49 protein-coding genes and 3 tRNA genes (1 of these 52 running past the window's edge) are annotated in these 57,671 nt (G+C 57.0%); 38 read left to right on the forward strand and 14 right to left on the reverse strand.

Annotated features, from left to right (window positions below; genetic code table 11):
* From WMO20_RS10055 to WMO20_RS10075, 5 genes are all read left to right on the forward strand, one after another.
* Nucleotides 1-205, forward strand: a 205-nt coding sequence (locus WMO20_RS10055; RefSeq protein WP_349186767.1) for a hypothetical protein, incomplete at its 5' end; no start/stop codon positions are given.
* 238 nt (nucleotides 206-443) lie between these two features.
* Entirely contained in the window at nucleotides 444-1,517 is a 1,074-nt protein-coding gene (locus WMO20_RS10060) for an aldose epimerase family protein (protein WP_349186768.1), read from the forward strand.
* Between the two features lie 454 nt (nucleotides 1,518-1,971).
* Nucleotides 1,972-2,997 (forward strand): UDP-glucose 4-epimerase GalE, encoded by a 1,026-nt coding sequence (galE, locus tag WMO20_RS10065; protein WP_316540210.1) that lies wholly within the window; start codon nucleotides 1,972-1,974, stop codon nucleotides 2,995-2,997.
* A gap of 387 nt (nucleotides 2,998-3,384) precedes the next feature.
* Nucleotides 3,385-5,727: a ferrous iron transport protein B gene (gene feoB, locus WMO20_RS10070; protein ID WP_349186769.1), complete on the forward strand. Its 2,343-nt coding sequence runs from the start codon at nucleotides 3,385-3,387 to the stop codon at nucleotides 5,725-5,727.
* Between the two features lie 446 nt (nucleotides 5,728-6,173).
* On the forward strand, nucleotides 6,174-6,608 hold the full coding sequence (locus WMO20_RS10075; protein WP_349186770.1) for a MarR family winged helix-turn-helix transcriptional regulator: 435 nt from the start codon (nucleotides 6,174-6,176) through the stop codon (nucleotides 6,606-6,608).
* Nucleotides 6,609-6,780: 172 nt separating this feature from the next.
* Here the strand turns inward: WMO20_RS10075 and tig are convergent, their stop codons facing one another.
* Nucleotides 6,781-8,085: a trigger factor gene (gene tig, locus WMO20_RS10080; protein ID WP_349186771.1), complete on the reverse strand. Its 1,305-nt coding sequence runs from the start codon at nucleotides 8,083-8,085 to the stop codon at nucleotides 6,781-6,783.
* Between the two features lie 256 nt (nucleotides 8,086-8,341).
* Here tig and sdaAB point away from each other — a divergent pair, with 256 nt between their 5' ends.
* From sdaAB to WMO20_RS10095, 3 genes are all read left to right on the forward strand, one after another.
* On the forward strand, nucleotides 8,342-9,022 hold the full coding sequence (sdaAB, locus tag WMO20_RS10085; RefSeq protein ID WP_006735266.1) for an L-serine ammonia-lyase, iron-sulfur-dependent subunit beta: 681 nt from the start codon (nucleotides 8,342-8,344) through the stop codon (nucleotides 9,020-9,022).
* A 3-nt stretch (nucleotides 9,023-9,025) separates the two neighbouring features.
* Entirely contained in the window at nucleotides 9,026-9,901 is an 876-nt protein-coding gene (sdaAA, locus tag WMO20_RS10090; RefSeq protein ID WP_349186772.1) for an L-serine ammonia-lyase, iron-sulfur-dependent, subunit alpha, read from the forward strand.
* A gap of 209 nt (nucleotides 9,902-10,110) precedes the next feature.
* Nucleotides 10,111-10,187 (forward strand) — tRNA-Arg (locus tag WMO20_RS10095).
* Between the two features lie 150 nt (nucleotides 10,188-10,337).
* Here the strand turns inward: WMO20_RS10095 and WMO20_RS10100 are convergent.
* On the reverse strand, nucleotides 10,338-11,531 hold the full coding sequence (locus WMO20_RS10100; RefSeq protein WP_349186773.1) for a site-specific integrase: 1,194 nt from the start codon (nucleotides 11,529-11,531) through the stop codon (nucleotides 10,338-10,340).
* 409 nt (nucleotides 11,532-11,940) lie between these two features.
* Between WMO20_RS10100 and WMO20_RS10105 the strand changes: the two genes are divergently transcribed.
* The 10 genes from WMO20_RS10105 (at nucleotide 11,941) to WMO20_RS10150 (ending at nucleotide 22,717) form a co-directional block, all read left to right on the forward strand.
* Complete coding sequence (locus WMO20_RS10105) at nucleotides 11,941-13,440, forward strand: hypothetical protein (protein ID WP_349186774.1); 1,500 nt, start codon at nucleotides 11,941-11,943, stop codon at nucleotides 13,438-13,440.
* 33 nt (nucleotides 13,441-13,473) lie between these two features.
* The gene (locus tag WMO20_RS10110; RefSeq protein ID WP_349186775.1) at nucleotides 13,474-13,674 is read left to right on the forward strand and encodes an AlbA family DNA-binding domain-containing protein; all 201 of its coding nucleotides are present in this window, start codon (nucleotides 13,474-13,476) and stop codon (nucleotides 13,672-13,674) included.
* Between the two features lie 25 nt (nucleotides 13,675-13,699).
* A complete protein-coding gene (locus WMO20_RS10115) occupies nucleotides 13,700-14,185 on the forward strand; it encodes a hypothetical protein (protein WP_349186776.1) in 486 nt (161 codons plus the stop codon).
* Between the two features lie 456 nt (nucleotides 14,186-14,641).
* Nucleotides 14,642-15,457, forward strand: coding sequence for a helix-turn-helix domain-containing protein (locus tag WMO20_RS10120; RefSeq protein WP_349186777.1), 816 nt, complete (start codon nucleotides 14,642-14,644; stop codon nucleotides 15,455-15,457).
* A 381-nt stretch (nucleotides 15,458-15,838) separates the two neighbouring features.
* Nucleotides 15,839-16,039 (forward strand): hypothetical protein, encoded by a 201-nt coding sequence (locus tag WMO20_RS10125; RefSeq protein WP_349186778.1) that lies wholly within the window; start codon nucleotides 15,839-15,841, stop codon nucleotides 16,037-16,039.
* 11 nt (nucleotides 16,040-16,050) lie between these two features.
* Nucleotides 16,051-16,440, forward strand: coding sequence for a hypothetical protein (locus tag WMO20_RS10130; RefSeq protein ID WP_349186779.1), 390 nt, complete (start codon nucleotides 16,051-16,053; stop codon nucleotides 16,438-16,440).
* 74 nt (nucleotides 16,441-16,514) lie between these two features.
* Nucleotides 16,515-17,276 (forward strand): DpnI domain-containing protein, encoded by a 762-nt coding sequence (locus WMO20_RS10135; RefSeq protein ID WP_349186780.1) that lies wholly within the window; start codon nucleotides 16,515-16,517, stop codon nucleotides 17,274-17,276.
* A 119-nt stretch (nucleotides 17,277-17,395) separates the two neighbouring features.
* The gene (locus tag WMO20_RS10140; protein ID WP_349186798.1) at nucleotides 17,396-19,792 is read left to right on the forward strand and encodes an Eco57I restriction-modification methylase domain-containing protein; all 2,397 of its coding nucleotides are present in this window, start codon (nucleotides 17,396-17,398) and stop codon (nucleotides 19,790-19,792) included.
* Between the two features lie 12 nt (nucleotides 19,793-19,804).
* Nucleotides 19,805-21,028, forward strand: a complete 1,224-nt coding sequence (locus WMO20_RS10145; protein ID WP_349186781.1) for an AlbA family DNA-binding domain-containing protein — start codon at nucleotides 19,805-19,807, stop codon at nucleotides 21,026-21,028.
* 42 nt (nucleotides 21,029-21,070) lie between these two features.
* Nucleotides 21,071-22,717: an RNA-binding domain-containing protein gene (locus WMO20_RS10150; protein ID WP_349186782.1), complete on the forward strand. Its 1,647-nt coding sequence runs from the start codon at nucleotides 21,071-21,073 to the stop codon at nucleotides 22,715-22,717.
* Nucleotides 22,718-22,881: 164 nt separating this feature from the next.
* Here the strand turns inward: WMO20_RS10150 and WMO20_RS10155 are convergent, their stop codons facing one another.
* The gene (locus tag WMO20_RS10155; RefSeq protein WP_349186783.1) at nucleotides 22,882-23,130 is read right to left on the reverse strand and encodes a DUF6061 family protein; all 249 of its coding nucleotides are present in this window, start codon (nucleotides 23,128-23,130) and stop codon (nucleotides 22,882-22,884) included.
* 218 nt (nucleotides 23,131-23,348) lie between these two features.
* On the opposite strand from WMO20_RS10155, the gene WMO20_RS10160 reads away from it, so the two are divergent.
* The gene (locus tag WMO20_RS10160; protein WP_349186784.1) at nucleotides 23,349-24,578 is read left to right on the forward strand and encodes a glycerate kinase type-2 family protein; all 1,230 of its coding nucleotides are present in this window, start codon (nucleotides 23,349-23,351) and stop codon (nucleotides 24,576-24,578) included.
* A 113-nt stretch (nucleotides 24,579-24,691) separates the two neighbouring features.
* Here WMO20_RS10160 and WMO20_RS10165 read toward each other — a convergent pair whose 3' ends face one another.
* From WMO20_RS10165 to WMO20_RS10180, 4 genes are all read right to left on the reverse strand, one after another.
* Nucleotides 24,692-26,047: a GntP family permease gene (locus WMO20_RS10165; RefSeq protein ID WP_112091342.1), complete on the reverse strand. Its 1,356-nt coding sequence runs from the start codon at nucleotides 26,045-26,047 to the stop codon at nucleotides 24,692-24,694.
* 99 nt (nucleotides 26,048-26,146) lie between these two features.
* Nucleotides 26,147-27,928 (reverse strand): dihydroxy-acid dehydratase, encoded by a 1,782-nt coding sequence (ilvD, locus tag WMO20_RS10170; RefSeq protein ID WP_435387766.1) that lies wholly within the window; start codon nucleotides 27,926-27,928, stop codon nucleotides 26,147-26,149.
* 363 nt (nucleotides 27,929-28,291) lie between these two features.
* On the reverse strand, nucleotides 28,292-29,032 hold the full coding sequence (locus WMO20_RS10175) for a FadR/GntR family transcriptional regulator (RefSeq protein ID WP_308563913.1): 741 nt from the start codon (nucleotides 29,030-29,032) through the stop codon (nucleotides 28,292-28,294).
* An 83-nt stretch (nucleotides 29,033-29,115) separates the two neighbouring features.
* A complete protein-coding gene (locus WMO20_RS10180) occupies nucleotides 29,116-30,930 on the reverse strand; it encodes a PrpR N-terminal domain-containing protein (RefSeq protein WP_349186785.1) in 1,815 nt (604 codons plus the stop codon).
* 217 nt (nucleotides 30,931-31,147) lie between these two features.
* Between WMO20_RS10180 and WMO20_RS10185 the strand changes: the two genes are divergently transcribed.
* From WMO20_RS10185 to sstT, 6 genes are all read left to right on the forward strand, one after another.
* A complete protein-coding gene (locus WMO20_RS10185) occupies nucleotides 31,148-32,389 on the forward strand; it encodes a four-carbon acid sugar kinase family protein (protein ID WP_349186786.1) in 1,242 nt (413 codons plus the stop codon).
* A gap of 63 nt (nucleotides 32,390-32,452) precedes the next feature.
* A complete protein-coding gene (locus WMO20_RS10190) occupies nucleotides 32,453-33,613 on the forward strand; it encodes a sialidase family protein (RefSeq protein ID WP_112091347.1) in 1,161 nt (386 codons plus the stop codon).
* A gap of 65 nt (nucleotides 33,614-33,678) precedes the next feature.
* Nucleotides 33,679-34,845, forward strand: a complete 1,167-nt coding sequence (locus tag WMO20_RS10195) for an iron-containing alcohol dehydrogenase (RefSeq protein WP_005922638.1) — start codon at nucleotides 33,679-33,681, stop codon at nucleotides 34,843-34,845.
* A 20-nt stretch (nucleotides 34,846-34,865) separates the two neighbouring features.
* Nucleotides 34,866-35,780, forward strand: a complete 915-nt coding sequence (gene dapA / locus WMO20_RS10200; protein ID WP_005922637.1) for a 4-hydroxy-tetrahydrodipicolinate synthase — start codon at nucleotides 34,866-34,868, stop codon at nucleotides 35,778-35,780.
* Between the two features lie 28 nt (nucleotides 35,781-35,808).
* A complete protein-coding gene (gene pdxA / locus WMO20_RS10205) occupies nucleotides 35,809-36,879 on the forward strand; it encodes a 4-hydroxythreonine-4-phosphate dehydrogenase PdxA (RefSeq protein ID WP_112091348.1) in 1,071 nt (356 codons plus the stop codon).
* 314 nt (nucleotides 36,880-37,193) lie between these two features.
* On the forward strand, nucleotides 37,194-38,432 hold the full coding sequence (gene sstT, locus WMO20_RS10210; RefSeq protein ID WP_349186799.1) for a serine/threonine transporter SstT: 1,239 nt from the start codon (nucleotides 37,194-37,196) through the stop codon (nucleotides 38,430-38,432).
* Nucleotides 38,433-38,501: 69 nt separating this feature from the next.
* Here sstT and WMO20_RS10215 read toward each other — a convergent pair whose 3' ends face one another.
* The 6 genes from WMO20_RS10215 to WMO20_RS10240 form a co-directional block, all read right to left on the reverse strand.
* Entirely contained in the window at nucleotides 38,502-39,041 is a 540-nt protein-coding gene (locus tag WMO20_RS10215) for a hypothetical protein (RefSeq protein ID WP_349186787.1), read from the reverse strand.
* 173 nt (nucleotides 39,042-39,214) lie between these two features.
* Nucleotides 39,215-40,786 carry a ribonuclease Y gene (gene rny, locus WMO20_RS10220; RefSeq protein ID WP_349186788.1) on the reverse strand — a complete coding sequence of 524 codons (1,572 nt, stop codon included), beginning with the start codon at nucleotides 40,784-40,786 and terminating at the stop codon, nucleotides 39,215-39,217.
* Nucleotides 40,787-41,312: 526 nt separating this feature from the next.
* Nucleotides 41,313-43,070 (reverse strand): tyrosine-protein phosphatase, encoded by a 1,758-nt coding sequence (locus WMO20_RS10225; protein ID WP_112091352.1) that lies wholly within the window; start codon nucleotides 43,068-43,070, stop codon nucleotides 41,313-41,315.
* A 378-nt stretch (nucleotides 43,071-43,448) separates the two neighbouring features.
* The gene (nagB, locus tag WMO20_RS10230) at nucleotides 43,449-44,177 is read right to left on the reverse strand and encodes a glucosamine-6-phosphate deaminase (RefSeq protein WP_349186789.1); all 729 of its coding nucleotides are present in this window, start codon (nucleotides 44,175-44,177) and stop codon (nucleotides 43,449-43,451) included.
* 201 nt (nucleotides 44,178-44,378) lie between these two features.
* Nucleotides 44,379-44,915: an ECF transporter S component gene (locus WMO20_RS10235; protein WP_349186790.1), complete on the reverse strand. Its 537-nt coding sequence runs from the start codon at nucleotides 44,913-44,915 to the stop codon at nucleotides 44,379-44,381.
* 16 nt (nucleotides 44,916-44,931) lie between these two features.
* Nucleotides 44,932-45,312, reverse strand: coding sequence for a hypothetical protein (locus tag WMO20_RS10240; protein ID WP_349186791.1), 381 nt, complete (start codon nucleotides 45,310-45,312; stop codon nucleotides 44,932-44,934).
* A 14-nt stretch (nucleotides 45,313-45,326) separates the two neighbouring features.
* Between WMO20_RS10240 and WMO20_RS10245 the strand changes: the two genes are divergently transcribed.
* From WMO20_RS10245 to trxA, 3 genes are all read left to right on the forward strand, one after another.
* Entirely contained in the window at nucleotides 45,327-46,178 is an 852-nt protein-coding gene (locus WMO20_RS10245) for a transketolase (RefSeq protein ID WP_055186180.1), read from the forward strand.
* A 1-nt stretch (nucleotide 46,179) separates the two neighbouring features.
* The gene (locus WMO20_RS10250; protein WP_112091357.1) at nucleotides 46,180-47,127 is read left to right on the forward strand and encodes a transketolase family protein; all 948 of its coding nucleotides are present in this window, start codon (nucleotides 46,180-46,182) and stop codon (nucleotides 47,125-47,127) included.
* 144 nt (nucleotides 47,128-47,271) lie between these two features.
* Nucleotides 47,272-47,580, forward strand: a complete 309-nt coding sequence (gene trxA / locus WMO20_RS10255) for a thioredoxin (protein ID WP_005921611.1) — start codon at nucleotides 47,272-47,274, stop codon at nucleotides 47,578-47,580.
* Nucleotides 47,581-47,682: 102 nt separating this feature from the next.
* Here trxA and pckA read toward each other — a convergent pair whose 3' ends face one another.
* Entirely contained in the window at nucleotides 47,683-49,287 is a 1,605-nt protein-coding gene (gene pckA, locus WMO20_RS10260) for a phosphoenolpyruvate carboxykinase (ATP) (protein WP_097782850.1), read from the reverse strand.
* Nucleotides 49,288-49,787: 500 nt separating this feature from the next.
* Between pckA and WMO20_RS10265 the strand changes: the two genes are divergently transcribed.
* From WMO20_RS10265 to WMO20_RS10310, 10 genes are all read left to right on the forward strand, one after another.
* Entirely contained in the window at nucleotides 49,788-50,411 is a 624-nt protein-coding gene (locus WMO20_RS10265; protein ID WP_349186793.1) for a hypothetical protein, read from the forward strand.
* A gap of 90 nt (nucleotides 50,412-50,501) precedes the next feature.
* Nucleotides 50,502-50,576: transfer RNA gene (locus WMO20_RS10270), tRNA-Glu, on the forward strand.
* A gap of 41 nt (nucleotides 50,577-50,617) precedes the next feature.
* Nucleotides 50,618-50,694, forward strand: a tRNA-Asn gene (locus WMO20_RS10275).
* Nucleotides 50,695-51,112: 418 nt separating this feature from the next.
* Entirely contained in the window at nucleotides 51,113-52,174 is a 1,062-nt protein-coding gene (gene trpS / locus WMO20_RS10280) for a tryptophan--tRNA ligase (RefSeq protein ID WP_349186795.1), read from the forward strand.
* A gap of 156 nt (nucleotides 52,175-52,330) precedes the next feature.
* Nucleotides 52,331-53,104 (forward strand): SDR family NAD(P)-dependent oxidoreductase, encoded by a 774-nt coding sequence (locus WMO20_RS10285; protein WP_112091360.1) that lies wholly within the window; start codon nucleotides 52,331-52,333, stop codon nucleotides 53,102-53,104.
* Nucleotides 53,105-53,427: 323 nt separating this feature from the next.
* Nucleotides 53,428-54,237 carry a gluconate 5-dehydrogenase gene (locus WMO20_RS10290; RefSeq protein WP_006735344.1) on the forward strand — a complete coding sequence of 270 codons (810 nt, stop codon included), beginning with the start codon at nucleotides 53,428-53,430 and terminating at the stop codon, nucleotides 54,235-54,237.
* A 96-nt stretch (nucleotides 54,238-54,333) separates the two neighbouring features.
* Nucleotides 54,334-54,678 carry a cupin domain-containing protein gene (locus WMO20_RS10295; protein ID WP_081028488.1) on the forward strand — a complete coding sequence of 115 codons (345 nt, stop codon included), beginning with the start codon at nucleotides 54,334-54,336 and terminating at the stop codon, nucleotides 54,676-54,678.
* Nucleotides 54,679-54,721: 43 nt separating this feature from the next.
* The gene (locus WMO20_RS10300) at nucleotides 54,722-55,357 is read left to right on the forward strand and encodes an RpiB/LacA/LacB family sugar-phosphate isomerase (RefSeq protein WP_015537141.1); all 636 of its coding nucleotides are present in this window, start codon (nucleotides 54,722-54,724) and stop codon (nucleotides 55,355-55,357) included.
* A gap of 15 nt (nucleotides 55,358-55,372) precedes the next feature.
* Entirely contained in the window at nucleotides 55,373-55,789 is a 417-nt protein-coding gene (locus WMO20_RS10305) for a DUF1622 domain-containing protein (RefSeq protein WP_015537140.1), read from the forward strand.
* A 237-nt stretch (nucleotides 55,790-56,026) separates the two neighbouring features.
* Nucleotides 56,027-57,671: the 5' portion of an ammonium transporter gene (locus WMO20_RS10310; protein ID WP_349186796.1), read on the forward strand. 95 nt of this gene lie beyond the right edge of the window; only the first 1,645 of its 1,740 coding nucleotides appear in the window; it begins with the start codon at nucleotides 56,027-56,029; its stop codon lies beyond the right edge, outside the window.

Here is a 57,671-nt window from a genome sequence, read left to right on the forward strand (position 1 = left end):
CTGCGGTGACATCTTCCCCCGGCCGGGGGAAGTCGGCCCTCTCGGGGGAGCGAGCGCCCGCCCCCAGCGCCGCGCTTTCGCAGAAAGCGGCGCTGCAAATGCCGTTTGCCGTTACGACCTCACCCGTGAAAATGGGGTTCAGGAAAGTCCGCAGACTTTCCTGAACCCCGAAATTATAAATAATTTTTCCGCTGAAGATGGCTAGAGCGAAGCGGAAGCCATTTAAAATCGTTTTTTCTCTGCAAACGCGCCGCCAGCAGCGCTATTGTGGGCACTTTCGATGATTCCAACAAAAAATCGCCGTAAAAATTGGATGGTAATTCTAAAAGGAAACCAACACAAAACCGTAAAACTGTGATATAATCATAAATACAGACAAAATGCAAAAGGGGGCAGTCTGCCCCTTTTGCATTTCCGAAAAAAGCTTTAGGAGGCGAGGCCCAATGGCACAGATCCGTTCTAAGCCCTTCGGTGTGACCAAAGAGGGCGCTAATGTTACCGAGTACATTCTCTCGAACCCCGGCGGAATGTCCGTCAGTGTGCTGGATTACGGCTGCGTGATCAAAAATATCATCGTCCCGGCCAAAAACGGCCCGGTGGATGTGGTGCTGGGTCACGACACCATGGCAGATTACGAAAACGACTTCACCTCGTCCGGCAGCACCTGCTGCGGTGCTTTTGTGGGGCGCTACGCCAACCGCATCGAAAACGCCGTCTTTACGCTGGGCGGCAAGACCTACCAGCTGGAAAAAAACTGTGGCGAGCACCACCTGCACGGCTGTTTTTCCCGGAAAATCTATGAGGTGAAGTACTTCGGCGATACGCTGTTGATGGAAGCCGAAAGCCCCGACGGTGAGGACGGTTTTCCCGGCACGCTGAAGATCGCGGTGCGCTATACCCTCACCGATGACAACACCTTCCGCATGGACTACCGTGTGTCCTCGGACGCCGACACCCTTGTAAACCTGACCAACCACAGCTACTTCAATCTGGACGGCGGCGGCGATGTGCTGAACCAGAAGCTGCGCATCTACGCTTCCCGCTATCTGGAAGGCAACAATACCACCTGCCCTACCGGCAATATCCTGCCCGTGGCGAACACCCCTATGGACTTTACCGCCGGCAAGCTTATCGGCAAGGAGATCGACACCGGCTTCTCCCAGACCACCATGGTGGGCGGCGGCTACGACCACTGCTATGTCATCGACCGCGCACGCGGCTCCAGCCAGAGCATCTGCGCATGGGCTACCAGCGATAAGACCGGCATCAGCATGAAGCTGTACACCACCCAGCCGGGCATCCAGCTGTATACCGGCAACTTTTTGCAGGACTGCCCCGCCCCGGGCAAGGGCGGCGAGCCCCTGCGCAAGTACGGCGGCTTTGCCTTGGAGACCCAGCACTATCCGTGCAGCCCCTCTCACCCGGAGTTCCCCTCCACGGTGCTGCGTGCAGGCAAGGTGTTCCGCGCCACCACCACCCTGCGGTTCTTCACCGGCAAGCAGTGCGGAAAACTTTAAAGAAAGATATATCACGCAAAAAACGTCTGCTTCGGCAGGCGTTTTTTGCGTAAATGGTGTTGCTTATAGCGGGCTCGCCCTCTCAGTCAAAGCCTGTCGGCTTTGCCAGCTCTCCCAAAGGGAGAGCCCTTGGCAAAACCGGGAACTTTGTGTGGACTGCCAAAGCCTCTCCCTTTGGGAGAGGTGGCACGGCGTATGCCGTGACGGAGAGGGCGAGGGAGTTTCCCTCTCCATTTCTATGTTTTGCACAAACGGCGCATTCTCTCCATGTGAATAATGCGAAAAATCTCTGTCAATCAAATGTGTACTGTACGAATATGCAACAAAAATATATCTGAATAAAGAAAGCGCCCCTTGCAGTCGGCGGCAAAAAGCGGTATTCTTTAAGCAGACCGGGCAGCGCCCGGCGCAAAGAGAAAAAGCAATAAATACTATGTGAGAGAGGTACTCGGCTATGGCAATTTTGGTTTCCGGCGGTGCCGGCTACATCGGCAGCCACACCTGCATCGAACTGTTGAACGCTGGCTACGATATCGTAGTGGCAGATAACTATTATAACGCTTCTCCCGTGGTTCTGGATCGGGTCAAGCAGATCACCGGCAAGGACTTCCGCTTCTACAATGCAGACATGACCCGCCATGAGGATGTGGAGAAGATCTTCTCCGAGTGCCCGGACATCACCGCCGTCATCCAGTTTGCAGCCTACAAGGCTGTGGGCGAGAGCGTGTCCAAGCCCATCGAGTACTACTATAATAACCTCAACTGCACGCTGGTCATTCTGGACGTGATGCGCCATCACGACTGCCACAACTTCGTGTTCAGCTCCTCCGCTACCGTCTACGGCGACCCCGCCAGTGTGCCCATCACCGAGGACTTCCCCGTGGGCGCTACCACCAACCCCTACGGCACCACCAAGGCTTTCACCGAGCGCATTCTGCAGGACGTCTGCAAGGCTGACCCCAGCCTGAACGTGGCGCTGCTGCGCTACTTCAACCCCATCGGCGCCCACAAGAGCGGCCTGATTGGCGAGGACCCCAACGGCATCCCCAACAACCTGATGCCCTACATTGCCAAGGTGGCTGTGGGCAAGCTGGAAAAGGTACACGTCTTTGGCAACGACTACCCCACCCCGGACGGCACCGGTGTGCGTGACTACATCCACGTTGTGGATCTGGCCCGGGGCCATGTGTGCGCCATCCGCAAGCTGGAGACCGGCTGCGGTCTCTTCATCTGCAATCTGGGCACCGGCAAGGGCTACAGCGTGCTGGATGTCATCCACGCCTTCTCCAAGGCCTGCGGCAAGGAGATCCCCTACGTCATCGATCCCCGCCGCCCCGGCGATATCGCCGAGTGCTACGCCGACCCCACCAAGGCCAAGAACGAGCTGGGCTGGGTGGCTGAGTACGGCATCGAGGAGATGTGCGCCGATAGCTGGAACTGGCAGAAGAACAACCCCGATGGCTACCATACCGTGAAGTAATAATAATTTGAACCGGAGCACCGCATATTCTCGCCTGAGAGTGTGCGGTGCTTTTTTTGTGCAAACTCCCTCAGTCAAAACCTGACGGTTTTGCCAGCTCCCTCGGAGAGGGAGCCTTTGGCGCGCCCGCAAGCTTTGCGTTTTAGCCGGAAACTGTACCGTTATGCCAAAGGCCCCATCCCAGAGGGGGCTGGCATCGAGCGCAGCGAGATGACTGGGGGAGTTAAGCCGTCCCCTTGGGGAAGGTGGCTTGACGCGAAGCGGCAAGACGGAAGGGGTAAACTCCCCCATATTTTCTATTGACATCCGCTGCCAGTTAGCCTATACTACATTTGTTAACACAGACTAACACACAAGAACAGTACATATAAAAGAAGGCAGACGGATATGACGTTAAAAGAGTTACAGATCGGCAAAAGCGCCATAGTAGATGCTGTGGGCGGTGCGGGCGCACTGCGGCAGCATTTTCTGGATATGGGTCTGATCCCCGGGGCAGAGGTCACGCTGGTAAAGCTGGCACCCATGGGCGACCCCATGGAGCTGCGCATTCACGGCTATGAGCTGACCCTGCGTCTGGACGACGCGGCGCAGATCACCGTGACCCCCACCGAAAAGACCCCGGCGGTGCACGCCCCGGTGGCGGAAAAAATGGTGGAGCACCCGGGTCTTGGCGAGGGCGGCAAGTACCACACCAAGGAGGGGGAGCATCCCCTGCCGGAGGATAAGACCCTGACCTTTGCGCTGGCGGGCAACCAGAACTGCGGCAAGACCACCCTGTTCAACCAGCTCACCGGCTCCAATCAGCACGTGGGCAATTTCCCGGGCGTGACGGTGGACCGCAAGAGCGGTGCCATCAAGGGACACCCGGAGACCGAAGTCACCGACCTGCCGGGCATCTACTCCATGTCTCCTTATTCCAGCGAGGAGATCGTCACCCGGCAGTTCATCATCGGCGAAAAGCCCACCGGCATCATCAATATCGTGGACGCCACCAACATCGAGCGCAACCTTTACCTGACGATGCAGCTGATGGAGCTGGACATCCCCATGGTGCTGGCGCTGAACATGATGGACGAGATGCGCGGCAACGGCGGCACGGTGCGCATCAACAAGATGGAAGCCATGCTGGGCATCCCGGTCATCCCCATTTCCGCCGCCAAGAACGAGGGCGTGGACGAGCTGGTAGACCACGCTGTCCATGTGGCAAAGTATCAGGAGCGCCCCGGGCGCATGGATTTTTGCAGCGAGGATGACCACGGCGGCGCGGTGCACCGCTGCATCCACGGCATCCAGCACCTCATCGAGGATCACGCCAAGGCGGCGGGCATCCCGGTGCGGTTTGCCGCCACCAAGCTGGTGGAGGGCGACCCCCGCATTGAGGAAGCCCTGAAGCTGGACCAAAACGAAAAAGAAATGATCGAGCATATCATCGTGCAGATGGAGCAGGAGCGCGGGCTGGACCGCGCCGCCGCCATTGCGGATATGCGCTTCTCCTTCATTCAGGAGCTGGTGGCGCAGACGGTGGTAAAACCCCACGAAAGCAAGGAGCAGCTGCGCTCCAACCGCATCGATAAGTTCCTCACCGGCAAGTACACCGCCATCCCGGCATTTATCGCCATCATGGGTCTGGTGTTCTTCCTCACCTTCAACGTCATCGGCCTGTTCTTCCAGAACCTCATGGAAATGGGCATCGACGCCCTGACCGGCGTTGTGGACACCGCCCTGACCAACTGGAACGTCAACGCGGCGGTGCACTCGTTGGTCATCGACGGCATCTTTACCGGTGTGGGCAGCGTGCTGAGCTTTCTGCCCATCATCGTGGTGCTGTTCTTCTTCCTCTCCATGCTGGAGGATACCGGCTACATGGCGCGTGTCGCCTTTGTGATGGATAAGCTGCTGCGCCGCATCGGCCTGTCCGGCCGCAGCATCGTGCCCATGCTCATCGGCTTTGGCTGCACCGTGCCCGGCGTGATGGCAAGCCGCACCCTGCCCTCGGAGCGCGACCGCAAAATGACCATTCTGCTTACGCCGTTCATGAGCTGCTCCGCAAAGCTGCCCATTTACAGCCTGTTTGCGGCGGCGTTCTTCCCCAAGTACGCGGGGCTTGTGATGGTGCTGCTGTACTTCACCGGCATTTTGGTGGGCGTGCTGGCGGCGCTGCTGCTCAAGAGCACTGTGTTCAAGGGCGAAGCCGTGCCCTTTGTCATGGAGCTGCCCAACTACCGCCTGCCCGGCCTGAAAAACGTGGCGCAGCTGCTGTGGGAAAAGGCGCGGGACTTCTTGCAGAAGGCCTTTACGGTCATCTTTGCCGCCACCATCGTCATCTGGTTCTTGCAGAACTTTGACCTGCAGCTGCGGCTGACCGCCGACCCGCAGGCCAGCATTCTGGCACGTATCGCGGGCGATATCGCCCCGCTGTTCGCCCCGCTGGGCTTTGCGGACTGGCGCATCTCCACTGCCCTCATCACCGGCTTTATGGCTAAGGAGAGCGTGGTATCCTCGCTGCTCATCCTCTTCGGCTCCACTGCTGCCCTGACCGCAGCCCTTACCCCGGCGCAGGCCGCACCCTTGCTGGTGTTCTGCCTGCTGTACACCCCCTGCATCGCGGCGGTGGCGTCGGTCAAGCGGGAGCTTGGCGGCAAGTGGGCCACCATCATGGTGGTCAACCAGTGCGCCGTGGCATGGCTGTGCGCCCTGCTGGTGCGCCTGGTCGCCGTGGCGGTGTTCTGAGAAAAATGATTTGAATGCGCTCCGCTTTGCTCTGCGCATATTCAGCGGAAAGAATATTTTTAATTTTGGGTTTCAGGAAAGTCTGCGGAACTTGTCGGGGCAAAGCCCCTCCATCTGCTAACGCAGACCGCTCCGCCGCTTGAAAGCCCCACTGGGGCTTTCATTGCTGCGCAAACGCGGACTTTCCTGAAACCCTTTTTTACGGAAAAAACTCCCCCAGTCAAAGCCTAACGGCTTTGCCAGCCCCCTCTGGGATGGGGCCTCTGGCGCGCCCAAAAACTTTGTACTTTAGCTGCAAACTTTGCCGCCATGCCAAAGGCTCCCTCCTTGAGGGAGCTGGCGCGGCGTAAGCCGCGACTGAGGGAGTTCCCCCTTGACAGCTCCCTTCATCTGTACTATAATACTTCAAAAATGAACTGTCCATATAAGAACAAAAGGAGCGCCGCATGAACCCTACCATAGAGATCAGCTTCAAGACTGCGCAGGCCTACAACGCCATGTGCAAGCCGCTGTGTCAGGAACTCAAGCTGCCCCAGACCGCTTTTGACATCCTGATGTTTCTGGCAAACAACCCGGACTGTACCACCGCCCGGGATATCGTGGAGATCCGCAAGATCAAAGCAAACCTTGTGTCGGTAAACGTGGATCGCTTGGTGCAGGAGGGGTATCTGGAGCGCCGCGCCGTGGCGGGCGACCGCCGCAAGACCCAGCTGCTGTGCACGGCAAAGGCACAGCCGGTCATCGAACGGGGGCGCGCAGTGCAGGAGCGCTTTTTTGCCCGCCTGCTGGACAACACGGACGCTCCCACCCGGGAAGCGTTTTTCCGCACCATGGAGGTCATCGGGAAAAATCTGGACGAGATTCTGCTGCAATTTTCATAAGGCTTGATACAGCCAATGCCGGGCGGTCTGCGGACTGTCCGGCGTTGTTTTTTGTCCTCCATGAAAAAGGGACACCGGAGCGTCCGCAGACGCTCCGGTGTCCCGAAATTCAAAAGATTTTTCCGCTATTGATGCGCAAAGCGAAGCGGAGCGCATTCCAAACCGTCAGCGCTTACTTGCTCTCTACCTTTTCCTCAATGGTGGAGTGGTCGATGACCCAATCGGCAGCCTTGCGGATGCCCTCGTTGCGGCGCAGGGCGGCAACGTCGGTGCTGGCCTTGATCTCCTCGACCGTCTTTTTGGTCTTTTCAGCGCGCTCAGCCAGCTGCTTGTCGATCTCCTCATCGGTGGGCAGCAGGTTCTCCTGCTGTGCGATCTGCAGCAGTGCCATGCGGGCGCGGGTGTTCTTTTCTGCGGCGGCACGCACCTTGGCAGTAAAGCTCTCGCGGGTCTCATGGATCTGGCTCAGGTAGGTGGTCAGGCTCATGCGCTGCATCTGCAGCTGCTGCTGGATGACCTGCATCTGCTGCTGGTAGGCGTTTTCCACCAGAATGCTGGGGATCTCGCCCTCTGCGGCATCCGCCAGCTGACCAAGGATCATGTCCTTGGCGTGGTTCAGCGCACCGCCGTGGCGGCCATCGAACAGCTGCTGCTTCACGAAGGCGCGGTACTCCTCCATGGTCTCCTTGCCCATCTTCTTGGCGAAATCGCTGTTCAGGGCAGGCAACTGACGCACGCACACGTCATGCAGCTTGATCTTGAACACGACAGGCTTGCCCGCCAGCTCCTTGTTGGGGTAGTTTTTGGGGAAGGTGACGTTGATCTCGAACTCGTCCCCTGCCTTGTGGCCCAGAATGCCGTCCTCGAAACCGGGGATCATGCGGCCGCTGCCCAGCTGCACCGACTGGTCCTTTGCCGTGCCGCCCTTAAAGGCCACACCGTCCAGAAGACCCTCAAAGTCCATGTGCACTACGTTGCCCTTTACAGCGGGGCCCTTGTGGGGCACCAGCTCTGCGGCATAGTTGCGGCGGCGCTCCAGCACCGTGTCGATCTCCTTGTCGGTCACCTCCGGGGTGACGCACTGGGAGGTAAAGCCGGTGGTCTTGGTCAGCTTCAGCTCGGGCTGCAGCGCCACGGTGGCGGTAGCCACAAAGCCCTCGTCCTTCTTCACGCTTACCAGATCGTAGCTGGGGTCATCTACCGGCGCAAAGCCGTGTTCTTTCAAAGCAGCCTCGTACAAAGCAGGCACATCCTGATCCATCAGGTCGTTGATGGCATCGTACCAGAAGGTGTGTTCGCCGCGGTCAGCTTCGATCTGTGCGCGGTCGGCCTCGCCCTTCTGGAAGCCCTTGATGGTATAAGTGGCGCGGGTGCGCTCATAGACCGCATTGGAGGCGGTCTCCAGTTCCTCAGCCGTAGCGCTGAAGGTCATTTTGCAGACACTCTTTTCAGGAGTTTCCACGCTTACCAGTTTCATAGGATCTACCCTCCGTGTTGTTCCCTTGGCGGCGGGGCGGCGCTGCCAAGGCAGCAGCCGGAACGCCATTTGGGGAACATTTTCAAACATTAATAAAGTTATTATAGCACAAGTGCAGCAAAAGCGGTATAATAAACTTGATAAAAATGTGCCGTTTTGGCAATTTTAGTCCATTTGAGCAGGAAAAAAGCGCGTTTTGCGGCAGCAGCTGCCGCGCAAAAGTGGGAAAACCCTCAGGAAAGGAAGGCTGTCCCCTATGCGATTATTTGATGTTCTGGGTCCGGTGATGATCGGACCCTCCTCCAGCCACACCGCCGGTGCGGCAAAGATCGGCTATACCGCACAAAAGCTTCTGGGCGAGGTTCCGGCGCAGGCAGACATCGGCCTGTACGGCAGCTTTGCCACCACCGGCAAGGGCCACGGCACCGACCGTGCACTGGTGGCGGGGCTGCTGGGTCTGCGACCGGACGACCCCCGCCTGCCGGACAGCTTTGCGCTGGCCGCGCAGCGGGGGATGCAGTTCAGCATCCACCCGGTAGAGCTGCGCTCTGCCCACCCCAACACCGCCGTGCTCACCCTGACCAGCCGCACCGGGCGGCAGCTTTCGCTCAAGGCGGCATCGGTGGGCGGCGGACGCATCCGCGTCACGGAAATTGACGGCGTACCGGCGGATTTTGGCGGGGACAGCAACACCCTCATCATCCACAACGAGGATACCCCCGGCTGCATTGCCGAGGTGACCATGGCGCTGGCACTGCGGCGCATCAATATCGCGTCCATGCAGGTGTTCCGCGCCGCTGCGGGCGGCTATGCGGTGATGGTGCTGGAGTGCGACTCCCACATTCCCCACGCGCTGGAGCGGCAGCTGGCGGTGATGCCGGGTCTGCTGAAGGTGACCTGCCTGAACGTGGACGAGCCGGAAGAAACGGAGGAATGAGCCATGGCATTTTTGTCCTGTGAAGAGATGCTGGCCGCTGCCCGCAGCCAGAAAATTTCGCTGGCAGAAGCGGTGCTGCGCAGCGATTTGGAAGAGAGCCGCCTGACCGAGGCGCACAGCCGCGCCGCCATGCGGCACCTGTGGCAGGTGATGCAGGCCACCAGTCAGGAATACGACCCCGCGCAGCGCAGCCGCAGCGGCCTTTCCGGCGGCGATGCCGCCAAGGTGGAGCAGGCGTGGCAGCAGGGACGCTTGCTGGGCGATGACTATCTGGCCGCAGTAACAGCGGAAGCCCTGAAGACCGCCGAGTGCAACGCCTGCATGAAGCGCATTGTAGCCGCGCCCACGGCGGGCAGCTGCGGGGTGCTGCCGGCGGTGCTGCTGCCGCTGGCCCGCGCCGGGCAGGCAGACGAGGATGCCGTCTGCGATGCATTGTATGTGGCGGCGGGCTTCGGACAGGTCATCGCCGCCCGCGCCACGCTGGCGGGCGCAGAGGGCGGCTGTCAGGCCGAGGTGGGCGCTGCCAGCGCCATGGCTGCCGCCGCCCTGTGTAACCTGAAAGGCGGCACCCCGGAGCAGTGCGCCGCTGCCGCCGCCATGGCACTGGGCAACCTGCTGGGTCTGGTCTGCGACCCCGTGGCCGGTCTGGTGGAGGTGCCCTGCATCAAGCGCAACGTGGTGGGCGCGGTGAATGCAGTCTCCTGCGCCAACATGGCGCTGGCCGGGGTGGACTATGCCATCCCCTGCGACGAGGTCATCGACGCCATGGGGCGCGTGGGCAGCCTGCTCTCCCCCGACCTGCGCGAGACCGGTCAGGGCGGCCTTGCCGCCACTCCCACCGGCGTAAAGATCGCCCGCCAGCTGGCGCAGGAGGATTGAGCGCTGCACCTGCCGTATCCCCCGCCCGTCGGGCGAAAAACGGCTGTAAATGCCGCTTTTGCGCCGGGACGGCAGAAGGTTTACAGAAAAAACGCAGTAAAATCAAAGAAAAGACGTTCTTTTTTGGAAAATATAAAAATATTTTAAAAAAGCTGTTGACAAACCCCGCCCTTCGTGATAAAATACATCATGTTCCGAACGGAACGTATGCGTTGGTAGCTCAGCTGGATAGAGTGACTGACTACGAATCAGTAGGCCGGGGGTTCGAGTCCCTTCCATCGCACCAGAAAATGCCGTGAAATCGAAAGATTTCATGGCTTTTTTGTTTTGTAAGCCATGGGTGCACGGTTTCTGCACGGTTTTTGCACGGTCGGTGTTTTCCATGTCCGATTATGTAGGGCGCTGTATTGCATTGCAATCAGTGCCCTTTTTTGCATCAGGTGAGCAGGGCCAGGCGCAGCTTTGCCTTCATTTCCGGGTCGGCATCCTTGAGCAATTCCAAAAGAGCCGTCATGGAGATGGTGGGTTCGCCTGCGGCGGGTACAGCCTGCGGGCTGGAGGTATCGGGCTTGGCATAGAAGCCGCTTTCAAACTTCTTGCCCAGCTCTACACGGGAGGACTGCTGGATATGGGCGTAGGTGTTTACCAGCATATCCGCACTGGCGTGTCCTGTGGTCCCCTGCACCGCCTTAATGTCGCCGCCGGAGATCATCAACTGATAGGTGGCACTGGAATGTCGCAGCCCATGAAAGACGATGCGGGGGAACTCCGGGTGTGCGTCCTGCCATTTCAAGAACTTTTTGCGGATGAGCACCGGCTCCACCGCCAGACCGTTGGGCAGTCGCAGCAGCATCCCGCTGTTGCGGTACCGCTCCGGGTCAAGGGCTTCTTCCCGCTTCAGCCGTTCCAGCCACTGCTTCAGCTCCTCCCGCAGGGCGGCGGTCATAAAGATGGTGCGGCAGGAGGCCTCGGTCTTGGTGTCTTTCAGGATGAGGGAGGTCTTGCTGCCCTCCAGCTTGTCCGGGAAGATGCGGAGGATGCAGCCCTTGTCCACCTGCGCCAGCGTGTCCTTCTGCACCCGCTGCATGGAACGGTTGACGGTGAAGGTGCCCATGCCGTTGGCAGCATCAAAGTCGATGTCCTCCGGGGTCAGACCTGCCACCTCCCCTTCCCGCAGCGCACCCACCAGCGTCAGGTGGACTGCCAGATGCAGGATGGGGTCCTCCATGCTGTCCAGCGCTGCCCGCATCTCCTCCACTTCCCAGATGCTGCGCTCTTGGGTTGTCTTTTTGGGAGCTTCCACCGGGACGGGGCTTTTGATGAGGATGCCCCACTCCACCGCCAGCAGAAAGGAATTGTGCAGAAGCTGGTGGACCTCATGAAGGGTAGTGCCGGAAAGGGTGCGCTTTTGTTGCTTGGGCGAGAGGTCTCGCCGCTTGCCGCCCACATACTGCCCGCAGGGGGTCTTGCTCAGGGTGTCGTACAGGGCTTCGATGTGGTAGGGCCGCAGCTTCTGCATCTGCATCTCCCCGATATAGGGGATGATGAGGTTCTGGATGAGCGCCAGATTGGACTGGTAGGTCTTGGGTGCCCACTTGTGCTTGCTGCACTGCTTGGGCAGCCAGTCCATCAGAAACTCTGCCACCGTCACGGTGGACGGAGACTGTCAATTGCCACGCCCATCCGCACATCCTTCTGCCACGGAACAGGGGCTTGCGGAACCTTTCGCAGCCCCTTTTCCGCATCAGCCGGAACCAAGGTGTAACACACACGACTTTGCAAGCAAAGTCGTGTGTCAACGAGCGTTCCGCCGCTCTTTGGATTCTTCCCGGCAGGGCACTGGAAAATGGGGTGCCCTGATAAAAACGGTGGATGGTACACATTCACAAACCCCGAAAGGTGTGTTATTATAGTACCATCAACAAATGGAAGGGAGGGCGGCGGATGTTCAGCATTGCAGGGATTGACCTGTTGGAGCAGGAGCTTTTGAACCATGAACGCACTCTCCTTGATCTTTTGCTTTTTAGAGGATGACTGTTATGGAAAGATTATTGGAATTGCGGTTCATTAGAAGCGAACAATCGTACGATGATTCGAAGTACCTCAGATGTACATATAAGATGAAATTTACAATATCCAATCTTTCAAACGAGCAGATTGGACTTGTTAATTTTAGGCTGTTTGGGCAGGCGAGAGAAGATTTGTATCATCCACAATTTACAGCGGTTAAATGTTCTGCACCGAAAAGACTGAATGGTAACTCAAAAGACGACCTTTGGTTGATTGCAAACGATGATTCTTTTCCGCGATTTGAAAAGCACAAAAAGCTGTATCTGGTTGCTAGGGTCTCCGACTCGACCGGTCACGGCATTCAAAAATGTGTTTTTGAATTTCAGTCAAAAGATTGGTTGGATGACAGATGGACGGTTACGAAACAATATGAATACTCATATTATAAGGAGTCAGAAGCTATCCTGAAAGATATTACACAGAATATTTTGCGTGAGCAGCAAAACAAACACTGTAAGAATGCCGGGCAAGAAACGATGGCGATAGATGATACAGGAAGGATTAAACATATATCTTCAGACTCGAAAACAAATCAAGATGCACAAGAGAAAATTGTTCCTGAAAATGGGGCGGAATTCAGTGAAATTAAAAAACAGAACAGTGACAGCACAGACAAAGAAGTAAAAAGTGAGAATAATTCTAAGTGCGAATCGGAACGCATTAGTGGTATAAATATAATGACTGAAATGGGTGAAGAAGAAAGGGGACTTTTCGGTTCTATGCTTGACCCCAAGACGATACGACTCTCTGTTTTGGATACAGAACTAAAAGATGCAACAGACGACAAAGAGTATTTTATGCTCTGGATAGAAATTGAAAATAAGAGCGATGAGATTCGAGAATTTTCATTCCAAAACTTTAATCTGCAAGATTGTGATAGGGTTAATTTGAAATATAGCGGTTTTGTAGACGGAAACGAACCATCGGACGTTGGAATTGCGCCAGACACCAAAGATCGATTCTATGTTGCGTTTTCAGCTGGAAAAACGAAGCATAAAGATTTGCAATTGACACTGGCTTTCAATGTGATTGTGGCAGGGTATGATGAGGAAGTAAGTGTTGTGTTCCAAACTAGCAGTGTGGATGATACATGGATTGAGAAACAACATAAACTTGTTTTACCGCAACTGCAACCAAGCGAGAAAAAGATTGAGGATAAGATTAAATATATTGAGTCGAGTATGATAGAATCCCTTCGTGTGGTCGAAAAAGAATATGGAGTTGAATTCAAGAATGTTGGACTTGCAAAGAATGACAACCGACTAACTCTTCGTGGAATTGTACGAAGCGTGGAAAAACGTCGGTGTAGTTTATTGATAGCAGTGGTTGCTTTAAATTCACAAGAGAAGGCTGTTGACCAAACAAATATTTTAGTATGCGCCAATGACAATACATGGAAGGCTTTTGATAAAAGATTTTGTGCAGAGAATTTTAATAAGATTTTTAAGCTGATAGTAGTTCCTGAATAAAACAATACCTTTGTGAAGAAAGGAGTCCCAACCATGACCGAACAAGCACTCCGCAAAATGATTACTGCCGGGGAAAGCACTCGGCAGGAGTTTAAGTCGTGGGTGAAGTGCAAGGACTACCGGCAGCGGAAAGACCTTGCGGTGAAAAGTGCGATTGCGCTGGCAAATACAAAGGGCGGATACTGCCGTTCTGAATTGCATCAATCGTCTGGGAATCTGCAATCTGAGGTTTAAGACGGCAGATGAGATACCTTTCTTTTTGAATATCCCAGTCTTTGGAGAGGTCGTCTTTAATTGTGACCAGAGAATCTGGCAAACGATTTTATTTGAAAAAGTGTTCTATCAATGGCAATATGACGATGTGAATAGTGCGAGAATATATTGCTATTTTGCGGGCTGTCGGGAAGGACTGTTGAACCAAAAGTTTGTCTATATTTGGAAAAAGAAGGGAAAGGTCAAATTTTCACCCGAGGAAGATCTTCTCCGCTGTGCGATTGAAGAATATCTGGTGCATTTGTCAGCATTAGGCTTTATTGATATTCGGTATTATTTTTATCCATATTCTGGATTGAATCACAGAATAATGCACAGGTCGTTAAAGCCGCTGAGAAGAAACTATGCGACCTTCTTAGAAGGATTGTTGATGAGATTTCCAGACACAAATAGTCCTTTTCAATATATACAGGAAAAATGGATTAGCTTAGGAAAAGAAATTGAGTTCATTCAAAACCTCGATACTCTGTAAACTCAAAATTTCTCCTTTGGTCAAAGGTTTTGGCACGGACCATTTTGATCCCTGCCACGTTCAAGGTCACCGGTGTTCCCCAAATGGGAACTTCGGTGAAGCCGGTCTCCCTTGCTGCCTCCCGACAGGAAATCTTTTTGGACTCTGTGTCGGCCCCATGCAGGGCGCTCGCTCCTCCGATGGGAGGTCTTGGCGGTCTGGGCAGTTCGGACGGTCATTCTGTTCTCAAGGTTCTGGTATGAAAGATATTTCAGAGGGCTTTCGCGGGAAGCCCTTAATATGTTCGCTGCCGGGGAGTTATATGTTTTCTTTCTGTCTATAGGATAGCACCTCCATGGCCGCTGTGCCGTATATCCATAATGTCGGAAAACAGGTGCAGAAACTGCAAAATTCCACGCTTATGGACAGGAACCGCCGGAAGTGGTATACTGTGCAAAAAACATCGGAGATGCGACCATGAACATCAAGCTGACACTGGGAGAACGGCTCAAAGACCTGCGTGTGGAGCGGAATCTGAAGCTGGAAACGCTGGCAGAGCAGACGGGTCTGTCCAAATCGGCATTGTCGAAATACGAGAGCGACGATGTGACCGACCTCAGCATTTATGCGGTGACAACGCTGGCTGAGTTTTATGGTGTGACCACCGACTACCTGCTGGGTGTGACGGAAAACAAAAAACGCCCAGATGCAGTCCTTTCGGACTTGCATCTGAGCGATGGCGCAGTGGACGTATTAAGGAATGGAAAATTCAATCATCGGCTGCTGTGTGAGCTGATCGTGCATGAGAATTTTCAGAGGTTCATGACCGATCTGGAGATCTATGTGGACGGATATGTCAGCGCAAACATTCAAAACCTCAATGCTGGTCTGGAAGCGACCCGGCAAATGCTGAAAAAGAAGTATGCAGCAGATGAAAATGATCTGTACATGAGCACCTTGAAGCTGGGGCAGATCGATGAAGATGAGTACTTTGGCCGGGTCTTGTATGATGAACTGGTGGATATCCTGAAGAACATCAAGACGGAACACCGCAAGGACAAGACCACTTCGGATGGTGCAATGGTCGATAACTTGATGAAGGAACTGGAGGATGCACAGAAACTTGAAGGGTCTGCGGATGAAAAGAAGATCCGAACAGCATTGAAGGCGATCGGCATCGACTATTCCAAGCTGACAAAAGAAGAACAGATGACCCTGCTGCGGGTGTTCAACAAATCCTCCATGTTGAAGCACCGCACAAAAGCAGGGATGCGTGGCAAGTACAGACGTTGATCGTTTTCCCTGTGCCTTATAGGGAAAAAACGCTGCTGCGGCAGGACGGAGAACGTACACCATTGGTTCCTCTGCAAGCCTGTGCTGGGTGGGCAAAGACCGTCAACTGCCATGCCCATCCACGCATCCTTCTGCCGCAGAACAGGTGCTTGCCGGAGCCTCTCGCAGCCCCTTTTCCGCGTCAGCCGGAACCAAGGTGTAACACACTAGACTTTGCAGGCAAAGTCGTGTGCCAACGAGCGTTCCGCCGCTCTTTGGATTCTTCCCGGCAGGGCACTGGAAAATGGGGTGCCCTGATGAAAACGGTGGATGGTACACATTCACAAACCCCGAAAGGTGTGTTATTATAGTACCATCAATAAATGGAAGGGAGGGCGGCGGATGTTCAGCATTGCAGGAATTGACCTGTTGGAGCAGGAGCTTTTGGACCATGAACGCACCCTCCTTGAGATTTTGCTTCAGGACAAAACCACCAAGAAAAACATCATCTGGGCAACCGATGATTACGCCGAACTGGGCGAACCATACAGCTTCAAAAAGAAATCCTGCCGGAACTGGTTACAGGCGAACAGGACAGTCTGATCCAGCCCAGAGTGGAAAAAGCACTGGAGCACCAGACCAACCGCACCCGTGACAAAGCAGAGGTATTTACCCCCAGTTGGATCTGCAACGCACAGAACAATCTGGTAGATGAGCAGTGGTTTGGCAGGAAGGAGATGCCGTGGAAAGCAACGGCTGACAAAATCGTTTTCCCGGACGACCGTCAGCACACATGGCAGAAATATGTGGATGCACAACGGCTGGAAATCTCCTGCGGCGAGGCTCCCTATCTGGTAAGCCGCTACGACACCGTAACGGGCGAAACCATTCCCATTTCCCAGCGAATTGGCCTGCTGGACCGCAAGCTGCGTGTTATCAGCGAAAACACGGATACCGAAGAACAGATTGACCTGTGCCCCGGATGCAAAAAGATAGCAGCATGAGGTTCTAATATTTACAGTGCCTGACCAACGTGGTACAATCAAAAAAGCAGTATCCGGTGTGAGGATTTTGAACTATGAACTTGTGTTTTGACCAATCGCTGGGACTTGAATATAAAAGCAATTCACAGAAGATCCGTGTAATGAGCGAAAGCTGGGTCAATGATAACATTTTCTGCCCGGTATGTGGAAACGCTCGAATTTCAAAATTGGAAAATAACCGCCCTGTTGCAGACTTTCAGTGTCCATCCTGTGGGGAAATCTTTGAGTTGAAAAGTAAAGATGGAAGAATCGGAAGAAAAATATCGGATGGTGCATACGATACTATGATAAGCCGCATAACCAGTATGACAAATCCCGATTTGTTGGTTATGCACTACTCCTCTTTACAGGTCGTCGATTTAACAGTTGTTCCCAAATTCTTCTTTACACCTACAGTAATCGAAAAGAGAAAACCGTTATCGCCAACTGCCAGACGTGCTGGATGGGTCGGTTGCAATATTTTGTACGGTGATATTCCAGAACAAGGACGAATCCCCATTATTGAAAATCAGAATTTCCGCAGTAAGGATCGTATCGTACAAGACTATGCAAGAATCAAACGTCTGCAAACGGGATCTATTGAAAAGCGTGGATGGCTGTTTGATGTACTCAACTGTGTAAACGCTATCCCGACGAAAGATTTTTATCTGAGGGATATTTATGTGTTTGCAGACAAACTGAAGATTCAGCATCCTGACAATCAAAACATTGAAGCGAAGATTCGCCAACAGATGCAATTTCTTCGGGATAAAGGAATAATTGAATTTCTGGATCGAGGTCATTATCGTAAGATATAGCGAGGATTCTTTGCTTTCTGACGCTGGTAAAGCAGGTCATCAAGGCGAACCGCTACACCATTACCATTTCCTGCGGCAAGCTGACCACCGGCGTGACGGTGCCGGAGTGGACGGCTGTGATGATGCTGACCGGGTCGGCAAGCACGGCTGCGTCCGGCTATATGCAGACCATCTTCCGGGTGCAGTCGGCAGGGGTGCTGGACGGCAAACAGAAGGAACGCTGCTACGTCTTTGATTTTGCCCCGGACCGTGCCCTGAACGTGATTTCTGAGGTCAACCGCATTACCAAGCGGGGTCGGACCAACGAGGAGCAGAACCGGGCGGCACTGGGCGAGTTTTTGAACTTCTGCCCGGTGATTGCGGTGGACGGCACCCAGATGACTGCATACAGCGTCTCCAGAATGATGCGGCAGATCAAGCGTCTGACGGTGGATAGAGCCATCAAGAGCGGCTTTGACGATGAATCGGTCTACAAACAGGACACCGGCATCGTCATGGACGAGGACGATGTGCAGCTGTTCCATACCCTGTCGGACAAGCTCAGCGAGCAGAAAGCCGCCAAAAAGGAAACCAAAGTCCACATCAACCATCAAGGGCTGACGGGCGAGGAATACGAAAAGGCAGACAAGATTTCCAACAAGCCCAAGCGGGAGCGCACCAAAGAGGATGATGACCTGCTCAAGAAACTGCAAGAGCAGAAGAAAGAACGGGAAAAGGTCATCCGGCTGCTGCGGAATGTTTCGATTCGTCTGCCGCTGTTGATTTACGGCGCAAAGGTCGATTTGACCGAAGAAATCCACATGGCGGATTTTATCGACTTGGTAGACCCTGAATCTTGGCAGGAGTTCATGCCAAAAGGAGTAAGCACTGCTTTGTTCCGCAAGCTGCTGAAATACTACGACGAGGATGTGGTCAGCGGGGCGGGTCTGCGCATTCGCCGCATGGCAAAGGCTGCGGACGAACTGCCGCCCACCGAGCGTGTGAAGCGCATTGCCGAGATCTTCAGCCACTTCCGCAACCCCGACAAGGAAACCGTTCTGACCCCGTGGCGGGTGGTGAACCTTCATCTGAGCAACATGGTGGGCGGCTACTGCTTCCTCAACGAGCAGCTCGATTCGCAGGAGGTTCTGGAGGAGCCCCGTCTGGTGGATCAGGGGCAGGTCACGGAGGACATCTTCCTCAACCCGGAGGCACGGATTCTGGAAATGAACTCCAAATCCGGCCTGTATCCCCTGTATATGGCATACAGCCTGTACGCCATGAAGCTGCCCGGCCCGGAGGACAAGCTGCCGCTGGAGCAGACACAGGCTCTCTGGCAGGAGACCGTGGAGCAGCAGATCTTTGTTCTGTGCAAGACCCGGATGGCAGAAAGCATCACCCGGCGGACGCTGGTGGGCTATCAGGATTGGACGGTCAACACCACCTACATTCCGCACCTGCTGGAACGGATGGAAAGCGACCCGCAGCGTCTGGCAAAGAAGCTGCAGCGAACCGATACATGGGGAAAGGAGGGACAGCCCATGAAATTTGATGCCATTGTGGGCAATCCGCCGTATCAGGAGGATACAGGCGGCGGCAGCGCAGCCAATGTGGCGGCAAAGCAGGCACGCCCGGTTTATAACCTGTTTGTGGATCAGGCAAAAACCATGCAGCCCCACTATATCTCCATGATTATGCCGGCACGCTGGTATGCTGGCGGCATCGGTCTGAACGATTTCCGCAATGAGATGCTGAACGATCCGCATCTGATCAGGCTGACGGATTTTGTGAACTCCAAGGACTGTTTCAGCACCGTGGATATTGCAGGCGGCATCTGTTATTTCCTGTGGGATCGGGATAAGGAGGAGGTTTGCGAGGTTACAAACGTCAGCGGTCTGGAACGCCATACCATGCGGCGCAATCTCAATGAATTTGGGGAGATCTTCATTCGGTCGAATGAATCGCTGTCCATCATCCATAAGGTTCTGAACCGTTCAAAACACTTCCTGACCGATCGGGTGCAGCCCATTGATGCCTTTGGTTTCCCCTCGGCGGCTCGTGGTGAGAAAGAACCCTTTGACGGCTGCATTTCCCTTATTCACAGCCAAGGCACCGGCTATATTAAGAGAAGCGATGTCAAGAAAAATGCGGAGCTGATCGACAAGTACAAGGCAACGATCTCCATTCTGGTTCCCTGCAATGGTGAGGTTGGCATTGACCCGTCCAAGGGCTATAAGGCCATCACAACACCCCGGATTGAGGTTCCGGGTGAGGTGAACACCTTCTCCTATCTGGTTCTGGGCGCATTTGATACTGAAAAAGAAATCAAAAACTACAAGCAGTATCTGATATGTAAGTTTACTCGCTTCATGCTGCGCCTGACCTATTCTTCCATGCACATTGCAAGAGCAAACTTTATCTTTGTGCCCGATCAGGATTTTACGGAGGAATGGACGGACGAAAAACTGTACAGGAAGTATGAGCTGACGGAAGATGAGATTGCTTTTATTGAGAGTACGATTAGAGTGATGGAGTGAGGTGAAATAATAGTGGTCAATATCAATAGTAAGCCTTGGGAAGAACTTCAATTTAAAGATGTCCAAGATTATTTAAGCGACCCGGATAGTAACGAGAATTGTTTCTTTGAATATAAAATAGATAAGGTAGAACCAGCAAAACTTGTGAAGGAGATTTCTGCTTTTGCAAACACGTATGGCGGATATATTTTCTTGGGTGTTGATGATAATAAAAATATTGTTGGTTGTACTGCGTGGAATGAACAGCGGATTCACATTACAATCCATAATGGAATTACGCCCACTCCTCAATTTGATGTAAAATGCTTTTCGGCGGATGACAAGATTATCTATGTTATAAAAATTGAAGAAGGTGCCATGCCGCCATATATCACAAATAAAGGTGATATATGCGAGCGTGTTTCTTCGGGTTCGTGTGTTGTTACCGAATCTGGAAAACTTAACCAGATGTATCATAAGCGAGCAGACCAGCTCCTTCACATAAAAAGCCAAATTGAACTTCCAGAAGTCGAGGCCGCAAAATTACCTAATAATGTGTTTGGATATTGGGATTTTGGATTTTCAGTTGTAACATCGGAACAGACAAATTTACAAAAGAATTTTTATACTATAGACTTAGAACCAATAGCAAAATATCTTCGTGAAATCAATCCTGAATTTAGTATAACACGTGTTGGATATTCTTATGTGTTCGGTATGGGTAGTGCAACTGTAAGAACACAAAATGGAAAAGTTGTTCCAACGGCGGCGGGCGTTCATGACTTCATGGAAATCATGTTAGATGGGAGTGTTCGTGGAAGATTGCTATTGATAGCAACACCAGAAACCGCAGATGTTGATATTACTTCGCTTTTTTACTATTCCAGTTCTTTTCTTAGGAAAGTTTATAGTCTTATATTTGGAGATGGTTATAGCGATATTTTTGTTTATGCACAAAAATATGAGAAATTAACTGTCTTAAAACAGTTCGTTCCTTTCTATAAACTTGGAACAGAAGATTCTGAAAGTGACAAAAACAGATACAGGGAATATTTGGAAAATCACAAGAGAAAATACGGCAACAACTTGATTATGACGAGCAATCGTATTCCTAAGAGTGATTACGAGATTATAGATAGGAAATACTTTGATGAACTAAATATGGCGTATAACACAGGGAATCTATATCGTGAATTATTTTACTCAGCTTTTATGAATTTAGGGTATATTGATCGATTTGAATCTTCTGGAGAATGATTTTTTCTTATGCCAGAAATAGTCAAGAAAGGAGCCCCCACCATGACCGAACAAGCACTCCGCAAAATGATTGCTGCCGGGGAAAGCACCCGGCAGGAGTTTAAGTCGTGGGTGAAGTGCAAGGACTACCGGCAGCGGAAAGAGCTTGCGGTGAAAAGTGCGGTTGCGCTGGCAAATACAAAGGGCGGCGTTCTGCTGTTTGGTGTGGAAGATGACGGCACCATTACGGGCTGCCCCAAGAGTGACCCGCAGGCACTGATGGAAGCCATCTACGATATGACCCGGCCCAGCCTGTTTACCGAAATCGAGCCGGTGGAAACCTCTGACGGTGTGGTGCTGGTGGTATCGGTGGAGAAATCCAACTCTCATGTTGCCACCACCGGCGGCATCTATTACAGGCGGCTGGGGAATGTGACAAAGCCCGACTACCCGGCAAACGATGTGTACTCCCCTGCCGATAACCCGGATTTTTCGGCAAAGATCGTGGAGGGCGCAACCGAAAGCGACATTGACCTGCTGGAAGTGTACCGCCTGAAAGAGAAGCTGCGGATTCGGGATGCAGGCTCTGCCCTGCCGGACTTGGCAGATACCACCTTTCTGGACAACCTGAACCTGATCCGCATGGATAAGGATGAAGTGCGTGTGACGGTGGCAGGGCTGCTGTTTGTAGGCAAGGCAGCGTCTATTGCACGGCTGCTGCCGCAGGCAGAGGTGATCTACCTCCATTACAGCGACGAAGCGCAGACGGAATACGACAACCGCATGGATATGCAGGAGCCGGTGATCTCGATTCTGGATAAGCTGACCGAGCGCATCCGCACCTATAACCGCCTGACCAATGTGCAGGTGGGGCTGTTCCGGCTGGAGGTGTATGATTTCTCCGAAGCGGTTTTTCAGGAGGCTTTGCTGAATGCGCTGGCGCACCGCTCCTATGAGGATATGGCACCGATCTACGTCAAGCACTACCCCACAAAGATCGTGATTGAGAACCCCGGCGGCTTTCCGGGGGACATCAACGAAAGCAACATCATCACCCACCAGTCTATTCCCCGGAACAAGCTGATTGCCATGACCCTTCAGCACCTGAAGTATGTGCAGCGTTCCGGGCAGGGTGTGGACATTATGTTCCAGAGTATGCTCACCGAGGGCAAACCCTACCCGGAGTACGCCAGCACGCCCAACTCCGTCCGGCTGACCCTTCGCAGCACGATGGAAAACCAGAGCTTCGTGCGTTTTATCGCAGAGACGCAGGATAAGCGGTCCAAGATGTTCACGCTGTCGGAGCTGATGATTCTGCACTATCTCCGGGAGCACCAGAAAATCACCCTGAAGCAGGCGGCAAAGACGATTCAGGAAACCGATGACAACGCCCACAAGGTTCTGAACGCTCTCCGGGACGAGGGGCTTCTGGAACTCAACGGCAAGACCTATATGCTGTCCCTCAAGGTCTACGAAACGGTGAAAACCGATGTGGCCTATGTGCAGGACAAGACGGTCAGCCAGATTCAGGCAAAGGATCGGATTCTTGAATATCTGAAGCATAAGCCGTCGATTACGAATCAGAAAGCACAAGAACTGTGTGGGTTTAATAAGAATCAAACCTATTATATCCTGCACCAGATGTGCAAGGACGGCATCTTGCAGCCTGATGGCATAGGCCGGGGAACGAAGTACAAGAGCGTGAAGTGAAAATTTACGCTGACTTTTACGCTGAAAGTTTGATTTGCGCTGAATTTACGCTGACTTTCCGGGATTTACGCTGAAAATACGCTGACTTGGTATGGTTTGCGCTGAATTTACGCTGAGAAACGCGCGCCGCGCGATTAGCATTTTTGCCGCGCGTTTTCTAAGGCTCAATCCTCCAGCCTGCCATGGTCACAGCCGAGAGAAAGATAACACTCCATCTCCCCTCTCAGCACCATCTGTGCGTACTCCAAGGGCTTGTTATAGAGCAGCCAGTCCAGCTCTGCCCGCTGTACCGGGGTGCTGCCGTACTCGTCCTCAACGGCGATGCAGTCGATGGCAAGAGTGGTGCCATCCTCGAACCGGGTCTCCACCCGGTTGGTGTCCATGTTATAGTGGCAGGAAAGCAACTTTGTCATAATAGTATCCTCCAAGACTTGATTTATGGTGTGTGGTCACGCGAACCAATGCCGTCAAGTCGTTGTCGGATGAAGTATTTTTTAATTTGTCCGGGAGTAAGTGCACGGTTTCTGCACGGTCTGGATGCTTGCAAGTGGATTTTGCATTGTGCTATAATTTTTCTGCTAAAATCTATCGCGCAGGCAGCATCTGCCGATCGTATAGGGAGGTCTGTTTCATGAATACCACATTGCGGCGGGACGCCGATGCAATTGTCCGTTCCAGCATTCAGGCGGTGCTTCCAGACGAAGCTGTGCGCCGTGCGCTGGAAGCCTTTCAGCCAAAGGGCGGCAGAGTGCTGCTGGTGGCGGCGGGCAAAGCGGCATGGCAGATGGCTCATGCCGCCGTGCAGGCACTGGGGCGCGTGGACGGCGGCGTGGTGGTGACAAAGTACGGCCATGTGAAGGGCGGGATCCCCGGCGTAGATTGCTGCGAGGCTGGGCATCCGGTGCCGGATGCCAACAGCTTTGCAGCCACCGAAAAAGCTTTAGCGCTGGTACGGGGGCTGACCGCAAAGGACACGGTGCTGTTCCTGCTTTCCGGCGGCGGCAGCGCCCTGTTTGAAAAACCTCTCGTCTCCGGCGCAGAGCTGCAGGACATCACAAATCAGCTGCTTGCCTGCGGAGCCGACATTGTAGAGATGAACACCATCCGCAAACGGCTGTCCGCAGTCAAGGGCGGGCGGTTCGCGCAGCACTGTGCTCCCGCAAGGGTGTTCAGCATCGTGCTCAGCGATATTCTGGGCGACCCGCTGGATATGATCGCCAGCGGCCCGGCAGCGCCGGACTCCTCCACCTGCGCACAGGCGCTTGCCATTGCGGAAAAATATCGGCTGAACCTGTCTAAGCAGGCAAGGACGCTGCTGGCGCAGGAAACGCCGAAAGCCCTTGACAACGTGACCACCCGGATCACCGGCAGTGTGCGGGAACTGTGTACTGCCGCCGCCGATGCCTGCCGGAAGCTGGGGTATGAGCCGGTCATCCTTACCGACCGGCTCTGCTGCGAAGCCCGGGAGGCGGGCAGCTTTCTTGGCTCCATTGTCCGCACCCATGCGGGACAGGGCAAAAGGCTGGCTTTTATCGCAGGCGGGGAAACGGTGGTGCACCTGACCGGCAAAGGGCTGGGCGGGCGAAATCAGGAGCTTGCGCTTGCCGCTGCCCCTGCCCTTGCGGGGCTGGAACACTGCTGTGTGTTCTCGGTGGGCAGTGACGGCACCGACGGCCCTACTGATGCCGCAGGCGGCTATGTGGACGGCGACACCGCCGCCGCACTGGCTGCAGCGGGCTGGAATGTTTTTGACGCTTTGCAAAACAACGATGCCTACCACGCCTTGCAGGCAGTGGAAGGGCTGATCCTCACAGGGGCCACCGGCACCAATGTCAACGATGTTGCCGTGGCACTGGTCTGACGCAGAAAAAGCCGCTCCGGGCACACCCGGAGCGGCTTTTTTAAGGAGGTAACGAGGTAAATGAATAAGGATCTCCCAACGCTTATCCCGGGGTGCAGGCCCCGGACAGGCGCTCAGGCAAAGAAGGAAATAACAAGTGCTACCAGGAAGCCCACGCCGCCGACCAGCGTTTCCATGATGGTCCAGGTCTTGAGGGTGGTCTTTTCGTCCATGCCCACAAGGCTCTTCACCAGCCAGAAGCCGGAGTCGTTGAAGTGGGAGCAGACGGTGGAGCCGCCTGCAATGGCAGCGGTGACACAGGCGAGGTACAGCGGGCTCAGCTCGCTGAGGCCGGGCATGGCGGAGATGATGCCGGCTGCCATGGTCATAGCCACGGTAGCGGAACCCACCGAGATACGCACCAGAGCAGCCACGATGAAGGCCACCAGCACCAGCGGCAGGCTGGCGTTTGCCACGGCGTTGCCGATGACATCGCCCAGACCGGAGTTCTGCAGCATATAGCGCAGCACGCCGCCGCAGGCAGTGACCAGCAGGATCATGCCAGTGGGCTCCAGAGACTTGGTCATGATCTTTTCCAGCTGGGCGTTGTTATAGCCGTGGCGGGTGCCCAGCAGGTACATAGCAGCGATGGTAGCCAGCAGCAGAGCCATGAAGGGCTCGCCGAGGAAGGCCAGAACGGGCTGGATGCCTGCCAGTGCGGGCACCACCTTTGCCACGGAGTTTGCGATGATGAGCAGCAGCGGGATCATGATGATGCCCACGATGGTGCCAAACTTGGGCAGCTTGCTCTCGTCAATGTCTGCCTGCTGTGCAATGTGCTCGGGGACTTCGACCATGTACTTTTTGCCGCAGATGCTGCCCCAGATGGGACCGGCGGCGATCATGGCAAAGATGCCGCAGAAGATGCCGATGAGGATGACCCAGCCAAGGTCAACGCCCAGCATGGTAGCCACCAGCACAGGGCCCGGCGTGGGCGGGATGAAGGCGTGGCCGACCGCCAGACCTGCCAGCAGGGGGATGACGTAGTACAGTACAGAGCGCTTGGTGCGCTTTGCCAGAGAGAAGGCCAGCGGGATGAGGATGATCAGACCGGCGTCAAAGAACACCGGCATGGCTACCACCAGACCCGTGATGCCCAGTGCCCACGCGGCCTTTTCGTCACCGAACTTCCGCACCATGGTCACAGCCAAGGTCTGTGCGCCGCCGGATTCTTCCAGAATGGCACCGAACATGGAGCCCAGACCCACCAGAAGAGCGATGCCCTTTAAGGTGTTGCCGATGCCCTCATTCACCGAGCCGATGATGTCGGACAGGGGCATACCGGCCATCAGGCCGATGCCCACCGCACCGATCAGGATGGAGATCATGGCGTGTACCTTGAACTTGATAATGAGAACGAGCAATAGGATCAGACCAGCCACGGCAGCAAAAACCAGCCGTGCCGCATCGGGTGTTGCAACTGCTGTCATAGAAAATTCCTCCGTTTCATGATTTTTTGGTTGCACTTATCCAGGCCGTCCGGCAAAACCCGCCAGGCGGTTTACTGCTTGTTGTTTACGAGGAACGTTTTACTCCATGTATGCGCCCTTCATGGGGCTGACGGCGTGCTGAGAGTAGAGCTTCAGCAGACCCTTGGTGTACTTGGGAGCCTTGGGCTTCCAGTTGGCACGGCGCTCGGCAAGGATGGCGTCCATCTCTTCGGGAGTCTTGGGCTCGCCCTTCACGCCTACGATGGCCAGCTTGCGGTTATGCACATCGATCTGGATCAGGTCGTCCGGCTCCACCAGTGCGATGGGGCCGCCCACCGCAGCTTCCGGGCTGACATGGCCGATGACCGGGCCGCGGCTTGCACCGGAGAAGCGGCCGTCGGTGATCAGCGCTACGCTGGAAGCCAGCTTCGGGTCGGCGCAGATGGCCTCGCCGGTGTAGAACATCTCGGGCATACCGCTGCCGCGGGGGCCCTCGTACCGGATAAAGATGGCGTCACCGGGCTTCACCTCGCCGTGCAGCACAGCGGAGATGCACGCCTCCTCGCTGTCGTAGGGTTTGGCGCGCAGGGTGGCTTCAAACATATTCTTGGGGCAGGCGGTGTGCTTGATGACGCAGCCTTCCGGGGCAAGGTTGCCCTTCAGGATGGCGATGCTGCCGTCGGTGCCCTTGGCGTTATCAAAGCTGTGGATGATGTCCTCGCGGCTGACCGGGCGGGCAAAGCCGGCGGTCTTTTCTGCCAGAATGGCATCGCAGTGCTGGTAGAAGCCGTTCTTCTTCAGCTCTTCCAGATTCTCGCCCAGCGTCTTGCCGGTAACGGTCATCACGTCCAGATGCAGCATGGACTTGATCTCCTCCATCACCCGGGGCACGCCGCCGGCGTAGTAGAAGTACTGTGCGGGCCAGTCGCCGGAGGGACGGATGTTCAGCAGGTAGTGGGCGCCGCGGTGCATCCGGTCAAAGGTGTCGGCGTCGATCTCAATGCCGAACTCGTGGGCGATGGCGGGCAGGTGCATGGTGGCGTTGGTGGAGCCGGAAATGGCGGCGTGCACCATGATAGCGTTCTCAAAGCTCTTCTTGGTCACGATATCCTTGGCGGTGATGCCCTTCTTGACCAGTTCCATCAGCTGCTTGCCGGCATCGTAGGCGGCCTGCTTCAGTTCCGGGGCGGTGGCGGGCATCAGGGCGGTGCCCGGCAGCATCAGACCCAGTGCTTCTGCCATGATCTGCATGGTGGAGGCGGTGCCCATAAAGGAGCAGGCACCGCAGCTGGGGCAGGCGTTGTGCTTGTAGTAGTCCAGCTGGCTGTTGGGGATGACGCCGGTCTTTTCCCATGCGTCAAACTTGCCGATCTGCTCCAGCGTCAGCAGCTCGTTGATGGCGCAGGCGGGGTCGTTGACCACATACTCCTTGGGCAGGGTGTGGGCTTCCATGACGCCGCCGGTGACCACGATGGCGCTCATGTCCTTCAGGCGGCCGATGCTCATCAGCATGGCGGGCACGGACTTGTCGCAGCTGGCGATGAACACGCCGCCGTCGTAGACGCTGGCGTTTGCCTGTGCTTCCACCAGATTCACGATGGCGTCACGATGGGGCAGAGAGTAGTTGATGCCGTCATGACCCTGTGCGATGCCGTCGCACATATCAGTGGCAAAATAGCGGGCAGCCTTGCCGCCGTTGTCGTTGACCGCCTGCACGGCTTCCTTGACGAACTGATCCAGATGGGCGCTGCCGGGGTGGCTGTCGCCGAAGGTGCTTTCCACCATGATCTGGGGCTTGGAAAGATCCTCGACCTTCCAGCCCATACCCATCTTCAGCGGGTCATTCTCAGGTGCTAATGTGCGGACTTCCTGTGAGCGCAACTCCATATTCATTACCTCCAAATACTGCTTGCTTTCGTCCTTTTTTCTGCGGGATCTTTTGTGATTTTATTGTAAAACCGCAGACGTCTTTTTGCAAGTTGTCACGGGTATGTCCTACTATTTGTGCAAAAACTCTGGGATACATCATGCACTCTGCCCAAATCTGAGCGAATTTTGCCCAAAATCAGCCGTCAAAGCGGCTTTTGAAAAAAAGACGGAAAAAAGTCGTCTGATGATTTTGAAAAAAGAGGGCGCAGCACATAGTCAGTGCCCTCGCCCTCTAAAAAACTCCACCCGTGAAAATGCAATGCCGGAGCGTCCGCAGACGCTCCGGCATTACTCCATTAAAAAATATTTTTCTTTTCAATTGATATACGCCGCCATGCCGATGGTGCCATCATCCGGGTCCTCGCCATCGTAGACCTTTTTGATGTAGCTGCGGTTGAAGTTCAGGTGCATCACCATGGCAGCTTTTGCGCCGATGGGGTCGTGGTTGGCAATGGCTTCGGTGATCATGCGGTGGGTCATGATGGTCTCATCGATCAGCTTTTTGTGGGTGACGTTCACGAACATCATCACCGCCGTGTCGATGACCGGGATCAGCTGCCCCACCACCAGATTTTTGCTGCTCTCGGCGATGCAGGTGTGGAAGGCGATGTCGTCCTCGATGTAGCGGTCGCCCGCGTGGATCTTGGTCTCCACCCGCTCGCAGAGCCGCCGCAGTCGCTCAATATCCTCCGGGGTGGCGTTCTGCGCGGCCATCTCCGCAATGCCCGGTTCCAGCAGCAGACGGACGTTCACCAGATCAAAGGCCAGTGCGTTTTTATCCTGCACGCTGCGCAGGTTCAGCGGGTCGGAAAGCCCCTTCACCGTGGTCACCACATAGGTGCCGGAGCCTTGCCGCACCTCCACGATGCCCTTGCTGGACAGCAGCTTCACCGCTTCGCGGATGGTGCTGCGTCCTACCCGGAACTTTTCGCCCAGCGCAAACTCGTTGGGCAGCTTTGCGCCCGGCTCCAGCGCCTCGTCCAGAATATAATGGTAGATCTGATCCTCCACCTGCTCGGCCAGCAGCTTGTTTTTCAGGTGTGAAAATTCGCTCATAGCAGTACCCCTTTGCGCCTGCGGCTTTTTTCTGAAGTATACGGTGCGGCGCGCGTTTTGTCAACAAACGGCGCACACACAAATCATGTCTGGTCTGGCTCGCCGTTTTCCAGCTTGCCCAGATACCGCCACAGGGTGGTGCGGCTGATGCCCAGCTGCCGGGCGGCGGCGGCGCGGTTGCCGCCGTGGGCGGCTACCGTCTGCTGCACCACCTCGCCGATGATGCTTTCCAGCGTGCGGGAGGTGTCGGTGCTGATCACCGCCGCCGGGTGCGCCGCCGGGGCGCTGCGCAGGCTGCGCTCCTTGGAGAGCAGATCTGCCACGCTGCTGCTGCGGATGTAGGGGCCGTTCGTCAGGGTGGCAAGGGAGCGCAGAAGGTTTTTGAACTGGGTGTAGTTGTTCGGCCACGGGTACTGCCGCAGCATCTCGATGGCGCGGGGCTCAAAGCCGGAGAGCTGCTTGCCCAGCTCCAGATTCAGGCTGTTCAGGTACAAACTGGAAAGGGACGGGATCTCGTCCGACCGGCTGCGCAGCGGGGGCAGCTCCAGCGTCAGTGCGCCCAGCCGCTCAATGAACCGGCGGGTGACCGGCGAGACCGGTTCCTCCGGCCGCACCGAGCGGGAGAACAGCAGCCGCACCCGGCGGGCAAGGCCGGTCTCCTCGATGGCAGCCAGCAGCTCGGTGCTCCACTGCTCCGGGATGGACTCGAAGTTCTGGAAGTAGACCGTGTTGCCGTTGGCGTTCAGGGGCGAGTTATAGTGGTTGAGCAGAAAATCCCATGATTTATCGTTCATCATGGCGCAGTTTGCCACCACGAGGGGACGGTTCACCAGTGCGCTGTGCAGGTAGAGGTAGCGGGCGATCTGCTCTTTGCCGGTGCCCGGCTCGCCGCAGATGAACAGAGGCTGACGCACGGCGGCAAGGGCGTTGATCTCGGCGTCCTGCGTGCCCATGGCACCGCTCAGGCTGTAAAAGCTGTTGGAGAAAAGATACTCGCACTCGCCTTGGTTCAGCGACCGCAGCCCCGGGCGGCTGGAATGCAGCGGGATGCGGGAGGGCACGCAGTAGAACAGATACCGCTGCACATTGTTCATCAGCAGCACCTGTGCTGTGATGCTGTACAGCTGGCTGCGCTCGGTGTAATAGAACTTTAAGCTGCCCGTGGTGGGGATCTCCCGCAGATGGGTCTGCAAACAGCGGTGCAGCTCCGGGGAGATGTCTTTCATATTATTATAGAACAGGCTGCCGTCCGGCTCCATCACCACTACTCTGCCGCCCTGCTCCTGCGTGATGCTGCGCAAAAACAGGTTCTCCTGCCGCAGCTGGCCGAACCATGTGCTGATGTTCACCGCCTGATCGATGGCGCTGTGCAGGCTCTCGATGCCGGAGGTGATCAGGAAGGCGTCAAAGCCCATCTCCCGGGCAATGGTGTGGGTGACCATATCACAGACCACCATCCGGTAGCCACCCTGCTTGAGCCGCTCCAAGGTGTGGCGCACCTCCTCGGCGCTGCGGACGGTGAGGATGTCCAGATCAAAGTTCAGCAGGCTGCAAAGGGTGTGGGCGGGCTCGGTGATGCTGGGAAAGCCCACGATGGCGTACAGGCTGGTGTAGTTCTCTGCCAGTTTCATGGTGCGCAGCACATCATACACCGAAATATGGATATCCACCACCGGCAGGTCGGTCACCTGCCGGATCAGGGTGGCGGTGCCGCCGCGGGAGATGATGCAGTCGTAGCTGTTGGGCGTCATGCTCTGCACGATGGCCTGTCCCTCTTCCAGATCGCCGGTGTACACCTCCAGCTCAACGTTGGGGTAGGCCTGCGCCGCCTGCTCCATGGCGGTGCGCATTCCGTCGTAGGGGGCAATGCCCAGAATGCGGGTGTGAGTTTCGACCATAAAACGTCCCTCCATGTTTCTCTTTGAAACTATTATACTCGGTGTAGTTCAAAAAGAAAACAGAAAGTGGTTTCAAAATAGAACGTTTTTACGCTTGAAACGGAAAGAAAATTGAAAACGTGCTAAAATGAAACGCTTTTGCCCCTTGCGCGGGGTGCAATCCCCTGCCGGATACGGCATAATGAAAGCACAAAAACAAGTGAGGGGGCACGAACGAATGCTTCGCCTGCTGATGATTGCAGATGATTTTACTGGTGCGCTGGATACCGGCGTACAGCTTGCGGCACACGGCATCCCCACGCAGGTCGTGGTGGGGCAGGCAGACCTTTCCGCGTGCAGCAGCACCGTGCTGGTGGTGGATACCGAAACGCGGCATCTGCCCGCCGCAAAGGCTGCCAAGGCTGTTGAAGAGCTGACCCGCAGCGCGGTGGAAAACGGCGTGGGCTGCATCTATAAAAAGACGGATTCTGCCCTGCGCGGCAACATCGGCGCAGAGCTTGCCGCCCTGCTCAAGGCAAGCGGCGCACGCAATTTACCCTTTCTGCCGGCCTTCCCGCAGATCGGACGCACTACCGAAAAGGGTGTCCATTACATCAAAGGTGTGCCGGTGAACGAAAGCCCCTTCGGCATCGACCCCTTCGAGCCGGTGCGCTGCGCCGAGGTGACAAAGCTGATCCATTTGCAGACCGATGTCCCCGCACAGAGCCTGCAGCCCGGCGAGACGGCAGCGGACAAGACCGGCATTCTGGTGTATGACGCCGCCACCGCCGCAGACCTTGAAGCCGCCGGACAGCAGCTGTTCCAGAATGGAACACCCCCGGTGCTGGCAGGCTGCGCAGGATTTGCCGCCTTTCTGCCGGAGCTGCTGGGGCTTTCGGACGGCAGCATGGTCGAGACCCCGCAGCTGGATCCCCGGCTGCTGGTGCTCTGCGGCAGCGTGAACCCCATCACCCTGCGGCAGATGGACACCGCCGAAAAGGCAGGCTTTACCCGCCTGCGGCTGACCCCCCGGCAGAAGCTGGAGCCCGGCTACTGGGCAAGCGCCGACGGCAAGGCTGCGCTGGCAGAAATCGAACAGATGCTGGCAGCAAACCCCCACTGCATCATTGAAACGAACGATGCCGGGGACAACCAGCTCACCGCCGACTATGCCGCCGCCCGCGGCATCGACTTGGACGGCCTGCGGGTGGGCATTTCCGGCAGTGTCGGGCAGATGTTCGGGGCGCTGTTCGGCAGCGAGCATCTGGGTACGCTGCTGCTCACCGGCGGCGACACCCTGCTGCAGTGCATGAACAGCGTGGGCGCACGGGAGTTGGAACCGGTGTGCGAGCTGGAAAGCGGTATCGTGCTGGCGCGGTTCACCTATCAGGGACGCACCCGCTACGTGATCACCAAGTCCGGCGGCTTTGGGCAGGAGGATCTGCTGGTGGAGCTGGCAGACCGCATTGCAAAGCATTGAGAATGGAAGCAGCAGCCCTTTGCGGCTGGAACGGAAGATAAATGTAACAGAAGGAGAACGACCATGACCTATGCAAAACTGCCCGGCCTGACTTGGGACGGCACTGTGTACGAGAACGAGGAGATGGGCACGCTGGAAGCCCTGCTGCCCACCGGCGGCTGGCCCACCGCCCACGCACCCGCTATGGTGGAGCTGCCCAATGGCGACCTGCTCTGCTGCTGGTTCGCCGGTACTTATGAGGGCAGCGCAGACGTGCACATCATCTGCTCGGTGCTGCCGCATGACGGCACCAAGTGGCTGGAGCCGGTGGATATCTCCGGCGACCCCACCCGCAGCGAGCAGAACCCCTCGCTGTTCTACGGCCCGGACAACGCCGTGTGGGCGATGTACACCGCCCAGCTGGACCGCGTAGAGGGTAAGGACAATATGCAGTTCACCGCTGTGGTGCGCTGCCAGAAGAGCACCGATGGCGGCAGAACATGGGGCGACTACACCACCGTGTTCCCGGAGGAAGGCACCTTCTGCCGTCAGCCCATTCAGGTGCTGTCCAATGGCCGCTGGATCTTTGCCAACTGGCTGTGCACCGACTCTGCCGAGGGTCTGTCCGGCGACCCCACCGCCTTCCGCATCTCGGACGACGAGGGTAAAACTTGGCGCATGGTCATGATGCCCGGCAGCAACGGCCACGTCCACGCCAATGTCATCGAGCTGGAGCCGGGGCATCTGGTGGCGTTTATGCGCAACCGCGAAGCCTACCGCATCCACCGCAGCGAGTCCTTTGACTGGGGCGAAACTTGGACGGTGCCCGCACCCACCCCGCTGCCCAACAACAACTCCAGCATCAGTGCGGTCAAGCTGCAGAGCGGCCGCATCGCCATTGCCTACAACCCCACCTGCACCCCCAACCCTGTGCCCGGCAAGGCTGCATGGCCCGGCCTGCGCTGCCCGGTGGCGGTGGCGCTCTCGGAGGACGGCGGCCTGACCTTCCCCATCATCCGCTGGATGGAGCGCGGCGAGGGCTACATGGGCGATGAGAACAAGACCAACAACAAGCAGTACGAGTACCCCTACCTGATGCAGGGACGGGACGGTATGCTGCATCTGGCCTACGCTGCCCGCACCCGGCAGGGCATCAAGTACGTCCGCTTCTCGGAGCAGGACGTGCTGGGCGCAAAGCGGGAAACCGTGGGTCTGTATAACCCCACCGCAGCCCAGAGCCGCTGAAAAAGCTTTTCGGAATTTTCATCCTTTATTTATAGAGCAAAGCATCATTCAGGAGGTTGATCAGTATGCTGACCCAGTACAATCTTAAAATGCCGCACGCAGTTTACGGCGGCGAGAACGCCATGGACAATATCACCGCCATCATCAAGGCGCGCGGCGCAAAAAAGGTAGCTATGTTCACCGATAAGGGCATTGAGGGCGCTGGCCTGTTTGCCCTGCCGGAAGAAGCTGTCAAAGCCTCCGGCGCAGAGTATTATGTGCTGGACGAGCTGCCCCCGGAGCCCAGCTACATGGCTGTGCAGAAGCTGGTGGACGAGTTCAAGGTCTCCGGTGCAGACCTGATCGTGGCCTGCGGCGGCGGCTCCGTGATGGACGCTGCCAAGCTGGCAAGCGTGCTGGTGACCGACGCCTACGGCGTGAAGGAGCTGCTGGATAACCCCGGCATGGCACAGAAGTGCGTGCCCATCGTGCTGATCCCCACCACCGCCGGCACCGGCGCCGAGGTCACCCCCAACGCCATCGTGGCTGTGCCTGAGAAGGAACTGAAGGTGGGCATCGTCAACGAGAACATGATCGCGGACTACGTCATTCTGGACGCCCGCATGATCAAGAACCTGCCCCGCAAGATCGCAGCCGCTACCGGCGTGGATGCGCTGGCACACTGCATCGAGTGCTTTACCAGCAACAAGGCCAACCCCTTCAGCGATCTGTACGCACTGGAAGGCCTGGACCTGATCCTGAACAACATCGAAAAAGCCTGCGATGACCCCGAAGCCATGGCAGAGAAGAACCGGATGCAGATCGCAGCCTACTACGGCGGTCTGGCCATCACCGCTTCCGGCACCACCGCCGTGCACGCACTGAGCTACCCGCTGGGCGGCAAGTACCACATTGCACACGGCGTGTCCAACGCCATCCTGCTGGCACCGGTCATGCGCTTCAACAGCGAGCACCCCGCCGTGCGCGAGCGTCTGGCTGCCGCCTATGACCGCTGCTGCCACGAGGAAAAGACCTGCACTACCGTGGAGGAAAAGACTGCATGGATGATCGCCCGTCTGGAGCACATCGTCAAGCATCTGGACATCCCCACCAGTCTCAAGGAGTTCGGCGTGCCTGCCGAGGATCTGGAAGGTCTGGTCAACGCCGGTATGCAGGTACAGCGCCTGCTGGTGAACAATATGCGCCCCGTTACCGCCGACGATGCACGCAAGCTGTATCAGGAGATCATGTAACAGAAAAGGAGTAAAGACTTATGAAGACCAGCGATATCAAGGGCATCATCCCTCCCGTAATCACCCCCATGAACAATGACCCCGAGCAGACGGTCAACCATCAGGCTCTGCGCGAGCAGGTGGAGCGCCTGCTGGCAGGCGGCGTGCACGGCATCTTCCCCATGGGCACCAACGGCGAAGCCTACGCCCTGTCCTTCCAGGAGAAGGAAGAGATCCTTGCCACTGTCATTGATCAGGTAAAGGGCCGCGTACCGGTCTACGCAGGCACCGGCTGCATCACCACCGCCGAGACCATCCGCCTGAGCAAGCGTGCCGAGGAGCTGGGTGCAGATGCACTGTCCATCATCACCCCCAGCTTTGCACTGGCTTCCCAGAAGGAGCTGTACGACCACTACACCGCCGTGGCAAAGGCCGTCAACCTGCCCATCATCCTGTACAACATCCCCGCCCGCACCGGCAATAAGCTGCTGCCCGAGACTGTGCAGGCTCTGTGCCGTGATGTGGAGAACATCGTGGGCGCAAAGGATTCCAGCGGCGATATCGAGAACCTGAAGGCCTACATCCGCCTGACCCGTGAGCTGGACAAGGAAGTTGCCATTCTGGCCGGTAATGACGGTGCTATCCTGACCTGCCTGAAAGAGGGTGGCGCAGGCGGCATTGCAGGCCGTGCCAACATCTGGCCGGAGACCGTTGCCAAGATCTACGATTGCTTCAAGGCCGGGGATCTGGAGGGCGCACAGGCTGCACAGGACGCCATTGCCATCCTGCAGCAGACCTTCAAGTACGGCAACCCCAACACCATCATCAAGACCGCCGTTGCCCTGCAGGGCCACCCCGTGGGCAAGTGCCGCGCACCCTTCAACTATGTGCCCGAGGAAGGCATGGAAGCCATCAAGAAGGTTCTGGCTGAGAACGAGGCCAAGGGTCTGCACTGAAACGCGCTGAAGCAAGGAGAAGGCTGCTATGAATAAACCCATTGTCGGTATTACTATGGGCGATCCCGCCGGTTCCGGCCCGGAGATCACCATCAAGGCTCTGGCTGACCCGGAGCAGTACAGCTACTGCCGCCCCATCGTGGTGGGCGATGTGAAGGTGATGGAGCAGGCCAAAAAGTTCGTTGGCCGCGAGGACATCGTCATCCACCGCTGCGAGAAGGTGTCGGATGCCCTGTTCACCCCCGGCACCATCGATGTGCTGCATCTGGATCTGATCGAGGACATCAGCAAGTTCGAGATGGCAAAGGTCAGCGTGGAGGGCGGCAACGCAGCCTTCCAGTGCGTGAAAAAGGTCATTGAGCTGGCTATGGCGGGTGAGGTGGATGCCACCTGCACCAACGCCCTGAACAAGGAAGCCATGAACAAGGCGCTGGAGTACTACCACGGCGAAAAGTCGGACGGCTACACCCACTTTGACGGCCACACCGAGATCTACGCCACCTACACCCACACCAAAAAGTACACCATGATGCTGGCACATCACGACCTGCGCGTGGTGCACGTTTCCACCCATGTTTCCCTGCGGGAAGCCTGCGACCGGGTCAAGAAGGACCGCGTGCTGGAGGTCATCGAGATCGCCAACAAGGCCTGCAAGGATATGGGCATCGAGAATCCCCGCATCGCCGTGGCAGGTCTGAACCCCCACTGCGGTGAGAACGGTCTGTTCGGCCGGGAGGAGATCGAGGAGATCACCCCCGCCATCGAAGCCGCCAAGGCCGAGGGCATTACCGGCGTTGTGGGTCCCTGCCCGCCGGACAGCGTGTTCTCGCAGGCCATCGGCGGCTGGTACGACATCGTGGTGTGTATGTATCACGATCAGGGTCACATCCCGCTCAAGACCGTGGGCTTTGTCTACGACCGCGAAAAGCAGGAGTGGAAGGCCGTGGAGGGCGTCAACGTTACGCTGGGTCTGCCCATCATCCGCGCCAGCGTGGATCACGGCACCGACTTCTACCACGCCGGCAAGGGCAACGGCAACGAGCTGAGCCTTGTCAACGCCATCAAGTATGCGGTCAAGATGACCGGCCGCGCCAACTAAGTTATCTTCATCCCAACCAATTCTTCATTTTCTTCCAGAGAGAGCCGCTGCACCCCGTACGGTGCGGCGGCTTTTTCTGATTTCCCCCGGGTGTTTTTTGTCGTCAAAACCGCAAAACTGTATTTCTGACAAGGACTATTTTTGAGGTGCTTTTGCAAAAGTTTACAAAAAGCGCCGGTTCTGCCCGCAAAATGTCTGAAAACACTTTCTCTTTTTGAACGTATGTGATATAATGACAACTGTTCTTGTGTAAGGAACAGGAAGATGTACGCGATGGGCGTACAGTGTAAGAGGAGTGTTACGATATGAAAACCTTGAAAGCGGTTGTAGCAAAATACAACCAGACCAGCCTGATCCTGCGCATCCTGATCGGTCTGGCAGCCGGTTCGGTGCTGGCGCTTGTTGCGCCGGGCGCAGGCTGGGTGGGCGAGCTGGGCAGTCTGTTCGTCGGTGCACTGAAGGGCATTGCCCCGGTGCTGGTGTTCGTCATTGTGGCAAGCGCGCTGGCACAGGGCTCGTCCAAGCTGGACCGCCGCTTCGGTACTGTGATCTGGCTGTATATGCTCACCACCTTTCTGGCGGCAGCCATTGCGGCGATCACCAGCTTTATGTTCCCGGTCACGGTGGTGCTGGCGGACGCAGCACAGTCCGACGTGATCCCGCAGGGCTTGGGCGAGGTGCTGAGCACCCTGCTGACCAACTTTGTGGCAAACCCCGTCAGTGCCCTGATGAACGGCAACTACATCGGCATCCTGTTCTGGGCTTGTATGTTCGGCATTGCCATGAAGAACATCGGCGCAGAGAGCACCAAGGTCTTTCTGGCAAACACTGCCGATGCCGTCTCCCAGATCGTGCGCTGGATCATCAATCTGGCACCCTTCGGCATCATGGGTCTGGTGTACACCAACGTTTCCGGCAATGGTCTGGCCATCTTTACCCAGTACGGCAAGCTGCTGGCACTGCTGGTGGGCACCATGCTGTTCATGGCGCTGATCGTCTCCCCCTTTATCATGTTCATTTACCTGCGCCGCAACCCGTACCCGCTGGTATTCCGCTGCCTGAAGGAGTCCGGTCTGACCGCTTTCTTCACCCGCAGCTCTGCCGCCAACATCCCTGTGAATATGTCCCTGTGTGAAAAGCTGGGGCTGGACAAGGATATGTACTCCGTGTCCATCCCGCTGGGCGCTACCATCAACATGGACGGCGCAGCCATCACCATCACCATCATGACGCTGGCAGCAGCCAACACGCTGGGCATTCAGGTGTCTCTGCCTGCCGCCATCGTGCTGAGCGCCATGAGCGCTCTGGGTGCCTGCGGCGCTTCCGGCGTGGCCGGCGGCTCCCTGCTGCTGATCCCCATGGCCTGCTCGCTGTTCGGCATCTCCAACGACATTGCCATGCAGATGGTGGGCGTGGGCTTTATCATCGGCGTGGTGCAGGATTCGGTGGAAACTGCGCTGAACTCTGCCGGCGACGTGGAATTTGCCGCCACCGCCGAGTATCACCAGTGGCTCAAGGAGGGCAAGCCCCTGCCGGCTTTCCTGAAGGGCTGATAACCTAGCATAAATAAACAAAGCAGCCGCCGCACTTTTGGTGCGGCGGCTGCTTTTTGCTATAATATTTTACCCAAGCAGTACAACGGCGTAGCGCACGCCTTCGTTTACCACATAGGCAACGCCCAGCTTGGTCTTGCCGGCGGCGGCAGACTTCATGGTGTCGGTCACGATGCCGTCCTTCGGCAGGGTAAAGCTGATATAATCTTTTCTGGAATCCAGATCGGTATCAATGTAAAAGCCCGGGACAAAGTCGTTTGCACCCAAAATGCCCATGCCGATGCTTTCAAATGCAGTGGCATAGTTGTGCTGCAACAGGTTGGTCTTGGCAATGTCATTGGCGCTGCCAACGCGGTAAAGCTCGGTCTTATTTGTATTGGCAGAGCAGGACACCGAGGTGGCAGAGACCCAGTTGGCAATGCTGTAGGCCTTGTCGCTCAGCTCCTCGCTGTAGGTCATGCCGAGCTGCTCGCACAGCGCCTTTGCGCTGCTGGCATCCGAATGCTTGGGCCCGATCGGCACACCTGCGCTGCCGTCACAGGCGGTAAATACGGCCAGTGCCATCAGGCTGGCCAGCAGACAGGCCAGTAATTTCTTCCATTTTTTCATAAAACGATGCTCCTTTCTGTTCTGAGGTCGTTGCGGGTTTGCGTCCGGTGCGGCGGACGCAGCTTTTTGCTTTCTTCTGCATCCATGATACCTTTTTTTGACGGGAAATGCAATCGTTTTGGCGCAAAAAAACAGGCTGCCGTGCAAAAACACGGCAGCCTGCGGAAAAAACTTTATTTTGCGTACTCCACGGCGCGGCTCTCGCGGATGACGTTGACCTTGATCTGGCCGGGGTAATCCAGCGTATCCTCGATCTTTTTGGCAATGGAGCGTGCCAGCAGGATGACCTGATCATCGCTGATGACGTCGGGCTTGACCAGAATGCGCACCTCGCGGCCTGCCTGCACGGCAAAGGCCTGCTCCACACCCTCGAAGCTGGAAGAGATCTCCTCCAGATTTTCCAGACGCTTGACGTAGCTTTCCACGTTCTCGCGGCGGGCACCCGGGCGGGCGGCGCTGATGGCGTCGGCAGCCTGAATGATGAAGGCCAGCGGGGTCTTGGGCTCCACGTCGCCGTGGTGTGCTTCAATGGCGTGGATGATCTGGGTGTTCTCCTTGTACTTGCGGCAGATGTCCACGCCGATCTGGACGTGGCTGCCCTCGATCTCGTGATCCAGCGCCTTGCCGATATCATGCAGCAGGCCGGCGCGGCGTGCCATGGTGACATTCACGCCCATCTCGCCTGCCAGCAGACCGGCTACCCAAGCCACTTCCATGCTGTGGGTCAAAGCGTTCTGACCAAAGCTGGTGCGGTACTTCAGCCGACCGATCAGCTTGATCAGGTCGGGGTGCAGGCCATGGATGCCCAGCTCCATCACCGCACGCTCGCCCTCGCGCTTCATCTGCAGTTCCAGATCGTGGCGGCACTTTTCCACCGTCTCCTCGATGCGGGCGGGGTGGATACGGCCATCGCCGATCAGACGCTCCAGCGTCATGCGGGCCACCTCGCGGCGGGTCTGGTCAAAGGAGGACAGGGTGATGGCTTCCGGGGTATCATCGATGATCAGATCCACGCCGGTAGCAGTTTCCAGTGCGCGGATGTTGCGGCCCTCGCGGCCGATGATGCGGCCCTTCATCTCATCGCTGGGCAGCGGTACCACGCTGACGGTGGTCTCGCTGCAATGGTCGGCAGCGCAGCGGCTGACGGCCTGTCCGATGAGGTTGCGGGCGATGTTATCGCAGTTTTCCTTCAGGTCGGTCTCGTAGGCGGCAACGCGCACGGCCTTTTCGTGGGTCAGCTCCTCGTCCACCTTGTGCAGCAGCACCTCGCGGGCGTCCTCCTGGCTCAAGCCGGCCAGCGTTTCCAGACGCTCCATCTCCTTGGCACGCAAAGCGTCGATCTCTGCCAGACGCTCCTCGGCTTCAGCGGCGCGCTTTTTCAGCTCTTCTTCCTTCTTTTCCAGCGCTTCGGTCTTGCGGTCCAGCGCCGTCTCCTTCTGGTCGATGCGGTTCTCCTGACGGCTGATCTCCGCACGGCGCTGCTTGATCTCCTTGTCGGCTTCTGCCTTCTGGGCATCGACCTCGGCTTTCAGACGGAAAGCCTCGTCCTTTGCTTCCAGAACCGCTTCCTTGCGCTTCTGGTCGGCGGTCTTGATCGCCTCGTTCACCAGCCGGGTAGCCTCGGCTTCGGCGCTGCCGATCTGGGCTTCGGCGGTCTTTTTACGGTTGTTGTAACCAATAAAATAGCCCGCAGCCACACCGACAACACCAACGATCAAGGCCACGATCACTCCGATCGCGGTCATTGCGTTCACTCTCCTTTGTTTCAATTCAATGCAAAATTAAAAGCAGGAGACGCTGCGCAGCAGGACACGGGCAATGATATAGAAAGAGCTTTCAATCCAAAAAGTGACACCAAAACCATACGCACCACCAAAAACCGGCGGCACGGGCAAAAGCATACGGCTTTTCTCTCTACGGTTCCATTTTATATCAAACAGGCACGCTTTGCCTGAAACGGGTACAGGGTCACACAGAAGCCTGCGTACAGCGTCTTTGATTCCATACTACTAATTATAGTACGAAACATTTGCCCGCTTGTCAAGAGGAAAACCCTGCCCGCAGAACATTTTGTGCAGAAAAACAAAAACTGGAACGAAACTCCCACCCGTGAAAATGGGATAGCGGAGCGTCCGCAGACGCTCCGCTATCCCGAAATTTATAGCAATTCAACTTTTTAATGCAACAGCAACAGCGTTGAATTGCATATCGCAAATATGCTGTTTGACTGTTGCACGAATTTCTTGACTTGCGATAAAATAATTTTTCCGCTTATTCCAGATACATCCGCCGCAGCCGCATCAGGCGGGCGGGGGTCAGGCCGTATTCGGCTTCCAGATAGCTCTCGGCGCTGCCGTAGTCCTGCCGGATGGTGCGCAGCACAAAGGGCGCAATCTCCGGGTCTACCCCGGCGGAGGACTGCCAGCGCATCCGCTGCGCCGGGTCGGCGGCGATCTCCGCCGCATGGTCAGCCATGGCCTTTTCGATCTCGGCGGCGCGGCAGAGGTTGGTGCGGGCGTAATCTGCGCAGATGGTCTCGTCCGAAGCACCCAGCGCCAGCAGGATCAGCATGGCGGCTACGCCGGTGCGGTCCTTGCCCGATGTGCAGTGGAACAGGATGGGCGTCTCGCCGGCTTCCAGCGCCCGGAACAGCTCCTTGAACGCCTTGTTGCCGGTGAGCATCTGCCGATATATCATCTGGGTGAGGTTCGTCCCGGCGGGGACGCTCTGCACCAGCCGCTGGATGTCGTTGGGCGAAAAATCGATCTCCTGCCCGGTGGCATCCCGCAGGCCGCAGATCTGCACCAGCCGTGCGCCGTCCGGCACATAGTCCGGCAGCTTTGCGGCTTCTGCGCCGCTGCGCAGGTCAAGGATGAGCCGCAGCCCCAGCCCGTCCAGCCGGGCGCGGTCGGCTTCGGTGGTCAGCCGCCCGGTGGGGAAGCCCCGGTAGATCTGTCCCCACTTTACGGTCTTGCCCTCATCGGCATGGTAGCCGCCCAGCTCCCGGAAATTGTTGCCGCCCGCAAAGGGCAGCTGGGTGCCCGGGGCGGGATGCTCCGGGGCAGATTTTGCGGCGGCGCTGGAAAGCACCGGCGCGGTGTAGAAGGGCTTTGCAGGCCGTCCCCGGCGGGGCGGCAGGCTGGCGGTGCTGCCCAGAACTTCTAACAGGTAACTGCGCAGCAGGTCGATATAGGCAGAGCTGGTGTCCCGCCGCTGCACCAGCGAGACGCACAGCGGGGGCATATCTTCCAGCAGCACATCCCGCACCCGGTCCAGCTCCCGGCGCGCGCCGGGCTCGTAGCGGGTCAGGCAGGTGCATAGCTGCTCCTGCACCAGATAGTAGGCCTGATAAAAACTGGGGCCGATCTCGGCGTTGGGCGCAAAGCCCGCCCGGGCACAGGCCGCCCACAGCGGGCTGAACAGATCCTGCCGCAGGCTGGGCAGCAGCACCCGCTGCCCGCGCAGCTCTGCCAGCGGGATGCGCTCTTTTTCCCAAAAGGGATGTCCCCGGGGCACCAGCAGGCAGGCGGGGTCTGCCCGCAGGGTGGTGCGCGCCAGCACCGGCGCGGCACAGCCAAGGTCGATGACCAGACCCGCGTCCAGCTCGCCCTGCTCTACCCCATCGGCCACGGCATCGTTGTCCAGCAGGCGGAACCGCATCTCCACATGGGGGTACTGCTGCCGGAACTTGTCCAGCTGGGTCTCCAGCCCGGGCAGATAGTCCGGCACCAGCGCCACGCTGATGCCGATGCGTACCGGCTGGGCAGACTGGATCTCTGCCCGCAGCGCGGCCTGCATCTGCTGGAACTGCTCCACCACCGGGGCGGCATGGCGCTGTAAACTCATGCCCCGGTCGGTGAGCGCCAGCTTGTGGTGGGCGCTGATAAACAGCGGCCCGCACATCTCGGCTTCCAGCGCAGAGATGCTCTGGCGCAGCGCCTGCCGCGACAGGAACAGCCGCTGTGCGGCGCGGGTATAATTCATTTCTTCGCACAGGGTCAAAAAGTAGTGCAGCTGGCGGATATCCATGGTCTCCTCCCGGGAAAGTTTGTTCTTGAAAAAAGAATACCGCTTTTTCGGCGGAATGTAAAGAGAAGGGCAGCGTATTTTTGTTATTGCCTTTAGCGGGCTCGCCCTCTCAGTCAAAGCCTGTCGGCTTTGCCAGATTCCCCCTTTTGTCGCTGCGCGACATCTTCCCCCGGCGCGGGGGAAGTCTTTCCTCAAAGGGAGAGCCTTTGGCAGTCCACGCAAACTTCATCTCCTTGCCAAGGCCTCTCCCTTTGGGAGAGGTGGATTTGCGAAGCAAAGACGGAGAGGGCGAGGATGCTATCCGTTGTGCTCCTTCAAAAAAAGGAACACCGGAACGCCCGCAGGTGTTCCGGTGCTCCAAAGTTTAAATAGGGAAAATCAGATCAGGCTCAGAGCTTCTTCATCGCCCACCAGAATGAAGTCCGGGTGCAGCTGCAGAATGCTTGCGGGCACCTCGGGGGTGACGGGGCCGAAGAAAGCCTTCTTGACGATCTCGGCCTTGCCGACGCCGTTGACCACCATCAGCACCTTGCGTGCCTGCATGATGGTGCGGATGCCCATGGTGTAAGCCTGCTTGGGCACCAGATCCACGTTGCCGTCAAAGAAGCGCTTGTTGGCTTCGATAGTCTCCTGGGCCAGATCCACGCAGTGGGTGCCCAGATCAAAGGCATCGTGGGGCTCGTTGAAGCCGATGTGGCCGTCATGACCGATGCCCAGCAGCTGCAGATCCACGCCGCCCACGCTGCGGATGACCTCGTCGTAGCGCTTGCACTCGGCTTCGGCGTCCAGATTGGTGCCGTCCGGCAGGTTGATGTGGGCGGGGTCGATGTTCACATGGTCGAACAGGTTGCGGTGCATAAAGCTCCAGTAGCTTTCCGGGTGCTCCTTGGGCAGGCCGCGGTACTCGTCCAGATTGACGGAGGTGACCTCAGAAAAATCCAGATCTCCCTCATTGTAGCGCTCCACCAGCTTCTCATAGGTGCCCACGGGGGTGCCGCCGGTAGCCAGACCCAGCACGCAGTCGGGCTTCATGATGACCTGCGCAGAAATGATGTTTGCTGCCTTGCGGGACATATCAGCGTAGTCCTTTGTACGAATGATCTTCACGATAAACGACCTCTCTTCTTCATTTACTCATTGTGGGCGGCGCACAGCGGCACACGCCCGCATCTAGTCCAAGTTTATCACATTTGCCGACGGAAAGCCACAAAACGGCACAATTTTTCCGATTTTCCGTTTCTTTTGGAAAAAGTGCCTTAAAAACCGGTTGAAGTATCGTTCTTTTGCACAAAGGGGGTGCGCAGGGAGTCAGTCTGCAAACCCGGCCTTTTGCAGAGCAGTGAGCAGCAGCGGGATGAACACCAGCTGCGCCACGATGCCCGGCACGGCGGTGAACAGTGCCCCGGACAAAAAGGCGCTGAAGGGGAAGCTGCCGCCGGTCAGCCCCGCCAGCACAAAGCGCACGATGCCCCATACGATGCGCCCGGACACCATGGCGGTCAGCAGCACGGCGTACAGCGCGGGCAGAGTGTGTTTTGCTTTGCGCCACAGCAGCCCGGACACCAGCCCGTAGGTGGCCAGCTCAAAGGCCATGGAGATGGCAACCGGGAACATGGGCGGCATCCCGAACAGCACCGAGCGCAGCAGCGGGGCGGCAAAGCCCACAGCCAGCCCCCACGGGCCGCCCAGCACAAAGCCGCACAGCAGCACCGGGAAGTGCATCGGGCAGAGCATATTGCCCACCTTGGGCACCTGTCCGGTGAGCAGGGGCAGCACAAAGGCCAGCGCTAAAAACAGGGCAGCCGGCACCAGCTGCCGCACGGTTTTGGTGTTTTTGGTTTTCATAAGGGTTCCTCCATTTTCAGCCGCAAAATAAAAAGGAGCCTGCCCCGGCATTCCATGCCAAAGGCAGACCCCTTCGTGGCGTCTGTTTCAAAAAAATATTGCTTGCGGGGGAAAGCGGCAGGCTGCTGCCCGCCCGTGCCCGGCTTCCTGCCGGAACGATGGTCAAAAGTATAACAAACCATTTTGCCCCTGTCAAGCGGGGCAGGATGTCTGCAAAATAGACAAAAATCGGTCTGTTCGCAAAAAAATTTCCCCGGGGCTGTACATTTTGCTGGAAGAAGCTTGACCTTTTTGCGCAGAATGGATAATATAAAATTGAAAAAAAGCGCGCTGCGGCAATCTTGACGCCGGGGCGCTGACGAGAGGCTTTTTTGAGCGCATGAATTCTGAGGTTCATACGGGAGGACCATCATGACAAATGCTGAAAAACTTACCCTGAAAAAGCACGCCTGCCACATCCGCATGGGCGTGATCGAAGGGACCCACAGTGCAGGCTGTGGTCATCCGGGCGGCAGTCTGAGCATCGCAGATGTGCTGTCTTATCTGTACTTTAAGGAACTGAACATCGACCCTGCCCAGCCTAAGATGGCAAACCGCGACCGTCTGGTGCTGTCCAAGGGTCATGCCGCCCCGGCACTGTACGCAGCGCTGGCAGAGCGGGGCTTCTTCCCGGTGGAAGAGCTCAAGACCCTGCGCAAGATCGGCAGCCGCCTGCAGGGCCACCCCAACATGAACAGCGTGCCCGGCGTGGATATGTCCACCGGCAGTCTGGGTCAGGGCATCTCTGCCGCCTGCGGCATGGCGCTGGGCGCAAAGCACGCCGGCTCTGCCGTGAACGTTTACGCCATTCTGGGCGACGGCGAGGTGGAAGAGGGCGAATGCTGGGAGGCCTTTATGTTTGCCGCCCACTACGGCCTTTCTAACCTGTGCGTGATGCTGGACCGCAACCATCTGCAGATCGACGGCACCACCGAGACTGTCATGAACAGCGCCCCGCTGGAAGATAAACTCCGCGCCTTCAACTTCAACGTGGTCACCATCAACGGCCACGACTTTGACCAGATCGAGAGCGCCGTGCAGGCGTTCCACGCCGAGACCGAAAAGCCCACCTGCATCATTCTGGATACCGTCAAGGGCACCGGCGTTTCCTATATGACCAATTCCGTTGCATGGCACGGCAAGGGCCCCAACGATGAAGAGTATCAGGTGGCCATGAACGAGCTGAACGCCGCCTATGCCGCGCTGGAACAGGAGGAGAACTGAGATGGCAGACGTGAAAAAGATCGCGACCCGCGACAGCTACGGCAACACCCTGAAGGAGCTGGCAGCGGAAGGCCACGATGATCTGGTGGTGCTGGACGCCGATCTGGCCGCCGCTACCAAGACCGGGATGTTCCAGAAGGCATACCCGGACCGTCACTTTGACTGCGGCATCGCCGAGGGCAACATGGTAGGCGTGGCTGCAGGTCTGGCCGCCATGGGCTATGTGCCCTTTGTTTCCAGCTTTGCCATGTTTGCAGCCGGCCGCGCCTTCGAGCAGGTGCGCAACTCTGTGGGCTATCCTCACCTGAACGTGAAGATCGGTGCCACCCACGGCGGCATCTCCGTGGGCGAGGACGGCGCTTCCCACCAGTGCTGCGAGGACTTTGCCCTGATGCGCAGCATCCCCGGCATGACCGTCATCTGCCCCGCCGATGATATCGAAGCACGCGCCGCTGTGCGCGCCGCCTACGCCATGGAAGGCCCCGTCTACCTGCGCTTCGGCCGTCTGGCTGTGCCGGTGTTCCACGATGAGGCTAACTACCACTTTGAGCTGGGCAAGGGCGAGCAGCTGACCGAGGGCAACGATATTGCCATCATCGCCACCGGTCTGATGGTCAATGAAGCCCGCATGGCTGCCGAGCAGCTGGCTGCCGAGGGCATCCACGCCCGGGTCATCAACATCCACACCATTAAGCCCCTGGACGAGGAGATCGTCATCAAGGCGGCAAAGGAGTGCGGCAAGGTCATCACCGCCGAGGAGCACAACGTCATCGGCGGTCTGGGCGAAGCCGTCTGCGCCGTTCTGAGCGAGAAGCAGCCCACCCCTGTGCGCCGCGTAGGCGTGCAGGACGTGTTCGGCTGCTCCGGCCCTGCATGGGATCTGCTGAAGAAGTTCGGTCTGGACGCTGCCACCATCTGCAAGACCGCCCACGAGATGCTGGGCAAGTAAAAACAGTTTACCCCTATACCGCCGTGCCTTTCGCCCGGCGGTATTTTTTTGCGCCTGCGTGACCCGGTCACGGAAAAGCGGGCGGCGTATGGGGTATACTGAGGATGTCAGTAAAACACAACACCCATTCAGGAGGGAAAAAATATGGCAGTCATCAACATTACCAAGGAAAACTTTGCACAGGAAGTGCTCCACAGCGAAAAGCCCGTTCTGCTGGACTTCTGGGCCAGCTGGTGCGGCCCCTGCCGGATGCTGAGCCCTGTGGTGGACGAGGTAGCCGAGGAGCGCACCGATGTGAAGGTTGGCAAGGTGAATGTGGACGAGCAGCCGGACTTGGCGGCGCAGTTCGGGGTGATGAGCATCCCCACCCTGCTGGTGTTCGAGCAGGGCAAGCTGGTGCGTCAGGCTGTGGGCGCCCGCCCCAAGGCCGGTGTGCTGGAACTGCTGGGCTGAATTATTCCGTAACAGCAAAGCGCCCACCCTATGGTTTGAGCAAAAACCACGGGGCGGGCGCTTATTTTATATGGAGTTCAGAAGAAAAATGCGGGATTCAGCTTACAGCTGGGGGCCTGCGGAGACCAGAGCCTTGCCGTGCTCGTTGCCCTCGTACTTAGCGAAGTTCTTCACGAAGCGGCCAGCCAGATCCTTTGCCTTCTCTTCCCACTGAGCGGCATCTGCGTAGGTGTCGCGGGGGTCGAGGATGGCGGGATCAACACCGGGCAGAGCGGTGGGAACCTCAAAGTCGAAGTAGGGGATCTTCTTGGTGGGAGCCTCGTTGATGGCACCGCTCAGGATGGCGTCGATGATGCCGCGGGTATCCTTGATGGAGATGCGCTTGCCGGTGCCGTTCCAGCCGGTGTTGACCAGATAAGCCTTTGCGCCGCTGGCCTTCATCTTCTTGACCAGCTCCTCAGCGTACTTGGTGGGGTGCAGCTCCAGGAAAGCCTGACCGAAGCAAGCGGAGAAGGTGGGGGTGGGCTCGGTGATGCCGCGCTCGGTGCCTGCCAGCTTTGCGGTAAAGCCGGACAGGAAGTAGTACTGGGTCTGCTCCGGGGTCAGGATGGAGACCGGGGGCAGGACGCCGAAGGCGTCAGCAGACAGGAAGATCACGTTCTTTGCTGCGGGAGCAGAAGAAACGGGACGCACGATGTTCTGGATGTGGTTGATGGGGTAGGACACACGGGTGTTCTCGGTGACAGACTTGTCAGCGAAGTCGATGTGACCCTCGGCATCCAGAGTGACGTTCTCCAGCAGAGCGTTGCGCTTGATGGCGTTGTAGATATCGGGCTCGGAGTCCTTATCCAGGTTGATGACCTTAGCGTAGCAGCCGCCCTCGAAGTTGAACACGCCGTTGTCGTCCCAGCCGTGCTCGTCATCGCCGATCAGCAGACGCTTGGGATCGGTGGACAGGGTGGTCTTGCCGGTGCCGGACAGACCGAAGAAGATGGCGGTGTTCTCGCCGTTCTTGTCGGTGTTGGCAGAGCAGTGCATGGAAGCCATGCCCTTCAGCGGCAGGAAGTAGTTCATCATGGAGAACATACCCTTCTTCATCTCGCCGCCGTACCAGGTGTTGACGATGACCTGCTCCTTGCTGGTGATGTTGAACAGCACAGCAGTCTCGGAGTTCAGGCCCAGCTCCTTGTAGTTCTCGACCTTAGCCTTGGAAGCGTTGTAAACAACGAAATCAGGCTCGAAGTTCTCCAGCTCCTCAGCGGTGGGACGGATGAACATATTGGTAACGAAGTGTGCCTGCCAGGCCACTTCCACGATGAAACGCACTGCCATGCGGGTATCCTTGTTGGCGCCGCAGAAAGCATCCACGACGTACAGGCGCTTGTTGGACAGCTCCTTCTGAGCGATCTCCTTGACAGCCTTCCAAGCTTCCTGAGAAGCGGGGTGGTTGTCGTTCTTGTACTCATCGCTGGTCCACCACACGGTGTCCTTGGAGTTCTCGTCCATCACGATGAACTTATCCTTGGGAGAACGGCCGGTGTAGATGCCGGTCATCACGTTCACAGCACCCAGCTCGCTGACCTGACCCTTCTCGTAGCCTTCCAGCGCGGGATTGGTCTCCTCGGCGAACAGCTGCTCGTAGGAGGGGTTGTGCACGACTTCAGTCGTGCCGGTGATGCCATACTTGGTAAGATCCAACTTTGCCATATTTGCGTACCTCTACTTTCGTTTGATCCTTACATAACTCTGTGTAGGAGATGCAGCGCCATTTATGGTACGGACACCGCATAAGGGGGAGACAGCACAGAACGATGCAATGCAAATTCTCCTGTCTATCATTATACACAAAAGCTTTTCAAAAGCAATAAATGGAATGTTCTGTTTGCAAAAAAGAAACAAATTTCATAAACAGACCTTCCCGTATAAAGTAAATTCACGAAGCCCGGCAGGGATGCAGACCGTGAAAAATAAGGCGGGACGGGAGAAAACCGACATTTTGATAAAACTTTGACAAGCAGGGATACATGGAGAAACAGGTCGCCTTGGGCAGTTTTGTCCCCGATTTTCCGCAAACTTTGTCTCTTTGTGCAATTTTTGCGTTGGTTCAGCCGTTTTTGTGGCAAAAGGACTTTACTTATGTTATACTTGTTTTATAAGAAATACTTTTTCCGTCCGCTGCGGCGGCTATACATATAAAGGAAACTGCCATGAAAACCATCTACATCCTGCTCACCCGTTCCGGCACGCTGCTGTCCAAGCTGGTCTATGCCGTTACCGGGGCCAGCTATACCCACGCATCCATGGCGTTTGACGAAGAGCTGAACTGTCTGTACAGCTCCACCCGCAAAAACGGCTATACCATGTTCCCGGCGGGTCCCAGCAAGGAATACCTGAACAAGGGTGTTTTCCGCCTGCGCGGGGATGCCCCCTGCGCGCTGTATGCGCTGGAAGTCACCGACGAGGCCTACGTCCGCGCCCGCCGCCGTGCCGAGCACATGATGGCGCGGGGCGAATTGTACCGCTTCAACACACTGGGGCTGATCTTGTGTGCACTGCATATCCGCTGGCAGCGCCGCCGGCATTATTTCTGCTCCCAGTTCGTCAGCGAGGTGCTGGAAAAGAGCGGCGCGATGGAGCTGCCCAAGGACAGCACCCTGATGCACCCCAACGACTACGCCCAGCTGCCCCAGCTGAAGTGTCTGTACGAGGGATGCCTTGCCGACCTGCCCCAGCGCAAGGCCATGGAGCTGGGTGAAGCGCCTGCCGTGGTCAGCGTGTATCTGGGGCTGATGCTGGGTCTGGCCAAAGCCGGGGTGCGCAAGATTTTTTGAAAAAATATGAAATTATGTGTTGACAAAGGGTGCCCGGTATGCTAAAATAGCCAAGTCGGGTGCGAACACCTGATGCGAAAATGGACGTATGGCCCGTTGGTCAAGCGGTTAAGACAGAGGCCTCTCACGCCTTTAACATCGGTTCGATTCCGGTACGGGTCACCATTTTATAGTAGTAAAACGGCCACGCGCCGTTTTATATAGATGCCTCTTTAGCTCAGTCGGTTAGAGCACCTGACTGTTAATCAGGGTGTCGCCTGTTCGAGTCAGGCAAGAGGCGCCAGCAAAGCGATGGAAAATTTCCATCGCTTTTTTCTTTTTTGCATAGGAATCAACTTTTGAGACTTGACCCGGGACAAAAGCCTTCACCCCTTGGGGGGAAGGTGGCGCGTAGCGCCGGATGAGGGGTATTTTCCCGGAAGCTGCTGCTTGCCTGCGCCCTCATCAGTCACCTTCGGTGACAGCTTCCCCCGACCGGGGGAAGCCTTCATTCGGAAAATTGATTTCCGTGTTTTCCCGGCGGCCTTGTTGACAGCACCGCCCCGGGGGGCTATACTTAGCATTATAATAAAGAAAACGGAAAAAACTCCTTCCGGCAGGGTCAGACGCCTTGCCGTACTGCCAAAGGCTCCCTCCCCGAGGGAGCTGGCTGCGAACAAGGTGAGCAGACTGAGGGAGTTTCCTGTCAAAAGGAGAACATCATGAAAAAAGTTATTCTGACCGGCGACCGTCCCACCGGCCGCCTGCACGTTGGCCACTATGTCGGCTCTCTGAAGGAGCGGGTGCGGCTGCAGAATACCGGCGAGTACGACGAGATCTTTATCATGATCGCCGACGCGCAGGCGCTGACCGATAACGCCGACAACCCGGAGAAGGTGCGCCAGAACATTTTGCAGGTGGCGCTGGACTATCTGGCCTGCGGTCTGGACCCCAACAAGGTGCACATCTTTATCCAGTCCATGGTGCCCCAGCTGACCGAGCTGAGCTTCTACTACCAGAATCTGGTCACTGTCAGCCGTTTGCAGCGCAACCCCACCGTGAAGAGCGAGATCCAGATGCGCAACTTCGAAGCCAGCATCCCGGTGGGCTTCTTCTGCTACCCCATCAGTCAGGCTGCCGATATCACCGCCTTTAAGGCTACCACCGTGCCCGCCGGTGAGGATCAGAAGCCCATGATCGAGCAGTGCTGCGAGATCGTGCACAAGTTCAATTCCGTCTACGGCGAAACGCTGGTGGAGCCCCAGATCGTTCTGCCCCAGAACGCCGCCTGCCTGCGTCTGCCCGGCATTGACGGCAAGGCCAAGATGAGCAAGAGCCTTGGCAACTGCATCTATCTGTCCGAGGAGCCGGAGGAGATCGAGAAGAAGGTCAAGTCCATGTTTACCGACCCCAACCACCTGCGCGTGCAGGACCCCGGCAAGGTGGAGGGCAACCCGGTGTTCATCTATCTGGACGCTTTCTGCCGCCCGGAGCACTTTGCCGAGTTCTGGCCGGAGTACCAGAATCTGGACGAGGTCAAGGCGCACTATCAGCGCGGCGGTCTTGGCGATATGAAGGTGAAAAAGTTCCTGAACAGCGTCATGCAGGCTGAGCTGGAGCCCATCCGCACCCGCCGCAAGGAGTGGGAGCAGCGCCTGCCCGAAGTGGTGGAGATTTTGAAGGAGGGCAGCGCCTACGCCGAAAAGACCGCTGCCGCCACGCTGGACGAGGTGCGCAAGGCCATGCGCATCGACTACTTCGAGAACGGTAACCTGCTGAAATAATATTTATGAGAGAACCCGAAACGCCTGCGGCGTTTCGGGTTCTCTTTTGCATCGTTTACGAAAATTGCATAGAAAACGCGGTCAAACTATGCTAAAATAGCGGCAACAAGTACAGAAAGCCCCATTTTGGGGGCGAGAAGAAAAAGGAGAACCACCATGCAAAAGACCATCTGGATCACCGGAGCAAGTTCCGGCATCGGCCGGGAGTTCGCCCGCCGGTACGCCGCCATGGGCTGTCGGCTCATCCTGACCGCCCGCCGCGCCGACCGTTTGCAGGCTCTCGCCGAGGAGCTGCACGCAGCCCATGGCACGGAATGCCGTATTGAGACCGCCGACCTCTCCCGCGCCGAGGAGTGCAGCCGCCTGTGCGAAGCACTGGCTGACGAGCACATCGACATCTTCATCAACAACGCCGGTTTCGGCGTCTGCGGCAGCATTCTGGAAACGGAGGAAGCCCGCGAGGAAGAGATGATCCAAGTGAATGTTGCTGCCATGGCGCGGCTGTTCCGCGCCGTGGTGCGCAAGATGAACGCACAGGGCGGCGGCACCATCCTGAATGTGGCGTCCTCTGCGGGGCTGCTGCCCGGCGGGCCCTATATGGCAGGCTACTACGCCAGCAAAGCCTATGTGGTCAGCATGACCCGCGGCGTGGCTGAGGAACTGCGGGAGATGCACAGCCCAGTCTACGTCTGTGCCCTCTGCCCCGGCCCGGTGGATACCGAGTTCAACGACCACGCCGGTGTGGTGTTTGCCCTGCGGGGCATCACGCCGGAGCTGTGTGTGGAGGAAGCTCTGCTGGGCATGATGCACCGCAAGACCATCATTGTGCCCTCTGCCTTCATGCGGCTGTGCACCAGCGCCCAGCGCCTTGTGCCCATTCCCCTGCTGATGCCCATTGTGGCACGCCAGCAGAAGAAAAAGCTGGGGTGAAGCCAAAGGTCGCCTAAACTTGTCAACAAGCCCAAATTAAGCCGGGATATCTTGTGCACCGTGACAAGGCGCGTCAGCCTGCACAAACTATTGCACCAGAAAACGACGGTTTTGCGTGCTGTTTTTCGGCAGAAAAGCGAAAATCTAAAGAAGGTACAATAAAACTTCACAAGAATGTGCCTTGACACTTCCTGCAAAGGATGCTAGACTGGTATACAAGTAAGAGCGCACTCCGGCACGGCCGGATACGACGCGCTTTGCAAAGCAGCACGGTGCGGTTTTGCACCGTGTAAAATATGTTTTTTTGACAGGAGGACTTTATTATGGCACAGTGCACTCCCAAATCCTTTGACCTGACCGGCAAGGTGGCGCTGATCACCGGCGCATCCTACGGCATCGGCATGGCAATTGCAAAGGCTATGGCAGCCAACGGCGCTACCATCGTGTTCAATGATATCAAGCAGGAGCTGGTGGACAAGGGTCTGGCTTCCTATGCAGAAGCCGGCATCAAGGCTCACGGCTACGTCTGCGACGTCACCGACGAGGATGCCGTCAACGCTATGGTGGCAAAGATCACCGAGGAAGTCGGCCACATCAACATTCTGGTCAATAACGCCGGTATCATCAAGCGCATCCCCATGACCGAGATGAGCGCTGCCCAGTTCCGTCAGGTCATCGATGTGGATCTGAACGCTCCCTTCATCGTGGCAAAGGCCATCATCCCCGATATGATCGCACAGGGCGGCGGCAAGATCATCAACATCTGCTCCATGATGAGCGAGCTGGGCCGTGAGACCGTTTCTGCCTATGCAGCAGCCAAGGGCGGCCTGAAGATGCTGACCAAGAACATCGCTTCCGAGTACGGCGCATACAACATCCAGTGCAACGGCATCGGACCCGGCTACATCGCTACCCCGCAGACCGCACCTCTGCGCGAGATCCAGCCCGACGGCAGCCGTCACCCCTTCGACCAGTTCATCGTTGCCAAGACCCCCGCAGGCCGCTGGGGCGAGGCCGAGGATCTGGGCGGACCCGCTGTGTTCCTGGCATCTGAGGCTTCTGACTTTGTCAACGGCCTGATCCTGTATGTGGACGGCGGCATTCTGGCCTACATCGGCAAGCAGCCCCAGTAAGCGCTGAGGGCACTCCGCAGTTCTTGACCGGGGACTGCCGCACAGCGTTGTGTGGCAGTCCCCTTTTGTTTGTACGGGAAAGGATGTTATGCTATAATGGAAAAAGCACATCAGGATATCCCATGGGTGCCCCATGCCGAGATTTCCCCGGAGCCCTGCGGCCCCGGGGTGCAGCGCCGCGTGCTGGCCTACAGCAAGGACGCCATGTGCGTGGAAAACACCTTTGAGACCGGCGGCGTGGGTGCCATGCACTGCCACCCCCACACCCAGATCACCTATATCGTCTCCGGGCGGTACCGCTTTACCATCGGGGACGAGACCCGGGAGGTAGGCCCCGGCGACACCCTGCTCAAGCAGAACGGCGTGATGCACGGCTGTGTCTGTCTGGAGGGTGGCGTGATGCTGGATTTCTTTACCCCCATGCGGGAGGACTTTGTATAATCCCTGCGTACCGCAGGGAAAAATAAGAAGGAGAACCATTGTTATGAAGATCGCACTTATCAACGAGAACAGTCAGGCCGCCAAGAACGGCATCATTGAAGCCGCCCTGAAAAAGGTGGTGGAGCCCATGGGTCACGAGGTGGTCAACTACGGGATGTACGCCGCCGACGATGCTGCACAGCTGACCTATGTGCAGTGCGGCATTCTGGCTGCTATCCTGCTGAACAGCGGCGCTGCGGACTACGTTGTTACCGGCTGCGGCACCGGCGAGGGCGCCATGCTGGCACTGAACAGCTTCCCCGGCGTTATCTGCGGCCATGTGGAGGACCCCGTGGATGCCTACACCTTTGCCCACGTCAACGACGGCAACGCCGTTGCCATGCCCTTTGCCAAGGGCTTCGGCTGGGGCGGCGAGCTGAACCTCGAGTACTGCTTCGAGAAGCTGTTCGGCTTTGGCCACGGTCAGGGCTACCCCAAGGAGCGCGTTGTGCCTGAGCAGCGCAACAAGAAGATCTTGGACGGCGTGCGCGCTGCCACCTTCAAGCCCCTCATCGAGTGCCTGAAGAGCATCGATCAGGAGCTGCTGAAGGGCGCTGTGGCGGGTGCCAAGTTCTCTGAGCTGTTCTTCGCTTCCTGCAAGGACGAGGAGCTGGCCGCTTACGTCAAGACCCTGCTGTAAGCTGCGGAGGAGATCATGCAAGGACTGACCCTGTTCAACCTGAACCTCACCCACCTGCTGGATGCCTTTCTGGAAACTGCAGTGCCCATGATCGCCGGTCTTGCCGAGGTAGTGGGTCTGTTCATCATCATCACCAGTCTGGCCAAGGCCACCTTCTACTATGTCCGCGCCACCTTCTTCAACGACCACCGGGACTTCCACCATGAAATGAGCAGCGGTCTGACCACCGCGCTGGAATTTCTGATGTCGGCAGAGATCGCCAAGACCTTTTTGCTGCAAAATCTGGAGTCGGTGGTGCCGCTGGCGGCTACTTTTGCGCTGCGCGCTTTGATGAGTATGCTGCTGCACTGGGAGATGGAGGGCGGCCACCGCCCGGCCAACGCCAAGGAAAAGGACAAGTCCGGCTCCCCGAAGGACGGCAAAAACGGCTGACAGGCAAAAGATTTGCCAAACTTTAGCAGGGCAGAGTTTCACCGTGTTGTGAAAAACGTAAAACCTTGAGATGAATACTTGACAGGTTTGCACAAAGAGACTATACTCGTGCCATCGAAAGCAAAGGCGCTGACGGAAGCAATTCCGCCAGCGCCTTTTGTGTTTTCGGGGATACTGCCGCACGGGGAGAATAGAGGGCTCCCTGTGCAAAAAAACGACCGTAGGAGGTAGGAAAGTATGTTTAGCTCCGTCAACACCTGCTGGACGCTCGTAGGAGCGTTTCTAGTGTACTTCATGCAGGCCGGATTCGCCCTATGCGAGGCCGGCTTCACCCGGGCAAAGAACACCGGCAACATCCTGATGAAAAACATGATGGATTTCTGCATCGGCACGCCCTGTTACTGGCTCATCGGCTTCGGCCTGATGTTCGGCGGTACCGGCGCACTGATCGGCGGTTTCGATCCCTTTATTCAGGGCGATTACAGCCACTTGGGTCTGGATATCCCCCTGTGGGTGTACATCGTGTTCCAGACTGTGTTCTGCGCTACGGCAGCCACTATCGTCTCCGGCTCCATGGCCGAGCGCACCAACTTCAAGGCCTACTGCGTGTACTCCGCCGCCATCTCGCTGGTGGTGTACCCCATCTGCGGCCACTGGATGTGGGGCGGCGGCTGGCTGCAGAGCATGGGTTTCCACGATTTTGCAGGCTCCGCAGCCGTGCATAATGTGGGCGGCGTCATCGCTCTGCTGGGCGCTTGGATGCTTGGCCCCCGTATTGGCAAGTACGATAAGGACGGCAACCCCCACGCCATCCCCGGTCACAACCTGACCGCCGGTGCTCTGGGCGTGTTCATCCTGTGGTTCTGCTGGTTCGGCTTCAACGGCGGCTCTTCCCTGAGCCTGTCCACCGATGCCACCATGACCCTGACCGGTCTGGTCTGCTTCAACACCAACCTTGCCGCAGCCGTTGCTACCTGCGTGACCATGATCTTTACCTGGCTGCGCTACGGTAAGCCGGATGTCTCCATGACCCTGAACGGTTCTCTGGCAGGCCTTGTGGCCATTACCGCAGGCTGCGATACCGTTTCTCCCTTCGGCGCCTTCTTCATCGGCTTTGTGGCCGGTATCCTTGTGGTGCTGAGCGTGGAATTCTTCGATAAGATCGCCAAGGTGGATGACCCCGTAGGTGCTGTTTCCGTCCACTTTGCAAACGGCGTCTGGGGCACCATTGCGGTGGGTCTGTTCTCCACCGGTTCCAACACCGCCCACGCCGGTCTGTTCTACGGCGGCGGTCTGGCACAGCTGGGCACCCAGCTGCTGGGTCTGGTCTGCGTGGATGCCTACGTTGTGGTGGTGATGTTCATCATCTTTAAGATCATTGACAAGACCCTTGGCCTGCGTGTGCCCGCCGAGGTGGAAATCGACGGTCTGGACATCCACGAGCACGGTCTGGCTTCCGCTTATGCAGGCTTTGCCATCTCGGATGCTAACTCCGCTGCCATGACCCCCAACGAGAACACCGATCTGGGTGAGGACGACATCACCAAGGCTTCGGCAACGCAGATGGATGCAGCCGTGCCGGTGGTGCGCGAGCCTGTGATCCACGATGGTGTTTACGACACCGGTATGCATAAGGTGTCCATCATTGCAAAGCTGGCAAAGTTCGATCAGCTCAAGACTGCTCTGAATGATCTGGGCGTCACCGGCATGACCGTGACGCAGGTCATGGGCTGCGGTATCCAGAAGGGTACGCCGGAAAAGTACCGCGGCGTGCCGGTGGATACTACCCTGCTGCCCAAGATCAAGGTGGAAGTCATCGTCTCCCGCATCAGCGTGGACGCTGTGGTGGAAGCTGCCAAGAAGGCGCTGTACACCGGCCACA

It is taken from the genome of Faecalibacterium intestinale (genome assembly GCF_040096575.1).
In the GTDB taxonomy this organism is placed as follows: domain Bacteria; phylum Bacillota; class Clostridia; order Oscillospirales; family Ruminococcaceae; genus Faecalibacterium; species Faecalibacterium intestinale.

What these genes read in the sequence shown, in the direction of transcription:
- WMO20_RS10060 (WP_349186768.1), top strand. Translation starts at nt 444, where the DNA reads ATGGCACAGATCCGTTCTAAGCCCTTCGGTGTGACCAAAGAGGGCGCT.
- galE (WP_316540210.1), top strand. Translation starts at nt 1,972, where the DNA reads ATGGCAATTTTGGTTTCCGGCGGTGCCGGCTACATCGGCAGCCACACC.
- feoB (WP_349186769.1), top strand. Translation starts at nt 3,385, where the DNA reads ATGACGTTAAAAGAGTTACAGATCGGCAAAAGCGCCATAGTAGATGCT.
- WMO20_RS10075 (WP_349186770.1), top strand. Translation starts at nt 6,174, where the DNA reads ATGAACCCTACCATAGAGATCAGCTTCAAGACTGCGCAGGCCTACAAC.
- tig (WP_349186771.1), bottom strand. Translation starts at nt 8,085, where the DNA reads ATGAAACTGGTAAGCGTGGAAACTCCTGAAAAGAGTGTCTGCAAAATG.
- sdaAB (WP_006735266.1), top strand. Translation starts at nt 8,342, where the DNA reads ATGCGATTATTTGATGTTCTGGGTCCGGTGATGATCGGACCCTCCTCC.
- sdaAA (WP_349186772.1), top strand. Translation starts at nt 9,026, where the DNA reads ATGGCATTTTTGTCCTGTGAAGAGATGCTGGCCGCTGCCCGCAGCCAG.
- WMO20_RS10100 (WP_349186773.1), bottom strand. Translation starts at nt 11,531, where the DNA reads ATGGACTGGCTGCCCAAGCAGTGCAGCAAGCACAAGTGGGCACCCAAG.
- WMO20_RS10105 (WP_349186774.1), top strand. Translation starts at nt 11,941, where the DNA reads ATGGAAAGATTATTGGAATTGCGGTTCATTAGAAGCGAACAATCGTAC.
- WMO20_RS10110 (WP_349186775.1), top strand. Translation starts at nt 13,474, where the DNA reads ATGACCGAACAAGCACTCCGCAAAATGATTACTGCCGGGGAAAGCACT.
- WMO20_RS10120 (WP_349186777.1), top strand. Translation starts at nt 14,642, where the DNA reads ATGAACATCAAGCTGACACTGGGAGAACGGCTCAAAGACCTGCGTGTG.
- WMO20_RS10125 (WP_349186778.1), top strand. Translation starts at nt 15,839, where the DNA reads ATGTTCAGCATTGCAGGAATTGACCTGTTGGAGCAGGAGCTTTTGGAC.
- WMO20_RS10135 (WP_349186780.1), top strand. Translation starts at nt 16,515, where the DNA reads ATGAACTTGTGTTTTGACCAATCGCTGGGACTTGAATATAAAAGCAAT.
- WMO20_RS10140 (WP_349186798.1), top strand. Translation starts at nt 17,396, where the DNA reads ATGATGCTGACCGGGTCGGCAAGCACGGCTGCGTCCGGCTATATGCAG.
- WMO20_RS10150 (WP_349186782.1), top strand. Translation starts at nt 21,071, where the DNA reads ATGACCGAACAAGCACTCCGCAAAATGATTGCTGCCGGGGAAAGCACC.
- WMO20_RS10155 (WP_349186783.1), bottom strand. Translation starts at nt 23,130, where the DNA reads ATGACAAAGTTGCTTTCCTGCCACTATAACATGGACACCAACCGGGTG.
- WMO20_RS10160 (WP_349186784.1), top strand. Translation starts at nt 23,349, where the DNA reads ATGAATACCACATTGCGGCGGGACGCCGATGCAATTGTCCGTTCCAGC.
- WMO20_RS10165 (WP_112091342.1), bottom strand. Translation starts at nt 26,047, where the DNA reads ATGACAGCAGTTGCAACACCCGATGCGGCACGGCTGGTTTTTGCTGCC.
- WMO20_RS10175 (WP_308563913.1), bottom strand. Translation starts at nt 29,032, where the DNA reads ATGAGCGAATTTTCACACCTGAAAAACAAGCTGCTGGCCGAGCAGGTG.
- WMO20_RS10180 (WP_349186785.1), bottom strand. Translation starts at nt 30,930, where the DNA reads ATGGTCGAAACTCACACCCGCATTCTGGGCATTGCCCCCTACGACGGA.
- WMO20_RS10185 (WP_349186786.1), top strand. Translation starts at nt 31,148, where the DNA reads ATGCTTCGCCTGCTGATGATTGCAGATGATTTTACTGGTGCGCTGGAT.
- WMO20_RS10190 (WP_112091347.1), top strand. Translation starts at nt 32,453, where the DNA reads ATGACCTATGCAAAACTGCCCGGCCTGACTTGGGACGGCACTGTGTAC.
- WMO20_RS10195 (WP_005922638.1), top strand. Translation starts at nt 33,679, where the DNA reads ATGCTGACCCAGTACAATCTTAAAATGCCGCACGCAGTTTACGGCGGC.
- dapA (WP_005922637.1), top strand. Translation starts at nt 34,866, where the DNA reads ATGAAGACCAGCGATATCAAGGGCATCATCCCTCCCGTAATCACCCCC.
- pdxA (WP_112091348.1), top strand. Translation starts at nt 35,809, where the DNA reads ATGAATAAACCCATTGTCGGTATTACTATGGGCGATCCCGCCGGTTCC.
- WMO20_RS10215 (WP_349186787.1), bottom strand. Translation starts at nt 39,041, where the DNA reads ATGAAAAAATGGAAGAAATTACTGGCCTGTCTGCTGGCCAGCCTGATG.
- rny (WP_349186788.1), bottom strand. Translation starts at nt 40,786, where the DNA reads ATGACCGCGATCGGAGTGATCGTGGCCTTGATCGTTGGTGTTGTCGGT.
- WMO20_RS10225 (WP_112091352.1), bottom strand. Translation starts at nt 43,070, where the DNA reads ATGGATATCCGCCAGCTGCACTACTTTTTGACCCTGTGCGAAGAAATG.
- WMO20_RS10235 (WP_349186790.1), bottom strand. Translation starts at nt 44,915, where the DNA reads ATGAAAACCAAAAACACCAAAACCGTGCGGCAGCTGGTGCCGGCTGCC.
- WMO20_RS10240 (WP_349186791.1), bottom strand. Translation starts at nt 45,312, where the DNA reads ATGAACCTCAGAATTCATGCGCTCAAAAAAGCCTCTCGTCAGCGCCCC.
- WMO20_RS10245 (WP_055186180.1), top strand. Translation starts at nt 45,327, where the DNA reads ATGACAAATGCTGAAAAACTTACCCTGAAAAAGCACGCCTGCCACATC.
- WMO20_RS10250 (WP_112091357.1), top strand. Translation starts at nt 46,180, where the DNA reads ATGGCAGACGTGAAAAAGATCGCGACCCGCGACAGCTACGGCAACACC.
- trxA (WP_005921611.1), top strand. Translation starts at nt 47,272, where the DNA reads ATGGCAGTCATCAACATTACCAAGGAAAACTTTGCACAGGAAGTGCTC.
- pckA (WP_097782850.1), bottom strand. Translation starts at nt 49,287, where the DNA reads ATGGCAAAGTTGGATCTTACCAAGTATGGCATCACCGGCACGACTGAA.
- WMO20_RS10265 (WP_349186793.1), top strand. Translation starts at nt 49,788, where the DNA reads ATGAAAACCATCTACATCCTGCTCACCCGTTCCGGCACGCTGCTGTCC.
- trpS (WP_349186795.1), top strand. Translation starts at nt 51,113, where the DNA reads ATGAAAAAAGTTATTCTGACCGGCGACCGTCCCACCGGCCGCCTGCAC.
- WMO20_RS10285 (WP_112091360.1), top strand. Translation starts at nt 52,331, where the DNA reads ATGCAAAAGACCATCTGGATCACCGGAGCAAGTTCCGGCATCGGCCGG.
- WMO20_RS10290 (WP_006735344.1), top strand. Translation starts at nt 53,428, where the DNA reads ATGGCACAGTGCACTCCCAAATCCTTTGACCTGACCGGCAAGGTGGCG.
- WMO20_RS10295 (WP_081028488.1), top strand. Translation starts at nt 54,334, where the DNA reads ATGGAAAAAGCACATCAGGATATCCCATGGGTGCCCCATGCCGAGATT.
- WMO20_RS10300 (WP_015537141.1), top strand. Translation starts at nt 54,722, where the DNA reads ATGAAGATCGCACTTATCAACGAGAACAGTCAGGCCGCCAAGAACGGC.
- WMO20_RS10305 (WP_015537140.1), top strand. Translation starts at nt 55,373, where the DNA reads ATGCAAGGACTGACCCTGTTCAACCTGAACCTCACCCACCTGCTGGAT.